The organism is Pseudomonas sp. NPDC089918 (assembly GCF_050280605.1).
GTDB lineage: Bacteria > Pseudomonadota > Gammaproteobacteria > Pseudomonadales > Pseudomonadaceae > Aquipseudomonas.
In genome coordinates, this window is sequence record NZ_JBNNVP010000019.1 from 1 (window position 1) to 57,671 (window position 57,671).

49 protein-coding genes and 2 pseudogenes (1 of these 51 running past the window's edge) are annotated in these 57,671 nt (G+C 60.1%); 23 read left to right on the forward strand and 28 right to left on the reverse strand.

Going from position 1 to position 57,671, the window contains the following annotated elements; translation table 11 throughout:
* Window positions 1-228: 228 nt before the first annotated feature.
* The 9 genes from argS to ACQKPC_RS15225 all read left to right on the forward strand — a co-directional run bounded on the left by argS (window position 229) and on the right by ACQKPC_RS15225 (window position 10,769).
* Window positions 229-1,965 (forward strand): arginine--tRNA ligase, encoded by a 1,737-nt coding sequence (gene argS, locus ACQKPC_RS15185; protein WP_427625366.1) that lies wholly within the window; start codon window positions 229-231, stop codon window positions 1,963-1,965.
* A 1-nt stretch (window position 1,966) separates the two neighbouring features.
* Complete coding sequence (locus ACQKPC_RS15190) at window positions 1,967-2,674, forward strand: SPOR domain-containing protein (RefSeq protein WP_030129222.1); 708 nt, start codon at window positions 1,967-1,969, stop codon at window positions 2,672-2,674.
* A gap of 250 nt (window positions 2,675-2,924) precedes the next feature.
* Complete coding sequence (hslV, locus tag ACQKPC_RS15195) at window positions 2,925-3,455, forward strand: ATP-dependent protease subunit HslV (RefSeq protein WP_007899242.1); 531 nt, start codon at window positions 2,925-2,927, stop codon at window positions 3,453-3,455.
* Window positions 3,456-3,510: 55 nt separating this feature from the next.
* Window positions 3,511-4,851, forward strand: a complete 1,341-nt coding sequence (gene hslU, locus ACQKPC_RS15200) for an ATP-dependent protease ATPase subunit HslU (protein WP_123499960.1) — start codon at window positions 3,511-3,513, stop codon at window positions 4,849-4,851.
* A gap of 143 nt (window positions 4,852-4,994) precedes the next feature.
* Entirely contained in the window at window positions 4,995-5,366 is a 372-nt protein-coding gene (locus tag ACQKPC_RS15205) for a gamma-butyrobetaine hydroxylase-like domain-containing protein (protein ID WP_427625443.1), read from the forward strand.
* Window positions 5,367-5,608: 242 nt separating this feature from the next.
* Window positions 5,609-7,288 carry a class II poly(R)-hydroxyalkanoic acid synthase gene (gene phaC, locus ACQKPC_RS15210; RefSeq protein ID WP_427625368.1) on the forward strand — a complete coding sequence of 560 codons (1,680 nt, stop codon included), beginning with the start codon at window positions 5,609-5,611 and terminating at the stop codon, window positions 7,286-7,288.
* Window positions 7,289-7,422: 134 nt separating this feature from the next.
* Complete coding sequence (gene phaZ / locus ACQKPC_RS15215; RefSeq protein ID WP_008067658.1) at window positions 7,423-8,277, forward strand: poly(3-hydroxyalkanoate) depolymerase; 855 nt, start codon at window positions 7,423-7,425, stop codon at window positions 8,275-8,277.
* Between the two features lie 129 nt (window positions 8,278-8,406).
* Complete coding sequence (phaC, locus tag ACQKPC_RS15220) at window positions 8,407-10,089, forward strand: class II poly(R)-hydroxyalkanoic acid synthase (protein ID WP_427625369.1); 1,683 nt, start codon at window positions 8,407-8,409, stop codon at window positions 10,087-10,089.
* 59 nt (window positions 10,090-10,148) lie between these two features.
* Window positions 10,149-10,769, forward strand: coding sequence for a TetR/AcrR family transcriptional regulator (locus ACQKPC_RS15225; protein ID WP_218397020.1), 621 nt, complete (start codon window positions 10,149-10,151; stop codon window positions 10,767-10,769).
* A gap of 261 nt (window positions 10,770-11,030) precedes the next feature.
* On the opposite strand, the gene ACQKPC_RS15230 is transcribed toward ACQKPC_RS15225, so the two are convergent.
* From ACQKPC_RS15230 to ACQKPC_RS15240, 3 genes are all read right to left on the reverse strand, one after another.
* Window positions 11,031-11,831 (reverse strand): phasin family protein, encoded by an 801-nt coding sequence (locus ACQKPC_RS15230; RefSeq protein ID WP_427625370.1) that lies wholly within the window; start codon window positions 11,829-11,831, stop codon window positions 11,031-11,033.
* A gap of 10 nt (window positions 11,832-11,841) precedes the next feature.
* On the reverse strand, window positions 11,842-12,264 hold the full coding sequence (locus ACQKPC_RS15235; protein WP_007899266.1) for a phasin family protein: 423 nt from the start codon (window positions 12,262-12,264) through the stop codon (window positions 11,842-11,844).
* 247 nt (window positions 12,265-12,511) lie between these two features.
* On the reverse strand, window positions 12,512-12,787 hold the full coding sequence (locus ACQKPC_RS15240) for a polyhydroxyalkanoic acid system family protein (protein WP_030129232.1): 276 nt from the start codon (window positions 12,785-12,787) through the stop codon (window positions 12,512-12,514).
* Between the two features lie 155 nt (window positions 12,788-12,942).
* Here ACQKPC_RS15240 and ubiE point away from each other — a divergent pair, with 155 nt between their 5' ends.
* The 11 genes and pseudogenes from ubiE to ACQKPC_RS15295 all read left to right on the forward strand — a co-directional run bounded on the left by ubiE (window position 12,943) and on the right by ACQKPC_RS15295 (window position 21,125).
* Window positions 12,943-13,713 carry a bifunctional demethylmenaquinone methyltransferase/2-methoxy-6-polyprenyl-1,4-benzoquinol methylase UbiE gene (gene ubiE / locus ACQKPC_RS15245; protein ID WP_008005057.1) on the forward strand — a complete coding sequence of 257 codons (771 nt, stop codon included), beginning with the start codon at window positions 12,943-12,945 and terminating at the stop codon, window positions 13,711-13,713.
* Window positions 13,713-14,336: a ubiquinone biosynthesis accessory factor UbiJ gene (locus tag ACQKPC_RS15250; RefSeq protein ID WP_427625371.1), complete on the forward strand. Its 624-nt coding sequence runs from the start codon at window positions 13,713-13,715 to the stop codon at window positions 14,334-14,336. The genes ubiE and ACQKPC_RS15250 overlap by 1 nt, the downstream gene beginning before the upstream one ends.
* Entirely contained in the window at window positions 14,333-15,937 is a 1,605-nt protein-coding gene (ubiB, locus tag ACQKPC_RS15255; protein ID WP_427625373.1) for a ubiquinone biosynthesis regulatory protein kinase UbiB, read from the forward strand. The genes ACQKPC_RS15250 and ubiB overlap by 4 nt, the downstream gene beginning before the upstream one ends.
* A gap of 91 nt (window positions 15,938-16,028) precedes the next feature.
* Window positions 16,029-16,430: a phosphoribosyl-AMP cyclohydrolase gene (hisI, locus tag ACQKPC_RS15260; protein WP_007899278.1), complete on the forward strand. Its 402-nt coding sequence runs from the start codon at window positions 16,029-16,031 to the stop codon at window positions 16,428-16,430.
* Window positions 16,423-16,755 carry a phosphoribosyl-ATP diphosphatase gene (locus ACQKPC_RS15265; protein ID WP_007899279.1) on the forward strand — a complete coding sequence of 111 codons (333 nt, stop codon included), beginning with the start codon at window positions 16,423-16,425 and terminating at the stop codon, window positions 16,753-16,755. The genes hisI and ACQKPC_RS15265 overlap by 8 nt, the downstream gene beginning before the upstream one ends.
* Window positions 16,756-16,779: 24 nt before the next feature.
* The gene (locus tag ACQKPC_RS15270) at window positions 16,780-17,052 is read left to right on the forward strand and encodes a twin-arginine translocase TatA/TatE family subunit (RefSeq protein WP_427625374.1); all 273 of its coding nucleotides are present in this window, start codon (window positions 16,780-16,782) and stop codon (window positions 17,050-17,052) included.
* Between the two features lie 10 nt (window positions 17,053-17,062).
* A complete protein-coding gene (tatB, locus tag ACQKPC_RS15275; protein ID WP_427625376.1) occupies window positions 17,063-17,494 on the forward strand; it encodes a Sec-independent protein translocase protein TatB in 432 nt (143 codons plus the stop codon).
* The gene (tatC, locus tag ACQKPC_RS15280) at window positions 17,491-18,285 is read left to right on the forward strand and encodes a twin-arginine translocase subunit TatC (RefSeq protein WP_007899282.1); all 795 of its coding nucleotides are present in this window, start codon (window positions 17,491-17,493) and stop codon (window positions 18,283-18,285) included. The genes tatB and tatC overlap by 4 nt, the downstream gene beginning before the upstream one ends.
* Window positions 18,282-18,989, forward strand: a complete 708-nt coding sequence (locus ACQKPC_RS15285; RefSeq protein ID WP_427625377.1) for a 16S rRNA (uracil(1498)-N(3))-methyltransferase — start codon at window positions 18,282-18,284, stop codon at window positions 18,987-18,989. Before tatC ends, ACQKPC_RS15285 begins: the two co-directional genes overlap by 4 nt.
* Before the next feature lie 219 nt (window positions 18,990-19,208).
* Window positions 19,209-20,267 (forward strand): annotated as a pseudogene (locus tag ACQKPC_RS15290) (methyl-accepting chemotaxis protein); the annotation flags it as partial.
* Between the two features lie 144 nt (window positions 20,268-20,411).
* Window positions 20,412-21,125, forward strand: a complete 714-nt coding sequence (locus ACQKPC_RS15295; protein ID WP_427625445.1) for a methyl-accepting chemotaxis protein — start codon at window positions 20,412-20,414, stop codon at window positions 21,123-21,125.
* Window positions 21,126-21,268: 143 nt separating this feature from the next.
* Here the strand turns inward: ACQKPC_RS15295 and mdoH are convergent, their stop codons facing one another.
* The 18 genes from mdoH to hutC all read right to left on the reverse strand — a co-directional run bounded on the left by mdoH (window position 21,269) and on the right by hutC (window position 44,573).
* A complete protein-coding gene (mdoH, locus tag ACQKPC_RS15300; protein ID WP_427625379.1) occupies window positions 21,269-23,839 on the reverse strand; it encodes a glucans biosynthesis glucosyltransferase MdoH in 2,571 nt (856 codons plus the stop codon).
* Window positions 23,832-25,637, reverse strand: a complete 1,806-nt coding sequence (locus tag ACQKPC_RS15305; RefSeq protein WP_427625380.1) for a glucan biosynthesis protein G — start codon at window positions 25,635-25,637, stop codon at window positions 23,832-23,834. Before ACQKPC_RS15305 ends, mdoH begins: the two co-directional genes overlap by 8 nt.
* A 321-nt stretch (window positions 25,638-25,958) precedes the next feature.
* On the reverse strand, window positions 25,959-26,396 hold the full coding sequence (gene dtd, locus ACQKPC_RS15310) for a D-aminoacyl-tRNA deacylase (protein ID WP_427625381.1): 438 nt from the start codon (window positions 26,394-26,396) through the stop codon (window positions 25,959-25,961).
* Window positions 26,393-27,364: a prolyl aminopeptidase gene (pip, locus tag ACQKPC_RS15315; protein ID WP_427625382.1), complete on the reverse strand. Its 972-nt coding sequence runs from the start codon at window positions 27,362-27,364 to the stop codon at window positions 26,393-26,395. The genes dtd and pip overlap by 4 nt, the downstream gene beginning before the upstream one ends.
* A 105-nt stretch (window positions 27,365-27,469) precedes the next feature.
* Complete coding sequence (locus tag ACQKPC_RS15320; RefSeq protein WP_427625384.1) at window positions 27,470-28,399, reverse strand: alpha/beta hydrolase; 930 nt, start codon at window positions 28,397-28,399, stop codon at window positions 27,470-27,472.
* 207 nt (window positions 28,400-28,606) lie between these two features.
* Window positions 28,607-29,554, reverse strand: a complete 948-nt coding sequence (locus ACQKPC_RS15325) for a choline ABC transporter substrate-binding protein (protein ID WP_427625446.1) — start codon at window positions 29,552-29,554, stop codon at window positions 28,607-28,609.
* A gap of 249 nt (window positions 29,555-29,803) precedes the next feature.
* Window positions 29,804-30,604 carry an N-formylglutamate deformylase gene (gene hutG, locus ACQKPC_RS15330; protein ID WP_427625385.1) on the reverse strand — a complete coding sequence of 267 codons (801 nt, stop codon included), beginning with the start codon at window positions 30,602-30,604 and terminating at the stop codon, window positions 29,804-29,806.
* 10 nt (window positions 30,605-30,614) lie between these two features.
* Window positions 30,615-31,820, reverse strand: a complete 1,206-nt coding sequence (gene hutI / locus ACQKPC_RS15335; RefSeq protein ID WP_427625386.1) for an imidazolonepropionase — start codon at window positions 31,818-31,820, stop codon at window positions 30,615-30,617.
* A 16-nt stretch (window positions 31,821-31,836) separates the two neighbouring features.
* Entirely contained in the window at window positions 31,837-33,246 is a 1,410-nt protein-coding gene (locus tag ACQKPC_RS15340) for an amino acid permease (protein WP_427625388.1), read from the reverse strand.
* Between the two features lie 151 nt (window positions 33,247-33,397).
* Window positions 33,398-34,936, reverse strand: a complete 1,539-nt coding sequence (gene hutH, locus ACQKPC_RS15345; RefSeq protein WP_085985196.1) for a histidine ammonia-lyase — start codon at window positions 34,934-34,936, stop codon at window positions 33,398-33,400.
* Between the two features lie 114 nt (window positions 34,937-35,050).
* Entirely contained in the window at window positions 35,051-36,574 is a 1,524-nt protein-coding gene (gene hutH, locus ACQKPC_RS15350; protein ID WP_427625389.1) for a histidine ammonia-lyase, read from the reverse strand.
* A gap of 158 nt (window positions 36,575-36,732) precedes the next feature.
* Complete coding sequence (locus ACQKPC_RS15355) at window positions 36,733-37,563, reverse strand: quaternary amine ABC transporter ATP-binding protein (RefSeq protein WP_008005095.1); 831 nt, start codon at window positions 37,561-37,563, stop codon at window positions 36,733-36,735.
* Window positions 37,560-38,411, reverse strand: a complete 852-nt coding sequence (locus ACQKPC_RS15360) for an ABC transporter permease (protein WP_007907826.1) — start codon at window positions 38,409-38,411, stop codon at window positions 37,560-37,562. The genes ACQKPC_RS15355 and ACQKPC_RS15360 overlap by 4 nt, the downstream gene beginning before the upstream one ends.
* A gap of 71 nt (window positions 38,412-38,482) precedes the next feature.
* Entirely contained in the window at window positions 38,483-39,451 is a 969-nt protein-coding gene (locus ACQKPC_RS15365; protein ID WP_123500000.1) for an ABC transporter substrate-binding protein, read from the reverse strand.
* Between the two features lie 68 nt (window positions 39,452-39,519).
* Complete coding sequence (locus ACQKPC_RS15370) at window positions 39,520-40,992, reverse strand: purine-cytosine permease family protein (RefSeq protein ID WP_427625391.1); 1,473 nt, start codon at window positions 40,990-40,992, stop codon at window positions 39,520-39,522.
* A 148-nt stretch (window positions 40,993-41,140) separates the two neighbouring features.
* Window positions 41,141-42,823: a urocanate hydratase gene (hutU, locus tag ACQKPC_RS15375; RefSeq protein ID WP_008068815.1), complete on the reverse strand. Its 1,683-nt coding sequence runs from the start codon at window positions 42,821-42,823 to the stop codon at window positions 41,141-41,143.
* A 498-nt stretch (window positions 42,824-43,321) separates the two neighbouring features.
* Window positions 43,322-43,894 (reverse strand): HutD/Ves family protein, encoded by a 573-nt coding sequence (locus ACQKPC_RS15380; protein WP_427625393.1) that lies wholly within the window; start codon window positions 43,892-43,894, stop codon window positions 43,322-43,324.
* Between the two features lie 10 nt (window positions 43,895-43,904).
* On the reverse strand, window positions 43,905-44,573 hold the full coding sequence (hutC, locus tag ACQKPC_RS15385) for a histidine utilization repressor (protein ID WP_231669701.1): 669 nt from the start codon (window positions 44,571-44,573) through the stop codon (window positions 43,905-43,907).
* Window positions 44,574-44,772: 199 nt separating this feature from the next.
* Between hutC and ACQKPC_RS15390 the strand changes: the two genes are divergently transcribed.
* On the forward strand, window positions 44,773-46,137 hold the full coding sequence (locus tag ACQKPC_RS15390; RefSeq protein WP_427625394.1) for a formimidoylglutamate deiminase: 1,365 nt from the start codon (window positions 44,773-44,775) through the stop codon (window positions 46,135-46,137).
* Between the two features lie 115 nt (window positions 46,138-46,252).
* Here ACQKPC_RS15390 and ACQKPC_RS15395 read toward each other — a convergent pair whose 3' ends face one another.
* Together ACQKPC_RS15395 and ACQKPC_RS15400 are read right to left on the reverse strand one after the other, a co-directional pair.
* On the reverse strand, window positions 46,253-46,822 hold the full coding sequence (locus ACQKPC_RS15395) for a lipocalin family protein (protein ID WP_008068806.1): 570 nt from the start codon (window positions 46,820-46,822) through the stop codon (window positions 46,253-46,255).
* A gap of 33 nt (window positions 46,823-46,855) precedes the next feature.
* A complete protein-coding gene (locus tag ACQKPC_RS15400) occupies window positions 46,856-47,110 on the reverse strand; it encodes a hypothetical protein (protein ID WP_008068804.1) in 255 nt (84 codons plus the stop codon).
* Window positions 47,111-47,400: 290 nt separating this feature from the next.
* Here ACQKPC_RS15400 and ACQKPC_RS15405 point away from each other — a divergent pair.
* Both ACQKPC_RS15405 and ACQKPC_RS15410 read left to right on the forward strand, forming a co-directional pair.
* Window positions 47,401-48,423, forward strand: a pseudogene (locus ACQKPC_RS15405) (HAMP domain-containing protein); the annotation flags it as partial.
* Between the two features lie 93 nt (window positions 48,424-48,516).
* Window positions 48,517-49,281: a methyl-accepting chemotaxis protein gene (locus tag ACQKPC_RS15410; RefSeq protein ID WP_370694726.1), complete on the forward strand. Its 765-nt coding sequence runs from the start codon at window positions 48,517-48,519 to the stop codon at window positions 49,279-49,281.
* Window positions 49,282-49,408: 127 nt separating this feature from the next.
* On the opposite strand, the gene ACQKPC_RS15415 is transcribed toward ACQKPC_RS15410, so the two are convergent.
* The 5 genes from ACQKPC_RS15415 to ACQKPC_RS15435 all read right to left on the reverse strand — a co-directional run.
* Window positions 49,409-50,011, reverse strand: a complete 603-nt coding sequence (locus tag ACQKPC_RS15415; protein WP_063341842.1) for a DUF924 family protein — start codon at window positions 50,009-50,011, stop codon at window positions 49,409-49,411.
* 3 nt (window positions 50,012-50,014) lie between these two features.
* The gene (locus ACQKPC_RS15420; RefSeq protein WP_063341843.1) at window positions 50,015-51,025 is read right to left on the reverse strand and encodes a class 1 fructose-bisphosphatase; all 1,011 of its coding nucleotides are present in this window, start codon (window positions 51,023-51,025) and stop codon (window positions 50,015-50,017) included.
* Between the two features lie 239 nt (window positions 51,026-51,264).
* Complete coding sequence (locus tag ACQKPC_RS15425; protein WP_123500015.1) at window positions 51,265-52,632, reverse strand: DUF3999 domain-containing protein; 1,368 nt, start codon at window positions 52,630-52,632, stop codon at window positions 51,265-51,267.
* Window positions 52,629-56,213, reverse strand: coding sequence for a DUF2339 domain-containing protein (locus tag ACQKPC_RS15430; protein ID WP_427625396.1), 3,585 nt, complete (start codon window positions 56,211-56,213; stop codon window positions 52,629-52,631). The genes ACQKPC_RS15425 and ACQKPC_RS15430 overlap by 4 nt, the downstream gene beginning before the upstream one ends.
* A gap of 289 nt (window positions 56,214-56,502) precedes the next feature.
* A protein-coding gene (locus ACQKPC_RS15435) for a glycogen/starch/alpha-glucan phosphorylase (RefSeq protein WP_427625398.1) crosses the window boundary here: on the reverse strand, window positions 56,503-57,671 show its end. Its footprint extends 1,282 nt past the window's final position; the window shows 1,169 of its 2,451 coding nt (coding positions 1,283-2,451); the start codon falls outside the window, past its right edge; its stop codon occupies window positions 56,503-56,505.

Below are 57,671 nucleotides of genomic sequence, written 5' to 3' on the forward strand. Positions count from 1 at the left end.
TCTCCCACGGATCTGTACTGCGTCAACAGTCAGAATCGGGCTTTGTCCCTCCTCCTCCCTTCAAGTCCCAGCATACAAGCGGGCTTGCCCGCGATAGCGGTCGATTTGTCACCACATATCCATAACCTGCCCGCTATAGTTGGCAAGCCCGTCTTCGCAACGGATAATGCCCAGTTTTTCCACCAGCGCATCGAAGCGCCGCCGCGCTAGCGGTCGAAAGAGAAGACCATGAAAGACACCATTCGCCAGCTGATCCAACAAGCCATCACCCAACTCGTCAACGAAGGTGTGTTGCCTGAAGGCCTGTCGCCGGCGATCCAGGTGGAAAACTCCCGTGACAAGAAAAACGGCGACTTCGCCAGCAACATCGCCATGATGCTGGCCAAGCCTGCGGGCATGAAGCCCCGTGACCTGGCCGAGAAAATCATCGCCGCGCTGCCGGCTGACGAGAACGTCTCCAAAGCCGAAATCGCCGGCCCTGGCTTCCTGAACTTCTTCCAGAACACTCAAGCCCTGGCGACCCGCCTGGACGCGGCGCTGGCCGACGACCACATCGGCGTGCGCAAAGCCGGTCCGGTGCAGCGCACCGTGGTTGACCTGTCGGCCCCGAACCTGGCCAAAGAGATGCACGTCGGCCACTTGCGCTCGACCATCATCGGCGACGGCGTGGCCCGGGTTCTGGAATTCCTCGGCGACGAAGTGATCCGCCAGAACCACGTTGGCGACTGGGGCACCCAGTTCGGCATGCTGATGGCTTACCTGCAGGAAAACCCGATCACCAGCGATGAGCTGTCGGACCTGGAAAACTTCTACCGCGCCGCCAAGCAACGCTTCGACGAATCCGAAGAATTCGCCGATCGCGCCCGCGGCCTGGTGGTCAAGCTGCAAGCCGGCGACCCGGACTGCCTGGCGCTGTGGACCAAGTTCAAAGACATCTCGCTGTCGCACTGCCAGAAAATCTACGAATTGCTGAACGTCAAACTGACCATGGCCGACGTAATGGGCGAAAGCGCCTACAACGACGACCTGATCAACGTGGTCAACGACCTCAAGGCCGCTGGCCTGCTGGTCGAGAGCAACGGCGCTCAATGCGTGTTCCTCGACGAATTCAAGAACGCCGACGGCGACCCGCTGCCGGTGATCATCGTCAAGGCCGACGGCGGCTACCTCTACGCCACCACCGACCTGGCCGCCGTGCGCTACCGTAGCGGCAAGCTCAAGGCCGATCGCGCGCTGTACTTCGTCGACCAGCGCCAGGCCCTGCACTTCCAGCAAGTGTTCCAGGTCGCGCGCCTGGCCGGCTTCGTGACGCACCCGATGGAAATGGAACACATGGGCTTCGGCACCATGAACGGCGCCGACGGCCGTCCGTTCAAGACCCGTGATGGCGGCACCGTGAAGCTGATCGACCTGCTGACCGAAGCCCAGGAACGCGCCTACACCCTGGTGAAGGAGAAGAACCCGGAGCTTGCCGAAGACGAGTTGCGCAACATCGCCAAGGTCGTGGGCATTGGCGCCGTGAAATACGCCGACCTGTCCAAGCACCGCACCAGCGATTACAGCTTCAACTTCGACCTGATGCTGAACTTCGAAGGCAACACCGCGCCATACTTGCTGTACGCCTACACCCGGGTGGCCGGCGTGTTCCGCAAACTCGGCAAGGACTTCAGCGAAGTCGAAGGGCAGATCGCCCTCGAAGCGCCGCACGAACATGAGTTGGCCGCGAAACTGGCACAGTTCGGCGAAATACTGAACAACGTGTCCGACAAAGGCACGCCGCACATCCTCTGCACCTACCTGTACGATGTCGCCGGCCTGTTCTCCAGCTTCTACGAGAACTGCCCGATACTCGGCGCCGACACCCCGGCGCAAATGCAGAGCCGCCTGCGCCTCGCCGCGCTGACCGGCCGCACTCTCAAGCAAGGCCTGGAACTCTTGGGTCTGGAAACTCTGGAGCGCATGTAAGTTGGCTGCCAAGAAAAAACCTGCACCCAAGCGTGGCGCCAGCCGTTACCAAGCTCCTGCAAAGCAACCGATCCCGGGCTGGCTGTGGATGGCCATCGGCCTGACGGTCGGTGCGTTCATTGTGTTCCTGATGAAGCTGGAGCCGGGCAAGGGCAGCGATACCGTCAAGCGCGAGAAGATCGAGCAGCAGAAAGCCACCAAGATCGCCGAGGCCAACAAGACTCCGCCGAGCCCGACGCAACCGGTGAAGCCGAAGTACGATTTCTACACCTTGCTGCCGGAATCGGAAGTCATCGTGCCGCCGGACGCAGTGCCGGAGAAAACCCTGCCGACACCACAAGTGCCGGCCATTCCGACCACGCCGGTGACGCCTGCGGAAGCGGCGAAGATCGACACGGCCAGGGCTCAAGCGGCATTGGCCGGCATCACCCCGCCGCCAGCGCCGCCCGTGGCGAAAGCTGCGCCGGTGACCAAGTTCTTCCTGCAGGCCGGTTCGTTCCGCAAGGAAGCCGATGCCGACAAGGTGCGTGCGCAGATCATCCTGCTGGGTCAGGCCGTGGCGGTTGAATCCGGCACGGTGAAGGACGAGACCTGGTATCGGGTGCTGGTTGGTCCGTTCAGCAACCGCGAACAGCTGACAACCGCTCAGAAGCAACTGGCGGGCAGCGGCTTCAGCAACCTGTTGTTACAACAACGCCAAAGCCGCTGACCCTTCATGATCATTCCCACGCTCCGCGTGGGAATGCAGCCCGGGACGCTCCGCGTCCCTTTCTAGAGCTGGAACGCGGAGCGTCCCTTGAGGCATTCCCACGCAGAGCGTGGGAACGATCAAGCCTTCGGCAGCTCCTACGCGCCTCGCACCGCTCGTCCCCCGCCGCGTCCTACAGTTGAAAAACGCTCCACCACCCCCATATGAGTTGGCATAAGGCATTTTCGCCCCGCTGCGTGGAGACTCTCCCTTGACCACCATCGTTTCAGTTCGCCGCCACGGCAAAGTCGTCATGGGCGGCGACGGCCAGGTTTCGCTCGGCAATACCGTGATGAAAGGCAACGCGAAGAAAGTTCGCCGCCTCTACCACGGCCAGGTTATCGCCGGTTTTGCCGGGGCCACCGCTGACGCCTTCACCCTCTTCGAGCGTTTCGAAGGCCAGCTCGAGAAACATCAGGGCCACCTGGTTCGCGCCGCCGTCGAACTCGCCAAAGAATGGCGCACCGACCGCTCCTTGAGCCGCCTCGAAGCCATGCTCGCGGTCGCCAACAAAGATGCCTCCCTGATCATCACCGGCAACGGTGACGTGGTTGAGCCTGAAGAAGGCCTGATCGCCATGGGTTCCGGCGGCGGTTACGCCCAGGCTGCCGCGAGTGCCCTGTTGAAGAAAACCGATTTGTCGGCGCGGGAAATCGTCGAAACAGCGCTCGGCATCGCCGGCGACATCTGCGTATTCACCAACCACACCTTCACCATCGAGGAGCAGGATCTCGCTGAGTAAGCCTGTGCAGGCCATTGCGCCACGGCTCACTTCTGCTTGAGGACCGCCAATTATTATGCCCATGACCCCCCGTGAAATCGTCCACGAACTCAATCGCCATATCATCGGCCAGGACGATGCCAAACGCGCCGTCGCCATCGCCTTGCGTAACCGCTGGCGCCGGATGCAGCTGCCCGAAGAGCTGCGCGTCGAAGTCACTCCCAAGAACATCCTGATGATCGGCCCCACCGGTGTCGGTAAAACCGAGATCGCCCGTCGCCTGGCCAAGCTCGCCAACGCGCCGTTCATCAAAGTCGAAGCGACCAAATTCACCGAAGTGGGCTACGTTGGCCGCGACGTCGAATCGATCATTCGTGATCTGGCAGACGCTGCGATCAAGCTGTTGCGCGAACAGGAAATGACCAAGGTTCGCCACCGCGCCGAAGACGCCGCCGAAGAGCGCATCCTCGACGCTTTGCTGCCACCGGCACGCATGGGCTTCAGCAACGAGGACTCCGCACCGTCCCAGGATTCCAACACCCGTCAGCTGTTCCGCAAGCGCCTGCGTGAAGGTCAGCTGGATGACAAGGAGATCGAAATCGAAGTGGCCGAAGTGTCCGGCGTCGATATCTCCGCGCCACCGGGCATGGAAGAAATGACCAACCAGCTGCAGAGCCTGTTCGCCAACATGGGCAAGGGCAAGCGCAAAAACCGCAAGCTCAAGGTCAAGGAAGCGCTGAAACTTGTTCGCGACGAAGAAGCCGGTCGCCTGGTCAACGAAGAAGAATTGAAGGCCAAGGCCCTGGAAGCCGTCGAGCAGCACGGCATCGTGTTCATCGACGAAATCGACAAGGTTGCCAAGCGAGGCAACTCCGGGGGCGTCGACGTGTCCCGTGAGGGCGTACAGCGCGACTTGCTGCCGCTGATTGAAGGCTGCACCGTCAACACCAAACTGGGCATGGTCAAGACTGACCACATCCTGTTCATCGCTTCCGGTGCGTTCCACCTGAGCAAGCCGAGCGATCTGGTGCCGGAGCTGCAAGGTCGCCTGCCGATTCGGGTCGAACTCAAGGCCCTGAGCCCGGAAGATTTCGAGCGCATCCTCAGCGAACCGCATGCATCGCTCACCGAGCAATATTGTGCACTGCTGAAAACCGAAGGTCTGCTCATCGAATTCCTCCCGGACGGCATCAAGCGTCTCGCCGAGATCGCCTGGCAGGTCAACGAGAAAACCGAAAACATCGGTGCCCGTCGCCTGCACACCCTGCTCGAGCGCCTGCTCGAAGAGGTGTCGTTCAGCGCCGGTGATCTGGCCAGCACCCACGAGGACAAACCGATCCTGATCGATGCCGATTACGTCAACAGCCACTTGGGCGAATTGGCGCAGAACGAAGACCTGTCCCGTTATATCCTGTAAGAAACTCTTACAGGTGTAGTGGAACTGTGGGAGCGAGCCTGCTCGCGATGACGGAGGTACATTCAGCCATTGTGTTGGCTGATACACCGCAATCGCGAGCAGGCTCGCTCCCACAAGGTTCCACACAAAACGGAAAACCGGTCATGATCCCCACCGACATCAAACTCCACAAAGCCTCAAAAACCCTGTCGCTCAAATACGCGTCCGGCGAGGAATATCACCTGCCCGCCGAGTTCCTTCGCGTGCATTCTCCTTCCGCCGAAGTCCAGGGCCACGGCAAACCTATCCTGCAATTTGGCAAGATCGGCGTCGGCCTGAGCAAGGTCGAACCGGCCGGTCAGTACGCACTGAAATTGACCTTCGACGACGGCCACGACAGCGGCCTGTTCACTTGGGAATATCTGTACCAGCTGGCAGTGCGCCAAGAAGATCTTTGGAACGATTATCTTGCTGAACTCAAAGCGGCTGGAAAGACCCGTGATCCGAACGAATCGGTCGTCAAGCTGATGCTCTAATACAGGCCTCTGGCTATTTAGAGGGCATTTTCTAATTCCATCTGTTTGAATGCTTCGCTGCGGTGGCAACGATTGGCCCGCTTGCGAAAAAAATTAAACTCGGGTAACCAATGGAGCTGGCAAGTTCCGTGCATTTGTAGCTATTCGCAATTAACGGTCACCCGAGCAGTAGTACCTGGCGTTTGCTGTGTGACTACACAGCTGGGCTCAGGTACTCGTCTCAGGACAATGGAGCGTCGTAGATGAGTAACAAGCTTAACGATGACTTGAAATTTCAGGCTTCGGAAAATACCTTGGGGCTGAATCCTGTTGTTGGACTACGTAGAAAGGATCTCTTGGGCTCTGCCCGAATGGTGCTGTCCCAGGCCATCAGACAACCCATCCACAGTGCCAGGCATGTCGCTCATTTCGGCATCGAACTGAAGAATGTGCTGTTCGGAAAATCCGAGCTTCAACCGCAAAGTGATGACCGTCGCTTCCTTGATCCGGCCTGGAGTCAGAACCCGCTCTATAAACGTTATTTGCAAACTTATCTGGCGTGGCGCAAGGAGCTTCACGCGTGGATCGATGACAGCAATCTTTCGCCCAAGGACGTCGCTCGCGGGCATTTCGTGATTAACCTCATGACCGAAGCCATGGCCCCGACCAACACGGCGGCCAACCCGGCGGCGGTCAAACGCTTCTTCGAAACCGGAGGCAAGAGCCTGCTCGACGGTCTCTCCCATCTGGCCAAGGATCTGGTGCACAACGGCGGCATGCCGAGCCAGGTCAACATGGGCGCGTTCGAAGTCGGCAAGAGCCTGGGCGTAACCGAAGGCGCAGTGGTGTTCCGCAATGACGTGCTGGAGCTGATCCAGTACCGACCGATCACCGAGCAGGTGCATGAACGCCCACTACTGGTGGTGCCGCCACAGATCAACAAGTTCTATGTTTTCGACCTGAGCCCGGACAAGAGTCTGGCGCGCTTCTGCCTGCGCAACAATGTGCAGACGTTCATCGTCAGCTGGCGTAACCCGACCAAGGAGCAGCGCGAGTGGGGTCTGTCGACCTACATCGAAGCGCTCAAGGAAGCGGTCGACGTGGTCACCGCAATCACCGGCAGCAAAGACGTGAACATGCTTGGCGCCTGCTCTGGCGGCATCACTTGCACCGCCCTGCTGGGCCACTACGCGGCGATCGGCGAGAAGAAGGTCAACGCCCTGACGCTGATGGTCAGCGTGCTGGACACCACCCTCGATAGCGATGTGGCTCTGTTTGTCGATGAGCAGACCCTTGAAGCCGCCAAGCGCCATTCTTACCAGGCCGGTGTGCTGGAAGGCCGTGACATGGCGAAAGTCTTCGCGTGGATGCGCCCCAACGACCTGATCTGGAACTACTGGGTCAACAACTACCTGCTGGGCAACGAGCCTCCGGTTTTCGACATTCTGTTCTGGAACAACGACACCACTCGCTTGCCGGCCGCGTTCCACGGCGACCTGATCGAGATGTTCAAAAACAACCCACTGATCCGCCCCAACGCACTGGAAGTGTGCGGCACACCGATCGACCTGAAGCAGGTCACTGCCGACATCTTTTCCCTGGCCGGCACCAACGATCACATCACCCCGTGGAAGTCCTGCTACAAGTCGGCACAGCTGTTCGGTGGCAAGGTCGAGTTCGTGCTGTCCAGCAGCGGGCATATCCAGAGCATCCTGAACCCTCCGGGCAATCCGAAAGCGCGCTACATGACCAGCACCGACATGCCGGTCAAAGCCGAAGAATGGATGGAAAACTCCACCAAACACACCGATTCCTGGTGGTTGCATTGGCAGGCGTGGCAGGCCGAGCGTTCGGGCAAGCTGAAAAAATCCCCCGCCAACCTTGGCAACAAGGCCTATCCAGCGGGTGAAGCGGCGCCAGGCACTTATGTACACGAGCGTTGAGTTTCAGGTAACACGCAGTCCGCGGCACTGGGAGGTGCCGCGATCTCTATCAATCACTCTCGAGGCCAGCCTCGAACATTCTGCGACGGCCCGGGACGGCCCGATCAGCGTTTAAAACCTACAGGGCTTCGTGCATGCCGCAACCGTTCGTATTCCGTACCGTCAACCTGGATGGCCAGACCCTCCGCACAGCGGTACGCCCCGGCAAGCCTCACTTGACGCCCTTGCTGATTTTCAACGGCATCGGCGCCAACCTGGAGCTGATATTCCCGTTCGTCCAGGCTCTGGATCCGGACCTGGAAGTCATTGCCTTCGACGTGCCCGGTGTCGGCGGCTCATCGACTCCCAATCGACCCTATCGCTTCTCGGGCCTGGCAAAACTCACGGCGCGAATGCTCGACTATCTCGATTACGGACAAGTCAACGTGATTGGCGTTTCGTGGGGCGGCGCTCTGGCGCAGCAGTTCGCCCATGACTATCCCGAGCGCTGCAAGAAGCTGGTGCTGGCGGCCACGGCGGCAGGCACCGTGATGGTTCCGGGCAAGCCTAAAGTGCTGATGATGATGGCCAGCCCGCGACGCTACATCCAGCCCTCCCATGTGATCCGCATTGCACCGATGATCTACGGCGGCTCGTTCCGTCGCGATCCGACCCTGGCAGCCAGTCACGCCGCCAGGGTTCGTTCGGCAGGCAAACTCGGTTATTACTGGCAGCTGTTCGCCGGCCTCGGCTGGACCAGCATTCACTGGCTGCACAAAATCCATCAACCAACCCTGGTACTGGCCGGCGACGACGACCCACTGATCCCGCTGATCAACATGCGCATGCTGGCTTGGCGAATTCCCAACGCCCAACTGCACATCATCGACGACGGCCATCTGTTCTTGATTACCCGCGCCGAAGCGGTGGCACCGATCATCATGAAGTTTCTTGAGGAAGAACGTCAGCGCGCAGTAATGCATCCACATCCGGCGCCATCGGGCGGTTAACCGATCCCGACTTTTGTTTATGAAAAGGAGTCGGCAGGAGGCCGTGCCGCGCAACAACCCGCAACAACGTCTATGGTGTTTTGTTCGGGTGTGTTTGTTTTTGGCCTGATGACGAAGGAGTGTTAACTCATGCGCGACAAACCAGCGAAGGGCTCTTTGCCCACTCCCGCTGCATTCATCAATGCTCAGAGTGCGGTTACCGGCCTGCGCGGCCGGGACCTGCTTTCGACCTTGCGCAGCCTGGCCACCCACGGCCTGCGCAACCCGGTGTATACGGCCCGGCATGCCTTGAAGCTGGGCGGCCAGTTGGGCCGCGTATTGTTGGGTGAAACCCTGCATCCGACCAACCCGCAAGACAGTCGCTTTGCCGACCCGACGTGGAGCCTCAATCCTTTTTATCGCCGCAGCCTGCAGGCCTATCTGAGCTGGCAGAAAGAAGTCAAAAGCTGGATCGACGAAAGCAACATGAGCCCGGACGATCGTGCCCGCGCCCACTTTGCCTTTGCCTTGATCAATGACGCCGTGGCGCCGTCCAACACCCTGCTCAATCCGCTGGCGATCAAGGAATTTTTCAACTCCGGCGGCAATAGTCTGGTGCGGGGTATCGGCCATCTGGTCGACGATGTCCTGCACAACAACGGCCTGCCAAGACAAGTCACCAAACAAGCGTTCGAGGTGGGCAAAACGGTCGCCACCACTACCGGCTCTGTGGTGTTTCGCAATGAACTGCTGGAGCTGATCCAGTACAAGCCGATGAGCGAAAAGCAGTATTCCAAGCCATTGCTGATCGTGCCGCCACAGATCAACAAGTACTACATTTTCGATTTGAGCCCCAACAACAGCTTCGTTCAGTTCGCCCTTAAAAACGGTTTGCAGACCTTCATTATCAGCTGGCGCAATCCCGATGTGCGTCATCGCGAATGGGGGCTGTCGTCTTATGTCGAAGCCGTCGAAGAAGCGATGAATGTGTGCCGGGCAATCACCGGCGCGCGCGAGGTCAACCTGATGGGGGCTTGCGCCGGTGGGCTGACCATTGCCGCATTGCAAGGGCATTTGCAGGCCAAGCGACAGCTACGACGAGTGTCCAGCGCGACCTACCTGGTCAGCATGCTCGACAGTCAGATAGACAGCCCGGCCACCCTCTTCGCCGACGAACAAACGCTGGAAGCGGCCAAGCGCCGCTCGTATCAGAAGGGCGTTCTGGAAGGTAGTGACATGGCCAGGGTGTTTGCCTGGATGCGGCCCAACGATTTGATCTGGAATTACTTCGTCAATAACTACCTGATGGGCAAGGAGCCGCCGGCGTTCGACATCCTCTACTGGAACAATGACAACACGCGTCTGCCAGCAGCGTTTCATGGCGATCTGCTGGATTTCTTCAAGCACAACCCGCTGAGTCATCCTGGCGGGCTGGAAGTATGCGGCACGCCGATCGACCTGCAGAAAGTCACCGTCGACAGCTTCAGCGTGGCAGGCATGAATGATCACATCACCCCATGGGATGCGGTGTATCGCTCGACATTGCTGCTGGGTGGCGAGCGGCGCTTCGTGCTGTCCAACAGCGGTCATGTGCAGAGCATTCTCAACCCGCCCCACAATCCGAAAGCCAACTACGTCGAGAATCCGAAACTGAGCAGCGACCCGCGAGCCTGGTATTACGATGCCAAGCGCGTCGACGGTAGCTGGTGGACGCAATGGCTGGGCTGGATTCAGGAACGCTCCGGCGCACAACACGAAACCCGGATGGCCATCGGCAACCAGAACTATCCACCGATGGAGGCGGCACCCGGTACTTACGTGCGTGTGCGCTGACGTTTAACGAACCACGGCCGCCAAAGGCCGTGGCATGACTCGACCATTAAGAAGACTGGATGAAAACCCGCGACCGGATTCTCGAATGTGCCCTGCAGTTGTTCAATCAGAAGGGCGAACCGAATGTGTCCACCATGGAAGTGGCCAACGAAATGGGCATCAGCCCGGGCAACCTCTACTACCATTTCCACGGCAAGGAACCGCTGATCCTCGGGCTGTTCGAGCGCTTCCAGGCCGAGTTGACGCCCTTGCTCGACCCACCGTCCGATGTGGAATTGGCGCCCGAGGATTACTGGCTGTTCCTGCACCTGATCATCGAACGCCTGGCCCATTACCGGTTTCTGTTCCAGGACCTGTCGAACCTTGCCGGCCGCCTGCCGAAACTGGCCAAGGGAATACGCAATCTACTCAATGCGTTGAAGCGCACACTGGCTTCATTGCTGGCGCAATTGAAAGCTCAGGGTCAGTTGGTCAGTGACACCCAGGCGCTGGGGCAGTTGGTGGAACAAATCACCATGACGTTGCTGTTCTCACTGGACTATCAGCGAATTCTCGACCGTGAAGGTGAAGTGCGACTGGTGGTGTATCAGATCATGATGCTGGTGGCGCCGCACTTGCTGCCGCCTGTCAAGGTTGCGACCGAGCGGTTGGCGTTGCAGTACCTCGAAGAGCACGACTAACCCTGTGGGAGCGGGCTTGCTCGCGAAAGCTATTCATCATTCAACATTGATGTCGATTGACCCACCGCTTTCGCGCTCCCACATCGGATTTGTGGTGCTTTCTAGAATCCATGCACAAACAAAAACGCCCGACCTTCGCAGGCCGGGCGTGATCGTTCCCATGCTCCGCGTGGGAATGCAGCCGGTGACGCTCTGCGTCACTGCCGCAATGGACGCGAAGCGTCCGGTGAGGCATTCCCACGCGGAGCGTGGGAACGATCATCAGGACTGACTGGTTGGCGTCGATGGAGCCGGCGCAGCAGTCGGGGTTACAGCAGGTGTCGGAGCAGTGGCGGAGTTCGCCGTGCTGACCGGTGTTACCGGCTTGGCGGCAGCCACTACTGGTTTCGGTGCAGCCGCTTTCGGGGCGGCCGGTTTTTTCACTACAGGCTTCTTGGCTGCTGGCTTTTTCGCAACGGCGGGTTTGGCTGCTGCGGTTTTAGCTGCAGGTTTGGCCGCCGGTTTTGCGGCTGGTTTGGCGGCCGCTTTGGCTGCAGGTTTCGCCGCGGCAGTTTTGGTTGCCGGTTTAGCGGCAGCCTTGGCCAATGGTTTGGCTACGCTTTTGGCTGCTGGTTTGGCCGCCGCGGTTTTCGCCGCAACAGGCGCAACCTTGGCACCGGTGAGTTTTTCGATTTGCTTGGTCAGGGTATCGACCTTGCTGTGCAGTGCCTTGACCTCATTGCGGCTCGGTACACCCAGGCGCGAAATGGCGCTGTTCAGGCGCTTGTCGAAAGCCCCTTCCAACTCATCCCATTTGCCCAGTGCACGATCTTTCACACCGCTGATGCGCGACTTGGCCGACGAAGCGGAGTCCTTGGCGGCATCAACTTTCTTGCCGACAGCGCTCTTGGTGAGCTTCTCGGCTTTCTCGCCGTCCTTAACCAATGTATCGAAGAGCTTGCTGCCGTCAGTGTCGATCTTCGAGTACACGCCTAAACCAGCCAGCCAGATCTTGCGGGAGTAGTCTTCGACCTTCACGATCCACGAGCTGCCTTCTTTTTCAGTATTCTTTTTACCAGCCATCCCGTTCTCCTTAAGATTTACGCGCGACACGTTCGAGCAATGCCGTCAGCTCATCGAGCTTAGCAGAGAGTGTCTCAACGTCATGTTTAGACGGAATGCCGATACGATTCAAGGCACTTGCGATACGTGTATCGAAAGCCCTTTCGACTTTGTCGAGTTGAAGTTCGACTTTGCCTTTGAAAGTGCTCACTTCACTCTTGGCTTCATCGATCTCGGCATTGGCCGCTTCAAGTTTTTCAGTGACTACTTTTTTGCCTTTCTTTTCAACAGCTTGACCTGCCTTGATCAGCTCTTGAACGTACTCGCTACCCTCTTGGCCGACCTTGGTGTAAGCACCCAGGCCAGCGAGCCAGATCTTGCGGGCATACGATTTGACGTCGCCCAGGGCGTTAGTCTCAACGTCGACTTTTTTCTTCAAAATAACTTTGGCCATGGTGCACCTCACGCGCAGAAGGGTCGAGGAACTGCCCGCAGAGAGTCGGGCTCAGGCACAAAGTAGTGAGAATAATTAGAAACGGCACCCTAACAAGTGACATAAACCTTTGGGCACACCACAAACAAATGTGGGAGCGAGCCTGCTCGCGAAGAGGCAGGCACATTCAACATAGATGTCGACTGAAAGACCGCTTTCGCGAGCAGGCTCGCTCCCACAGGGATCGCATTTCATAGAGGGAAGTGGATCAGGTCAGTGCTTTATCCAGGGCCCTTTCGATTTCCGATTTGATCGTGCCGCTCATGGCAGACATCAACAGGCCCAGTTCGACATCGACCTTGATCGAGTCCTCGCCCACATACACCGCCCCTTTTACGCCCGAGCGTCTGAGGTTCAGAGTGTCGCCAGACCACTGCGGCTCCAGGCCATATTGTTCGGACAGTTTCTGCGCCAACTTGTCGGCCTTCTCGCGGGCCGCTTCCTTACCCAGGCCGTGGGCACGCTCAACACTAATACGGGCCATCGAATGACTCCTGCTTTATCGTGACTTGCTCAAGACATCTTGACCCTGCATGCGTCAAAACGTCCCGGTAGTTGCCTATCTTACCTTCAGCCTTGCCAAGACAAAGCAGGCCACCGGGATTAGAATGTCCCGCATTCTCTTTTGGTGACAGCGATATGACTGATCAGCGCAAAGGCAGCGATGCCGAACCCACCACTCACTTCGGCTTCAAAAACGTTCCAGAAAGCCAGAAAGCGGAAAAAGTCGCTGAGGTTTTCCACTCGGTAGCCGCCAAGTACGACCTGATGAACGACCTCCTGTCGGGCGGCATGCACCGTCTGTGGAAGCGTTTCGCGATCGAGCTGTCGGGCGTGCGCACCGGTAACCGCGTGCTGGACATCGCCGGCGGCACTGGCGACCTGACCCGCAAGTTCTCGCATCTTGTGGGACCGACGGGCCAGGTAGTGTTGGCCGACATCAACGAATCCATGCTCAAGGTCGGTCGTGACCGCCTGCTGGATCTGGGTGTGTCCGGCAACGTCGAATTCGTCCAGGCCGATGCTGAAAAGCTGCCGTTCCCGGACAACCATTTCGATTGCGTGACCATCGCTTTCGGCCTGCGCAACGTGACGCACAAAGAAGACGCCCTGCGCTCGATGTTGCGCGTGCTGAAACCGGGCGGCCGTTTGCTGGTGCTGGAATTCTCCAAACCGACCAACGCGCTGATGTCCAAAGCCTACGACGCCTACTCGTTCGCCTTCATGCCGTTGATGGGCAAGTTGATCACCAATGATTCGGAAAGCTATCGCTACCTGGCCGAATCAATCCGCATGCACCCGAATCAGGAAACCCTGAAGTCGATGATGGTCGAGGCCGGTTTCGACCGCGTGACCTATCACAACATGACCGCAGGCATCGTCGCCCTGCACCGCGGCATCAAGCCCTGATGTTGCTGGCCGGCCTGCTCGCCAGCGTTGAGCTCGGCCTGAACCGGGTGCTGCGTCTTGACAGCACGGCCCTGCCGCGGCTGGCGCATTTGAGTGGCAAGGTGATTGCCATCGACTGCCGCAGCCCGGCGCTGCAAGTGTTCATCCTGCCCAGCGATGAAGGCCTGATGCTCGCCTCCCAGTGGGAAACCGGCGCCGACTGCACCTTGCGCGCACCGGCCTCAAGCCTGCTGAAACTGGCGACAAGCAAGGACAAGACTTCGATTCTGCATGCCCCGGAAGTCGAACTCGACGGCGACAGCGGCGTGCTGCTGGAGCTGGCGGCGATCCTTCAGGACCTCGAACTGGACTGGGAGTACGAACTCTCGCGCTGGCTGGGACCTGTGGCCACGCAACTGGTCGGCGGTCACCTGCGCAGTCGCGCACGCTGGTATCAGCAAGGGTTCGCCAGCCTGAACCAGAACCTGGGCGAATACCTGGCCGAAGAATCGCGCGCCCTCGTCGGTCAGCGCGAAGCTGACGCCCGTTTTAATGAACTGGACCAGATCAAGCTCGATCTGGAACGTCTCGAGGCGCGTTTCGAGCGCCTTTCCCGATCCCTCGACCCAAGCGATAACGCATGAAGCTGCTTGCCGTCCGCCGTTTGTTGCGCATCCAGCGCGTTGTGATTCGCTACCGCCTCGATGACCTGCTGTTCGCCCTGCCATTGCCCTGGTTTCTGCTGGCGCTGCGCTATGCCTTGCCGTGGCGCTGGTTTCCGCGCAAGACACTGGACCTGAGCCGTGGCGCGCGACTGCGCCTGGCGTTGCAGGACCTGGGGCCGATTTTCATCAAGTTCGGCCAAATCCTGTCCACGCGCCGCGACCTGCTGCCCGAAGACATCGCCGATGAACTGATGATGCTGCAGGACCGCGTGCCGCCGTTCGACTCGCAAGTGTCGATCAGGCTGATCGAAGAGCAGCTTGGCAAAAAAATCAGTGAAGTCTTCAGCCGTTTCGACGTCGAACCGCTGGCCTCGGCCTCGGTGGCGCAAGTGCATGCCGCGCAGCTGAAAACCGGCGAAGAAGTCGTCGTCAAGGTGATCCGCCCGGGTCTGAAACCGATCATTGCGCAGGACCTGGCGTGGCTGTTCATCCTCGCCCGCGCCGCAGAAAAACTCTCGGCCGACGCCCGCTTGCTGCACCCGGTGGACGTGGTCAGCGACTACGAAAAAACCATCTACGACGAACTCGACCTGCTGCGCGAGGCGGCTAACGCCAGCCAGCTGAAACGCAATTTCGAAGGTTCGCCGCTGCTGTATGTGCCGCAAGTCTATTGGGACTGGTGCCGGCCGAAAGTGCTGGTGATGGAGCGCATCTACGGGATTCAGGTCACCGACCTCGCGACCCTGGCCGACCAGCGCACCGACATGAAAATGCTCGCCGAGCGGGGCGTGGAGATTTTCTTCACCCAGGTGTTCCGCGACAGCTTCTTCCACGCCGACATGCACCCCGGCAACATCTTCGTCAGCACCGTGCAACCGTGGAGCCCGCAGTACATCGCAATCGACTGCGGCATCGTCGGCAGCCTTACCCCGGAAGACCAGGATTATCTGGCGCGCAACCTGTTCGCGTTCTTCAAGCGTGATTACCGGCGTGTCGCGCAGTTGCACATCGATTCGGGCTGGGTGCCGGCGGAAACCAAACTCAACGAATTCGAAGCAGCGATCCGTACCGTGTGCGAGCCGATCTTCGAAAAACCGTTAAAAGATATTTCCTTCGGCCAGGTGCTGATGCGCCTGTTCCAGACCGCTCGACGTTTCAACATGGAAGTGCAGCCGCAGTTGGTATTGCTGCAAAAAACCCTTTTGAACATCGAAGGCCTGGGCCGTCAGCTGTACCCGGACCTCGATCTGTGGAACACCGCCCAGCCGTTCCTCGAACGCTGGATGCGCGAGCGCGTCAGCCCCAAAGCCTTGATCGGCAACGTGCAGAGCCAGTTCGAGCAGATCCCGCACTTGGCCAACATGGCCCGCGACCTGCTCGAGCGCATGTCCCAGCCCCATGCCAACGACCCGCCGCCCCCTTGGCACAAGCGCAAGGACGACTGGTTCCTGCGGTTGCTCGGCACCGCTCACCTGGCGGGTGGCACGATACTCGCCGCCGGAGGCCCACTGAACGAATTGGGGCACTGGCCCGCCGGAATCATGGTGGCGGTCGGCTTGTATCTGGTCGTTCGCCGATAGCCAGTTGGATGATCGGCTGGCACACTGTTTGAACGCTGAATTTGAACATTGGCCTCAACTATTGAAGTAGAGCCCGCTGTCGGAGTCGAAGATGAAAAACTGGCTGGACGAGATCAAGTGGGACGCCGATGGCCTGGTGCCGGCGATTGCCCAGGATCACAAGACCGGACGCGTCCTGATGATGGCCTGGATGAACCGCGAAGCGCTGGAATTGACCGCTGCCGAGAACCGTGCCATTTACTGGTCACGTTCCCGTGGCAAGCTGTGGCGCAAGGGCGAAGAGTCCGGCCACGTGCAAACCCTGCATGAGATGCGCCTTGACTGTGACGCTGACGTGATCATCCTGATGGTTGAGCAAATCGGCGACATCGCCTGCCATACCGGCCGTCAGAGCTGCTTCTACCGCGTCTTCGAGAACGGCGACTGGAAAACCGTCGACCCGGTGCTTAAAGACCCGCACGCTATCTACTCGGCAGGACATACCCATGAGTGACACCCTGACCCGTCTGGCCCAGGTGCTGGAAGAGCGCAAAGGCGCCGCCGCCGACAGCTCGTATGTCGCCAGCCTGTACCACAAGGGCTTGAACAAGATTCTGGAAAAAGTCGGCGAAGAGTCGGTCGAAACCATCATTGCCGCCAAGGATGCCGCCATCAGCGGTGACTGCAGCGATGTGATCTACGAGACCGCCGATTTGTGGTTCCACAGCATGGTCATGCTCGCCCAGTTGGGGCAGCATCCACAGGCTGTGCTCGATGAACTGGACCGTCGCTTCGGTCTGTCCGGACACGCCGAGAAAGCCTCTCGCCCGTCCGCCTGAACAATTATTAGAGAGGAACGCAACATGGGCATTTTTGACTGGAAACACTGGATCGTCATCCTGGTTGTCGTGGTGCTGGTGTTCGGCACCAAGAAACTGAAAAACCTCGGCACTGACGTGGGCGAGTCGATCAAGGGCTTCAAAAAAGCCATGAACGACGACGAAAAACCGGCCGATCCGACCGCGACGCCGTCCCAACCGGTACCGCCGGTTCAGCCACAGGCCTCGGTGAACCAGCCGCACACCATCGACGTGCAGGCGCAAAAAGTCGAAGAGCCGATCCGCAAAGACTCGTGAGCACTGACTAATGTTTGGTATCAGCTTCTCTGAACTGCTGCTCGTCGGCCTCGTCGCCCTGCTGGTGCTGGGTCCCGAGCGCCTGCCGGGTGCTGCGCGCACCGCCGGCCTGTGGGTCGGGCGGCTGAAGCGCAGCTTCAACGCGATCAAACAGGAAGTTGAACGTGAAATCGGTGCCGACGAGATTCGCCGGCAACTGCACAACGAGCACATTCTGTCCCTGGAGCAGGAGGCGCGGAAGATCTTCACGCCGACTCAGCAGGAGCCAACGCCGGTGGAACCTGTAGCGACGCAGACGATTCATGCGCCGGCGGCTGAGGTTATGCCGGCGGTTGCAGCCGCTGAACCTGCACCTGCACCTCCAGTAGAACCTGTTGCTCCTGCCGCCGCGCCGACAATACCGGCGCCTCACGACACCACTTTGCCGCCGCGAGCCCCATGAGCGATCTCCCCGAAAACGACCAGCACATGCCGCTGGTTTCGCACCTCACCGAGTTGCGCACTCGCCTGCTGCGTTGTGTCGTGGCGGTGTTCATCATTTTTGCCGGGCTGTTCGCCTTCACCCAGCAGATCTACACCTTCGTCTCCACGCCGCTGCGCCAGTACCTGCCGGCCGGCGCGACGATGATCGCCACCGACGTGTCGTCGCCGTTCCTGACGCCGCTGAAACTGACCATGATGGTCTCGCTGTTCCTGGCGATCCCGGTGATCCTGCACCAGATCTGGGGCTTTATCGCGCCGGGCCTGTACAAGCATGAGAAGCGCATCGCGGTGCCGTTGCTGGTCTCCAGCATTCTGCTGTTCTACACCGGCATGGCCTTCGCCTATTTCCTGGTGTTCCCGCTGATCTTCAAGTTCTTCGCCGCCGCCACTCCGGCCGGCGTGGAAATGATGACTGACATCACCAGCTACCTCGATTTCGTCATGACGCTGTTCTTCGCCTTCGGCGTGGCGTTCGAGATTCCGGTAGCTGTGGTGCTGCTGGTGTGGATCGGCGTGGTCAACGTCGCCTACCTGAAGAAAATCCGCCCGTACGTGATCATCGGCTGCTTCGTGGTCGGCATGATCCTGACGCCGCCGGACATCTTCTCGCAGACGCTGTTGGCTGTACCGATGTGGTTGCTGTTCGAAATCGGCATCCTGTTCGGCAGCCTGATCAGCAAGCGTGGCGAGCATCCGGACGACCAGCCGGCTGACGATCACAACGACCAGCCGCCAGCGACCCAAGCGTGAACCTGCTGCTCCTCGAAGAGGCCGACTTCATTGCGGCCGACCGAGCGATCCTGCGCGATCGCCGGTTGACCCACATGCAGGAAGTCCATCGCTCGGTGGTTGGCGACAGCCTGCGGGTCGGGCGTATCGGCGGCTTGATGGGCTCAGCCGAGTTGCTGCGCCTGGACGCCGATGAAGCCGAGTTGCGCGTCACCCTCGACCAGCCGCCACCGGCCAAGCTGCCACTGACTTTGGTGCTGGCTCTGCCGCGACCGAAAATGCTCCGCCGAGTGTTTCAGACCGTGGCCGCCATGGGTGTGCCGCGCATCGTGCTGGTGAACAGCTATCGCGTCGAGAAGAGCTTCTGGCAAACCCCGTTCCTGGAACCCGAGGCGATTCGCGAGCAATTGATCCTGGGTCTTGAACAAGCCCGCGACAGCGTGCTGCCAGAGGTCGTCATCGAGAAGCGCTTCAAGCCTTTTGTCGAAGACCGTCTACCGGCCATTATCGAAGGCACCCTCGGCCTGGTCGGTCATCCCGGTAACTACCCACCCTGCCCTCGCGGCCTGGACGAGCCCGTGACCCTGGCTATCGGCCCCGAAGGCGGCTGGATTCCCTACGAAATCGACTTGCTGGGCAAGGCCGGCCTGCAACCGGTGCAACTTGGCGAGCGCATTCTGCGAGTCGAAACCGCCGTCACCGCGCTGCTCTCGCGCCTGTTCTAACGTCAAACACCCTACTTGTGGCGAGGGAGCTTGCTCCCGCTCGGCTGCGAAGCAGTCGTAAAACCGATGAATGCGGTCTTGCTGGTAAAAAGCGCTGGCCGCTTCGCGCCCAAGCGGGAGCAAGCTCCCTCGCCACAGGTGTTTACTCCCCTACAGATCCCTGCCAGCCGGCCGATACAGTCTCCATAAAACCAATTAATGGTCCGAGGGAGTAGCAGCATGTACCGATGGCTGGCCGAGAAACTGGGAAATGTAAGCGTCAATCGCAAACTGGGTGTCGGCTTCGGTCTGGTGCTGCTTCTGACCTTGTTGATCACCTTTACCGGCTGGACCGGCCTGAGCGGTGTGATCAGCCGTGGCGATACGCTAGGGTTTATTTCCAGCCTCAATGAGTTGACCAAAGACCTGCGTCTCGCCCGTCTGGATTACGACATGCGCCGTGGCGAACAAGGCCCGGGCGCCGTCAACGAGCTGATCGGTCAACTCGATACCGGCCTGAAAACCGCCCGTACGCTGGTCGAACAGCCTGCCGACCTGGCAATGGTCGATCAACAGCTTGCCGCCGTCAGCGAGTACAAACGCGCCTTCGCTGATATGACTCAGGCTACCGCCACCCGCGAAGATGCTCGCAGCAAACTGGGCGCCACCGCCGATAACGCCGTGGCCCGAGTCTCTGAAGTCGAAAAAACCCTGCTGCAAGGCGACAGCGTCGCCCAGTTCAACAGCGTGATCGACCTGAGCAAACTGATCCAGCAAGCGCGTTTCCAGGTACGCGGCTACACCTACAGCGGCAAGCCCGAAGCCGAGCAGCCAGCGCTAGACGCCATCGGCAACGCCCTGAAAAACCTCGAAAGCCTGCCGTCTCAACTGCCGGAACAACACATCGCCAACCTGCAACAAGCGACCGACTCGCTCAAAGCCTATCGCGCGGCTGTCAGCCAGTTCCGCGACTCCCAAGTCGCCAGCGCTGCAGCCTTCAAGCGTATGAGCGCGCAAGGCGACATTCTGTTCGACACCAGCAAAAAGCTCACTGCCTCGCAAACTGTCGTACGTGACACCGACACAGCGCATGCCAAGAACATGCTGCTGTTGGCTACTGTCCTCGCGTCGGCCTTTGGCTTGTTCGCAGCCTGGGCCATCACTCGCCAGATCGTCATTCCCCTGAGCCAGACCCTCAAAGTGGCCGAGCGTGTCGCCGCGGGCGACCTGACTCACAACCTGATTTCCGAACGTCAGGACGAACTGGGTCAGCTACAGCGCGCCATGCAAAGCATGACCCTGGGCCTGCGAGAACTGATCGGTGGCATCAGCGATGGCGTGACCCAAATCGCCAGCGCCGCTGAAGAGCTGTCCGCCGTCACCGAACAAACCAGCGCCGGGGTCAACAGCCAGAAGGTCGAGACCGATCAGGTGGCCACCGCCATGCACGAAATGACCGCCACTGTGCAGGAAGTCGCGCGCAACGCCGAGGAAGCGTCCGAAGCTGCCGTGGCCGCCGACCAACAAGCCCGCGAAGGTGACAGAGTGGTCGGCGAAGCCATCGCCCAGATCGAGCGCCTGGCCGTCGAAGTCGGCAACTCCACCGCCGCCATGGGCGATCTGAAACGCGAAAGCGACAAGATCGGCAGCGTGCTCGATGTGATCAAGTCCGTGGCCCAGCAAACCAACCTGCTGGCGCTCAACGCCGCCATCGAAGCCGCCCGCGCCGGTGAAGCCGGGCGCGGTTTTGCGGTGGTCGCTGACGAAGTCCGCAGCCTGGCCCAGCGCACACAGAAGTCCACCGAAGAAATCGAAGAGCTGATCGTCGGTCTGCAAACTGGCACTCAGCAGGTCGCGACCATCATGGACAACAGCCGCAGCCTGACTGACAGCAGTGTCGAACTGACCCGCCGCGCCGGTGGCTCGCTGGAAAGCATCACCCGCACCGTATCGGCGATCCAGTCAATGAACCAGCAGATCGCCGCCGCTGCCGAGCAACAGAGCGCGGTGGCTGAAGAGATCAACCGCAGCGTGCTGAACGTGCGTGATGTGTCCGAGCAGACCTCGGCAGCCAGTGAAGAGACCGCGGCCTCCAGCGTCGAGCTGGCGCGGCTGGGGACGCATTTGCAGATGCTGGTGGGGCGGTTCAAGGTTTGAGCTGATGCGGGTATCCCGGCTCGCTTGAAACCGGGGTGATGCAATCGCGGGCAAGCCCGCTCCCACAGGATCCGCGCCGAACACAAAGTTGTGCTCAGTCAGATCATCAGCCCAAAAAAAACCCCGCTTTCGCGGGGTTTTCGTTATGCCGGCTGAGGCTGAACACTCACAGGCTTGAGCGGCAACAGCGGCGCATGGGGATCGGCATCCACCGATGTGCGCCAGGCTTGCAGCCACTCGGCATGGCCTTCGTTCCAGACTTGCTCATGCAAGCGACCCAGCGCCACCGGATCACTCAGCAGGGCCACGCGCTCGTCGTTGGTCAGCCCGGCAGGCCCGACCTTCATCGCATGGCGAACCCGCTCGATGCGCAACCATTCGATCGGCTCGGCCTGACGGTGACGAGACGTCGCCAGCGCACACGCCAAAGCGTTCTGCTGAGGATCGACCACTGACCGGACAAAGCCGTCGTTCAGTGCATGCCAACGGTTTTCGTGGGTGTACTGATCGGTCGCCAGCAATTCCTGTGGCGGGGCATATTCCTCAGGAATCAGGAACAGGCTTTCGTCACGGGACTTCAGGCCCAGGCCGACGCGACTGGAGATCACCGATACCGGGATCGACAACATCAGCGAACCGACGATCGGCACCAGCCACCACAAGAAGCTCGGGTTCAGCCAGATCACCAACAGGGCCCAGAAGAAGCCCAGCAAGGTTTGCGGGCCGTGGCGCTTGACCGCTTCGCTCCACGGCGTGGAGTCGTCGTCACGTTGCGGCGAGTTCCAGGTCGCGGCCCAGCCGAGGAACGCGGCGAGTACGAAACGGGTGTGGAAGATCATCCGCACCGGCGCCAGCAGCATGGAAAACAACATCTCCAGCAGCATCGACAGCGTCACCTTGAACTTGCCACCAAACTCTTTCGCGCCCTTGGCCCAGATCAGGATGATGCTCAACAACTTCGGCAGGAACAGCAGCACGATGGTCGTCGAGAACAGCGCAATTGCCTTGTCCGGCTGCCATTGTGGCCACAGTGGATAGAGCTGACGCGGTTCCAGGAAGTACTGCGGCTCCATCAACGTGTTGACCGCCAGCAAGGCCGTCGACAACACCAGGAACAAGAACCACAACGGCGCAGACAGGTACGACATCACGCCGGTCAGGAACACCGCACGGTGCACCGGGTGCATGCCTTTTACCAGGAACAGCCGGAAGTTCATCAGGTTACCGTGGCACCAGCGACGGTCACGCTTGAGTTCGTCCAGCAGGTTCGGCGGCAGTTCTTCGTAGCTGCCCGGCAAGTCGTAGGCAATCCACACGCCCCAGCCGGCACGGCGCATCAGCGCAGCTTCGACGAAGTCGTGGGACAGAATCGCACCGGCAAACGCGCCTTTACCGGGCAACGGCGCCAGGGCGCAGTGCTCGATGAACGGCTTCATGCGGATGATCGCGTTGTGACCCCAATAGTGGGATTCGCCCAACTGCCAGAAGTGCAGACCGGCGGTGAACAACGGACCGTACACACGCGTGGCGAACTGCTGCATACGCGCATAAAGGGTGTCCATGCCCGACGCACGCGGCGCGGTCTGGATGATCCCGGCGTCCGGCGTGGCCTCCATCAGGCGCACCAGACTGCTCAGGCATTCGCCGCTCATCACGCTGTCGGCGTCGAGTACGACCATGTACTTGTAGTCACCACCCCAACGACGGCAGAAGTCGTCGAGGTTGCCGCTTTTACGTTTTACGCGGCGACGGCGGCGGCGATAGAAGATCTTGCCGAAGCCTTTGCCTTCACGGCAAACGTCCAGCCAGGCCTGCTGCTCGGCAACGCAGATATCGGCGTCGTTACTGTCGCTGAGTACGAAAAAGTCGAAGCGATCCAGGTTACCCGAGGCCGCAACCGATTCGAAGGTCGCCCGCAAACCGGCGAACACCCGCGGCACGTCTTCGTTGCAGATCGGCATCACCAGTGCAGTGCGTGCGTCCTTCGCGATCGGCTCGTTGCCGGCGCTGGCGCCGGAAATGCGGTACTTGTCACGGCCGGTGATCAGCTCGAGGAAGCCCATCAGCGCAGTCCAGAAACCGGCCGAGACCCAGCAGAACAGAATCCCGAACATAATCAGAATGCTGGTTTGCAAGGCATATGGCAGCACTTGCGTGGCGGTTTGGGTCAGAGGTTGATGCAGGACTTCTTCAAGATCGACGAACGACCAGCCCTGGTACGGCATGATGCCTTTCATGTACCAGCCGGCGACGATCGTCTGACCGAGCATCAGCACCAGAAGAATGTAGCGTCGGATCGAACCGACGGTGCGCCAGCGAGCCGCCGGCAGCACGTTCTCATCTTTCGGCGGTGCAGGCGGATTGGTGCGACCGGTCAGCCGACGCCAGCCACGCACCAGAATGTTGGTGCGCCACGGCTCGGGCACGACTTTGGTCCGACGGATCGGTGGGGTTGCCTTCAGGCAAACCCGACCACTGGCGTCGAGCACCAGCATTTCCGCATCCGCCAGTTCTTCGGCGGAGTTCAGGGTCAGGCGCCGGCCAACCGAGGCTTGAGCAGCCTCGGTCGGCGCGTCGAACGTCGAGGACGACAGACGTTCGTGCAGTTCACTGAAAGACTTGCAGCCCGCGAGTTCCGCGCGCTGCTCGTCGCTCATCGGCAAATGCGCCAGATACTCGGCAAGCGATTGTGGCTGTACTTGTGAATTACTCATCGGCGGGCAACTGATAGCTCCAGGTCTCGGTCAGGACTTGTTCAGTCGGTGCCGATTCCGTTGTGGCTGGGGCCGCTTGAGCAGCGACAGGCTGCTTGGCGTCTTTGTTGTCCTTGTCCTTGGTATCCTTGACTTGCAGGGCTTGTGATTCAGCCTGCTTGGCTTCCTTGTCCTTCTTCTCTTGCTGGCGGGCGGCGATCTTGTCTGCCTTGGCAACGGAAGAACTGGACGCTGGCGCCGCGGTCTTGAGCGCCTCGGCAGGCGTGATGTTCTTGACCAGCGCAGCGCGCATTTCGGTGGCCTTGCCCGGATCCTTGATCTTCATCCGCAAAGTCAGGCGCCAGCCCTTGGTTTCAGGGTTGTAACGGACGCTGTTCTCAACCAGTTCTGCGTTGTCGCCAACGCTCACCTGGCTGCGCACTTCAGCATCTTCCGGCAGGACTTGCAGGGAAGGGCCTTCGAAATCCACCAGATAGGCCACGCTGCCGTCCGGCTGACGAATCAGGTTCGACTGCTTGACGTCACCCGTGGAACGCAGGGTCTGTTGAACCCAGGCGCTGTCCGGCGAATGCAGGGAGGCTTCGTCGATGGTCCAGTGCATGCGGTAGGCAACGTCCAGGGACTGGCCAGGTTCAGGCAGTTTTTCCGGACTCCAGAAAGCGACGATATTGTCGTTGGTTTCGTCGGCCGTAGGAATCTCTACCAGATCGACGGAGCCTTTGCCCCAATCGCCTTTCGGTTCGATCCAGGCACTTGGGCGCTTGTCGTAGCGGTCATCGAGGTCTTCGTAGTGACTGAAGTCACGGCCACGTTGCAGCAAGCCAAAACCGCGCGGGTTCTCGATCGAGAAGTTGCTCACCGCCAGGTGTTTCGGATTGTTCAGTGGGCGCCAGATCCATTCGCCGTTGCCGGCATGGATCGACAGGCCGCTGGAATCGTGCAGCTCGCGACGGTAGTTCAGCACTTTCGACGGCTGGTTGGCGCCGAACAGGAACATGCTGGTCAACGGCGCAACGCCGAGCTTGGTGACTTTGTCACGCAGGAACATCTTGGCCTTGACGTCGACGACCGTGTCGCTGCCTGGACGTACGGTCAGGCGATAGGCACCGGTGGCACGCGGTGAATCCAGCAGGGCAAAGATCACCAGGTGCTTGTCGCCCGGTTTGGGCTGTTGAATCCAGAACTCGGTGAAGCGCGGGAACTCTTCGCCGGATGGCAACGCGGTATCAATGGCCATGCCGCGAGCGGAGAGCCCGTAGGTTTGCCCCTTGCCGATGACGCGGAAGTAGCTCGCGCCAAGCATGGTCATGATTTCGTCTTGCTTGTCGGCCTTGTTGATCGGGTACAGCACACGGAAACCGGCATAGCCCAGCTGTTCGGTGGCTTTAGGATCGAACTTCACGTCGCCGAAATCGAAACGACTTGGGTCGTATTTGATCTCTTCGACGGTGTTGGCCGTGATTTCGTTGATTTTCACCGGCGTATCGAAGTGCATGCCCTGGTGATAGAACGACAGCTTGAAGGGGGTTTTCTGGTTCGCCCATTCGGCTTTTTCCGTGAGGAACCGGATTTTTTGATAGTCCGCGAATTTCATCTCGCGAAATTCATTCGGCAGGTTACTGCGCGGGGCTTCGTACTTTTGCCCGGCCAGCTCTTTTGCCTTGACCGATACGTCATCCAGATTGAATGCCCAAAGTTGACCGGCGCTGAACAGGCAGAGCAGTGCAGAGCCTGCTACCAGAGCGCTTCGAAACCGTTTGGCAGACAATTTTGGTGCATTACAGGGACTAACAATCACGAGCAACCCTCGCCGAAAACAGATCAAAAAACCAACGGCCAGTTAAAGTGCCAGCACGGTGTGCGGTGGAAAAAAACCGACCCTGCGAACGACTCTTGCCAAGTTGGCGAGCATTGTTCCGACTCCTATGGGGCAAAATGATTCCCCAACAGGTCTCGGACAAGTCTCTACCTAAGTCAAAACGGACCAACGAACGCTGATCCCCGTAGCGCGCGATTATCTAGCAGGCCGCGTTACAACGCATCAGGTGGAACCAAGTATTTATAGGGAAAAGCCTCTGTTTTCAGTCGAAATGCCCTTAAAAAGATGTTTTAAGCGCTTTCACGTCTGTAACAGGAAGGTTACCGGGCCATCATTGACCAGATGCACCTGCATATCCGCGCCGAATCTACCTGATGCCACAGTGCCATGCATCTGTTTCGCTTTACCTGTTAGATAGTCGAACAGCTCCTCACCCAAACCTGGAGGAGCCGCAGTCGAAAAACTTGGGCGCAACCCGTTTTTGGTGTCGGCGGCCAAGGTGAACTGCGAGACCAGCAGCAACCCGCCGCCTACGTCCGCCAGGGACAGATTCATCTTGCCCTCGGCGTCACTGAATACTCGATAGTTAAGCAGTTTATGCAGAAGTTTGTCGGCGCTGGCCCGCGTATCGTCGGGCTCGACCGCCACCAGCACCAGCAACCCCTGATCTATCGCGCCAACCACCTCTCCCGCAACCTCGACTCGCGCGCCACGCACGCGTTGTAGCAGGCTCTTCATGCTTCGTCAGGCGACAAGTCGAGCATACGACGGGCCATCAGATCAGCGGCGCGTACCAAAGCATCGGTGATACCCGATTCGGACGCCGCATGGCCGGCGTCGCGAATCACCTGCAATTCGCTGTTCGGCCAGGCCTGATGCAGTTCCCAGGCGTTGTCCAACGGACAGATCACGTCGTAACGACCATGGACGATGACGCCGGGCAGGTGGGCAATCTTGTCCATGTCACGAATCAGTTGGTTCGGCTCGAGGAAAGCATTGTTGGTGAAGTAGTGGCACTCGATACGGGCAATGGACAACGCACGCTGAGGCTCGGAGAAGCGGTCGACCACCAGCGGATTCGGCCGCAGGGTCGCGGTGCGGCCTTCCCACATGGACCAGGCCTTGGCCGCGTGCATCTGGGCGATCTGATCGTTGCCGACCAGGCGTTTGTGGAACGCCGACAGTAAGTCATGGCGTTCGTCCTGCGGGATCGGCGCGATGTAGTCCTGCCAGTAATCGGGAAACAAACGACTGGCGCCACACTGGTAGAACCACTCGATTTCCTGGGGACGGCAGAGAAAAATCCCGCGCAGAATCAAACCGTGCACGCGTTCCGGGTGGGTTTGTGCGTAGGCCAGGGCCAGGGTCGAACCCCAGGAGCCGCCGAACAGCACCCATTTGTCGATGCCCAGGTGCTTGCGAATCCGCTCCAGGTCGGCGACCAGATCCCAGGTGGTATTGTTTTCCAGGCTGGCGTGGGGCGTGGAGCGACCGCAACCACGCTGGTCGAAGGTGACAATGCGATACAGGTTCGGATCAAAATACCGGCGGCTCTGGGCATCACACCCGGCGCCGGGGCCGCCGTGGATGAACACCACCGGCAAACCTTCCGGCGAACCGCTTTCGTCGACATACAGCGTGTGGGTTTTATCGACGGCCAGATCGTGCCGGGCGTGGGGTTTGATCTGCGGGTACAAAGTCTGCATTGCGCGCTCCGTAAGGGGTCGAGGTCATCCCTGGGGGGACTTCTATTATTCTGCCGTCCGGCATCATAAACCCGAATTACGTCAATGAGCATGCCCCTTGCAGCGTCAGAGTTTGTCAGCCGTCGTCTCAGCCAAATAGCCGAGCAGGGTTTCATAGAGCCGGTCGACCTCGGCGACCTGCCCCCGCGCCCGCAAACAGCCGTGAACCAGTCCTTCCCCGTAATAAAGCGTTGCGCCCACGCCAGCTGCGTTGAGTCGCTCGGCGTAAAGCACGCCGTCATCGCGCAGCGGGTCGAACTGCGCCACGGCGATCAACGCCGGTGGCAGACCGCTGAAATCGTCGGCGAGCAAGGGCATCGCATAGGCACCCGGTTGTCGACTACCGCCCAAATACAACGCGTGATAACAATCCAGGTCGCTGCTGCTGAGCAATGGCGCATCGGTGCACTCGCTGCGCGACGGCAATCGGTGATCGCCGCCCAGTCCCGGATAGATCAGAACTTGCGCGCACGGCATAGGCTCGCCGGCATCGCGTAAAGCGAGGCACAACGCGGCGGCAAGGTTGCCGCCAGCGCTGTCGCCCACCACCAGGGTGCGTGCAGGGTCGAGCCGAAACGGTCCTGTAAGCAGCGCGCGCCAGACACCCAGGCAGTCATCGAACGCCGCTGGAAACGGATGCTCCGGCGCCAACCGATAATCGACGGCGATCACCAGCACGCCGAGCACCGACGCCAGTTCGGCACAGATGAAGGCGTGGGAGTCCAGATCCCCCACCACCCAACCACCGCCGTGCAAGTACACAATGCACGGCCAACCGTTGGTCGGCGGCGTGACCGGTGGTTGCCAGGAGCGTACGGCTACGCCTGCCAATTGAAAGTCGACCACCTCAAGCCCCGCAGGATGCGGCGGGGAAAACGCCCGACACATCTCGCTGTAGGCCTGACGCAAACCGGGGAGGCTGCTGTCGGTGCTGTTGAAGCTGAGGGTTTTCTCGACAAAAGCCGCCATCTGTTCAGAGAGTGGATAAAAAGCCATGAGCCTGCAGCCAGTCAGTCAACGGTTGGGGATTGGAACTCAGTTCTGTGGCGAGGGAGCTTGCTCCCGCTGGGCTGCGTAGCAGCCCCCAAACCACTCAACCCAGTTTTATCAGATACGCCCGACCAGCCGGGTTTACGACGGCTGCGCCGCCGAACGGGAGCAAGCTCCCTCGCCACAGACAGCGTACTTTCCGAAAAATGGTGATCAGTTCTTCAAACTGGCCTGAACGGTTGCCACACCCTCCTTGCCATCAAAACTGCTGACACCTGCCAGCCAACGCTGAAGATCTTCGGGATGATCACGCAGCCACTGTTTGGCAACATCCTGCGGCGTCTTGCGCTCCATGATTGGCACCATCAACTGGCTTTCCTGAGCGGCGGTGAAGGTCAGGTTTGCCAGCAAGCGGTTCACGTTCGGGCAGCGCTCGGCATAGTCCGGCGCAGTCACGGTGGAAACGGTCGCCGCTCCCTCGTTCGGACCGTAGACGTCTTCGCTGCCGGTCAGGTAGGTGACATTCATGTTGATGTTCATCGGATGCGGGGTCCAGCCGACGAACACCACAAACTCCTTGCGATTGACCGCCCGCTGAACGGCGGCAAGCATGCCGGCCTCACCGGACTCGATCAGTTTGAAATCCTTCAAGCCAAATTGATTGGTCTCGATCATGGTTTTGATCGTGGTGTTCGCGCCGCTACCCGGCTCGATGCCGTAGATCTTGCCGCCGAGCCGGTCTTTGAATTTCGCGATATCACTGAAGGTTTTCAAGCCTGCCGCGGCAACGTAGTCAGGAACAGCAAGCGTCGCCTGAGCGTCGGCCAGGCTCGGTTTGTCCATGACCTTCACTTGATTGGCAGCCACGAACGGGGCGATGTTTTTATCCATCGCCGGCTTCCAGTAACCGAGGAAGATATCGAGGCGTTTGTCGCGGATGCCGGCGAAGATGATCTGCTGCACGGCGCTGGTTTGCTTGCTTTCGTAGCCAAGGCCGTTGAGCAATACGTCAGCCATGCCGCTGGTGGCGATCACGTCGGTCCAGTTGACCACGCCCATGCGTACGGTCTTGCAGGATGGCTCGTCACTGGCCAGAACGCTGGTGCTCAGAAAAGCCGTGCCGCAGAGGATTGAGAGACAGCGGGTGAACAAACCTTTGATGCTTGTCATAGGGAGCTTTCTCGGGCGGCAGATTATTGTCAGGGGCCGGTGTCTTCGTGCACCGTGCCCAGAACATTACGCAGCGTCGAGAGGCTGAAAGCGAACTGTAGCGACCGAGATTTGCACGGTGGCGACAGTTCCGATGATCGTTCCCCCGCTCCGCGTGGGAATGCAGCCAGTGACGCTCCGCGTCACTGGACGCGGAGCGTCCCTTGAGGCATTCCCACGCAGGAGCGTGGGAACGATCAGTTACCGGTAGTGTTTCTCGCCCCACGCCAGCAACCCTTGCAGCAATTCCCTGAGCACCACTTGCGTCGGCGCCGCCAGGTCCGGGCGATAACGGAATGGCTCGAACTCTTCCATGTACGTGCACTGGCCCAACTCAAGTTGCACGGCATGGATGTTCTCGGCCGGGTTACCGTAGTGCCGGGTGATGTGCCCGCCCTTGAAGCGACCGTTCAGCACATGGCTGTAATCGCCGTGCCGTGCGCAGATGGCTTCCAGTTGGCTGGCCAATTGTGGATCGCAACTGGCGCCATTGAAGGTGCCGAGGTTGAAGTCCGGCAACTTGCCATCGAACAGGTGCGGGATGATCGAGCGGATCGAGTGTGCATCGAACAGCAGCGCGTAGCCGAATTCGGCTTTCAGTCGCGCCAGCTCTTCCTGCAAGGTGCGGTGGTACGGCGTCCAGATTTGCTCCAGATAAGTCGCCCGCTCGGCAGCCGATGGTTCCAGCCCTTCGCGGAACAACGGAATACCGTCGAACAGTGTCGCCGGGTACAGACCGGTGGTGGCGCCGACATATAAAGGCTTGTCATCGGACGGTCGGTTCAGGTCGATGACAAACCGCGAGTACTCGGCGGCCAGCGTGCTGGCGCCCAGCTCGGCGGCGAATTCGTACAGCCTGGGGATGTGCCAGTCGGTGTCCGGCAGGCTTTTCGCGTCGGGAATCAACCCGGCTTCAACCGCCGGGGTCAGGCGCAGGCCGGCGTGGGGCATGCTGATCAGCAGCGGCACGCGGCCTTGTTTGAAGTTCAGAACCTTATCCACAACTGCTCTCCTAAACGCTTGTTTCGACGCCGTGACGCACGACGCGTTTTTCCAGGTCGCCGCCCAGCCAGTACGACAGGTCGGCTGGTCGATCAATCTGCCAGGCGACGAAGTCTGCGACTTTGCCGGCTTCCAGCGAACCATGAGTCTCGGCCATGCCCAGCGCGGTGGCGGCATGAATCGTTGCGCCAGCCAGGGCCTCTTCCGGGGTCATGCGCAAACAGGTGCAGGCCATGTTCAGCATCAAGCGCAGGGACAACGCCGGCGAAGTGCCCGGGTTGAGGTCGCTGGCGATGGCGATTTTGACGCCGTGTTTGCGCAGGGCTTCCATCGGCGGCAATTGGGTTTCCCGCAGGAAGTAGAACGCGCCGGGCAGCAATACCGCGACGGTGCCCGATTTGGTCATGGCAATGGCGTCATCTTCGGTCATGAACTCCAGATGATCGGCGGACAGGGCGTGATAACGCGCCGCCAGGCTCGAACCGTGCAGCGACGACAATTGCTCGGCATGCAGCTTCACCGGCAAACCGAGCTTCTGCGCGGCGACGAAAACCCGTTCGACCTGTTCCGGCGAAAACCCAAGGTATTCACAGAAAGCATCCACTGCATCCACCAGCCCTTCGGCAGCCAGGGCCGGGAGCATTTCAGTGCAGATGTGATCGATGTAAGCATCGGCGCGGTCTGTGTATTCCGGCGGCAAGGCATGGGCCGCCAGGCAGGTGCTGCGCACGCTGACTGGCAGCTCGGCGCCGAGACGACGAACGACCCGAAGCATCTTGCGCTCGTTGGTCAGGTCCAGGCCATAACCGGACTTGATTTCAATGCTGGTGACGCCATCGCGCATCAGGCTTTTCAGACGCTTGGCGGCGCTGGCGAACAACTCGTCTTCGCTGGCAGCCCGGGTGGCGCGCACGGTGCTGGCGATACCGCCGCCGGCCGCTGCAATTTCCGCGTAGCTGACGCCTTGCAGACGCTGCTCGAACTCGCCGCTGCGGTTACCGCCGAACACCGTATGGGTGTGGCAGTCGATCAGGCCCGGTGTCACCCAAGCCCCGTTCAGGTCATTGACCGCCGGGTATTCGCCCGGCGGCAGTTCGCCGCGCGGACCAATCCACTCAATGTGCGCACCGGACGTCACGATGGCCGCATCCTCGATGATCGAGTAGGCGCCTTGCGCCATGGTTGCGACGTGGCAGTGTTGCCAGAGCGTTTTCATCCTGGCCTCCGTTAGGTTATCGATGAGAAAAATCAGGGTCCCGCGCCACCAATGCGGCCTGGCCTGCCGCCGGTTTCACCCAAGTCAGGTAGGCCAGCACCAGCAACACGATCCAGACCACGCCGACGATCAGCGCTGCCTGGGTGTCCGGGAAGTAGCCCAGCACGCCGAAAATGAACAGCATGAAGGCAATCGCCGCCATTGGCGCGTAGGGCCAGAACGGCACCGGGAACTTCAGTTGTGCGACCTGCTCGGCGCTCATGGAGCGACGCATCGCCACCTGGGTGAACAGAATCATCAGCCAGACCCACACCGTGGCAAAGGTCGCAACGGAGGCAATTAACAGAAAGACGTTTTCCGGAATCAGGTAGTTCAGCACCACGCCCAGCAGCAGCGCGCTGCTCATCACCACCACTGTCAGCCACGGCACACCATTGCGCGACAAGCGGGCAAAGCCTTTGGGGGCGTGCCCTTGCTGAGCCAGGCCATACATCATGCGACCCGCGCCGAAGATGTCACTGTTGATGGCCGACACCGCCGCCGAGATCACCACGATATTGAGGATGGTCGCCGCCGAGCTGATACCCAGGTTGTCGAAAATCTGCACGAACGGGCTGCCTTGGCTGCCGATCTGCTGCCACGGAAAGATCGACATCAGCACCAGCATCGTCAGCACGTAGAACAACAAAATACGCAACGGTACGGCATTGATCGCCCGGGGCAGCACGCGCTGTGGGTCTTTGGCCTCACCGGCCGTTACGCCGATGATTTCAATGCCGCCAAACGCAAACATCACCACGGCGAACGAAGCGATCAGGCCACCCACGCCGTTGGGCATGAAGCCCCCATGGTTCCAGAGATTGCTGATGTCGGTCGCCTGGGCACCGGGGGCCGTGCTGATGCCGAACAGCATGATGCCGAAGCCACCGAGGATCATCGCGACGATGGCCGCGACCTTGAGCAGCGACAGCCAGAACTCCATTTCGCCAAAGACTTTGACGTTACACAGGTTCAAGCCGCCGACCACCGAAACGATGCCCAGGACCCAGATCCAGCGATCGACTTCCGGAAACCAGAAGCCCATGTAGATACCGAACGCGGTGACGTCGGCCATACCGACGATGACCATTTCAAATGCGTAGGTCCAACCGAGGATGAAGCCCGCCATCGGCCCTAGATAGGTGCTGGCGTACTGGCCGAATGAGCCGGCCACCGGGTTGTGCACCGCCATCTCGCCGAGGGCGCGCATGACCATGAACACCGCCGCGCCACCGATTAGGTAAGCGAGCAGGACCGCAGGACCGGCCATTTGAATGGCCGAGGCAGAACCGTAGAACAGCCCGGTGCCGATAGCCGACCCCAGCGCCATGAAGCGAATATGTCGGGCAGAGAGCCCGCGTTTCAAACCCTTTGCTGGCTGTTGCATTTCTCGTCCTTAATTATTTTTGTTGGCGACATGATCGTTCCCACGCTCTGCGTGGGAATGCAGCCCCGTGACGCTCTGCGTCACTGGACGCGGAGCGTCCCAAGAGGCATTCCCACGCCGAGCGTGGGAACGATCATCAGAGAAGGAGTCGTTACAGACTAGGCAACAACTTCGCCGAAACCAGCTCGTTCAAGCAACGAGTCGCCAGAAGCTCGCTAGCAGCATTGATGTCCGGCGCAAAGAATCGATCCTTTTCATAGAACGGCACTTCGGCACGCAGAATGGCACGAGCCTTTTCCAGTTTCGTCGAAGTCTTCAGACCTTCACGCAGGTCGAGGCCCTGAGCCGCCGCCAGCCACTCCACTGCCAGAACACCACGCGTGTTTTCCGCCATTTCCCACAGACGCTTGCCGGCAGCCGGGGCCATCGACACATGGTCTTCCTGGTTGGCGGAAGTCGGCAGACTGTCGACCGAGTGCGGATGAGACAGTGCCTTGTTCTCGCTGGCCAATGCCGCCGCGGTCACCTGGGCGATCATGAAGCCGGAGTTCACGCCGCCATTGGCCACCAGGAACGGCGGCAGTTGCGACATGTGCTTGTCCATCATCAGCGAGATGCGGCGTTCGCTCAGGGAACCGATTTCAGCGATGGCCAGGGCCATGTTGTCGGCGGCCATGGCCACCGGTTCGGCGTGGAAGTTACCACCGGAGATCACATCGCCTTCAGCGGCGAACACCAACGGGTTGTCGGAAACGGCGTTGGCTTCGATGGCTAACACTTCGGCAGCCTGGCGGAACTGGGTCAGGCAGGCGCCCATGACTTGCGGCTGGCAGCGCAGGGAGTACGGGTCCTGGACCTTTTCGCAGTTCTGGTGCGAGTCGGACACTTCACTGCGCTCACCCAGCAGATCGCGGTAAGCGGCAGCGGCGTCGATCTGGCCTTTCTGACCGCGAGCCGCATGAATGCGGGCGTCGAATGGCGAGCGCGAGCCCAATACCGCTTCAACCGTCATACCACCAATGGCCAGGGCGCCGGCGAACAGGTCTTCGCCTTCGAACAGACCGCGCAATGCATAAGCGGTGGACACCTGAGTACCGTTGAGCAGCGCCAGACCTTCTTTCGCGGCCAGGGTCAGCGGTGTCAGACCTGCGACTTTCAGCGCTTCGGTGGCTTCCATCCATTCGCCTTTGTAGCGCGCCTTGCCTTCACCCAGCAGCACCAGCGACATGTGCGCCAATGGCGCCAAGTCGCCGGAGGCACCGACTGAACCTTTCAATGGAATGTGCGGGTAAACCTCGGCATTGATCAGGGCGATCAGTGCGTCGATCACGACGCGACGAATACCGGAGAAGCCACGGCTCAGGCTGTTGACCTTGAGCACCATGACCAAGCGAACCAGTGCGTCGCTGATCGGCTCGCCGACACCGGCGGCGTGGGACAGCACCAGCGAGCGCTGCAGGTTTTCCAGGTCTTCGCTGGCGATGCGGGTCGAGGCCAGCAGGCCGAAACCGGTGTTGATGCCATAAGCGGTGCGGTTCTCGGCGAGGATCTGTTCCACGCAGGCAACGCTGGCTTCGATCTGGGCCGAGGCACTGTTGTCGAGGGTGATTTTGACCGGTTGCTGATAAACATCACGCAGTTGGGCAAGGCTCAGTTGGCCGGGAATCAAATTAAGCGCAGTCACATTCATTCTCCTTTTGAGAGTTTTTTATTAACTAACCAGACGCTCCGGAGATGTCCGTTGTCCGTCGCTTCCCGACTTGTTGAGAGGGGCTGGCGCCTTGGCACGCTGGTGTTGTGGATTTCAGTTCAGGTTCGGTAAAGCCTTGTGCAACAAAATCGGGTCTTTCAAAACACTGGCAGCGGCAGCAATGTCCGGTGCCAGCCAGCGGTCCTGGTCGTAGGCCGGGACTCGTTCACGCAACAGGCGCCAGGCGGCATCGGTGCCTGCGCCGAAGCGTTGTTCCTTGAGAAATTCAAACGCCTGAGCCGCCAGCAAGTACTCGATGGCGAGGATCTGCGTGCAGTTTTCCAACGCGCGATGCAGCTTCAGCGCCGCATTGGTGCCCATGCTCAAGTGGTCTTCCTGCAAGCCCGAGGTGACATAGTTGTCGAGCACCGCCGGTTGCGCCAGTTGACGATTTTCCGCACACAGGGACGCGGCAACGTACTGGACGATCATCATCCCGGAATTCACCCCGGGATTGGCCACCAGAAACGCCGGCAGACCGCTGACGTGCGGGTTGATCAAGCGGTCCAGCCGACGCTCGGCGATGGAGCCGATTTCGGCCATGGCGATCGCCAGCAAATCCGCCGCCAATGCCACTGACTGACCGTGCGGGTTGGCTTGGGACACCACCCGGAAGTTGTCCGGCGTGCCCAGCAGCATCGGGTTGTCGGTGACAGAGTTGAGTTCGGTTTCAATCTGCTTTTTCGCGTGTTCAAGTTGATCGCGAGCGGCGCCGTGGACTTGCGGGATCGAACGGATGCTCAACGCATCTTGAGTGCGAATGCCCTTGCTGCTGGCAATCACTTCACTGCCATCGAGCAGCGCCCGCAGGTTGATGCCGACTTGCTGCATGCCCGGGTGAGGCTTGAGCGCGATGATCTCGGCATCGAACGCGGCAATCTGGCCACGCTGAGCTTCGAAGCTCATGGCACCGATCACATCGGCCCACTGCACCAGACGCGTCGCATCGGCAATTGCCAGGCAGCTGAGACCGGTCATGCATGGCGTGCCGTTGACCAGGCACAAACCATCTTTGGCGCCGAGCTGAACCGGTTGCAGACCTTCCTCACTCAAGGCCTGTTGCGCGGTAACGATCTGCCCGCGATAGCTGACATTGCCAACACCCAGCAGCGTGATTCCAATGTGGGCCATGTGGGTCAGGTAGCCCACCGAGCCCTGGGATGGCACTTGCGGGGTGATGCCGCGATTGAGCAGTGCCAACAAGGCTTCGACCACCCGGCGATGAATGCCGGATTTGCCATGGCTATAGTTGCGAATAGCGGCGCAGATGATTGCGCGGGTCTGTTCGTCGGCCAATGGCGCGCCGACGCCACAGGCGTGACTGAGCAAGGTGTTGCGCGACAGTTGGCTGAGTTGTTCGCCTTTGAGCGAGACGTTGCACAAGGCGCCCAGGCCGGTGTTGACGCCGTAGGCACGCTCGCCGCTGGCGACGATGCGCTGGACGATCGCCTGGGCGTTCTCGATCCGCGCCCAGATCTGGGGCGACAGCTCGAGCTGCGCGCCGTGACGAGCGACTGCGACCACATCCTGCCAGCGCAACGGAGCGTCAGCGATAACGATTTTTTCAGCCTGGGACATCTGGAGCCTCATACAAAATTCTGTTGATCAATGAAACCCTGTGGCGAGGGGGCTTGCCCCCGTTCGAGCGCGAAGCGGTCGCAGTTTTTTGGGTCTGCTGCGCAGCCCAACGGGGGCAAGCCCCCTCGCCACAATAGATTTCACCACCCGCAAATCTCTCAAACCACCGCAGCCCGCCGCTGTACGAACCGGTCCACATACTCATCCGCCGGCGAATGCAGGATTTCTCGTGGCGTGCCGACCTGAATCAGCCGGCCATCCTTGAGGATCGCGATGCGGTTGCCGATGCGCACGGCCTCGTCGAGGTCGTGGGTGATGAAGACGATGGTCTTGTGCAGGGTCTTTTGCAGCTCCAGCAACTGGTCCTGCATCTCCGCGCGGATCAGCGGGTCGAGGGCGCTGAAGGCTTCATCCATCAAGATGATGTCGGTGTCCGCCGCCAAGGCGCGAGCCAGGCCCACACGCTGACGCATGCCGCCAGAAAGCTGATGCGGGTATTTGTTTTCGTAGCCCTTCAGGCCCACGGTGTTGATCCAGTGCAACGCACGCTCGGCACACATCTGCTTGCTCTCGCCACGCACTTTCAAGCCATAGGCGACGTTATCCAGCACGGTCTTGTGCGGCAGCAGGCCGAAGCTCTGGAACACCATGCTGATCTTGTGCCGACGAAATTCGCGCAGGGCTTCCATGTCGTATTGCAGGATGTCCACGCCGTCCACCAGGATCGCGCCGCTGGTAGGGTCGATCAGGCGATTGAAGTGGCGCACCAGGGTCGACTTGCCGGAACCCGACAGGCCCATGATCACGAAGATCTCGCCAGTGCCAATGCTCAGCGACAGGTCATTCACGCCGACCACGCAGCCGGTTTCGGCCAACACCTGGTCTTTGGTCTTGCCCTGGCCAATCATGCCCAGCGCATCCTTGGAACGGTTGCCGAAAATCTTGAAGACGTTTTTGACTTCAATCTTGCTGATGGCTTCGTTGCTCATTTGCTCACCTCATGCCGTGGCCGACCATACGCCTGAGTAATGCGGTCGATGACCACTGCCAGAATCACGATCGCCAGACCGGCTTCAAGGCCACGTCCGACGTTGAGGGTCTGAATCCCCACCAACACATCTTCACCCAAGCCACGGGCACCGATCATCGAGGCGATTACCACCATCGACAGGGCCATCATGGTGGTCTGGTTGATCCCGGCCATGATGCTCGGCAGGGCCAGCGGCAGTTGCACGCCAAACAGTTGCTGCCAGCGATTGGCGCCGAAAGCGTTGATCGCTTCCATCACTTCACCGTCGACCTGACGAATACCCAGATCAGTCAGGCGGATCAGCGGCGGCGCGGCGTAGATCACCGTGGCGAAAATCGCCGGGACCTTGCCCAGGCCGAACAGCATCAGCACCGGGATCAGGTACACGAAACTCGGCATGGTCTGCATGATGTCCAGCAGCGGCATCAGCACCGAACGCAGGCGATTGCTGCGCGCCGAGAGAATACCCAGCGGAATGCCGATCAGCACCGAGATGACCGTCGCTACCATCATCAGCGCCAGGGTCTGCATCAGCTTGTCCCAGAGGCCGACCGCACCCACCAGGAACAGCAGACCGACGATGACCGACGTGGTCACGACTTTGCGGGTCGCGTGCCAGGCAACGCCCGCCACGATCGCCAGCATCAGCCACCAGGGCGCCGCACGCAGCAGCCCTTCGAGATTGACGATGGCCCACAACAGGGTGTCGGAGATGCTGCGGAACACATCGCCGTAGTTGGTGACCAGCGTATCGACCCAACTGTTGACCCAGTCGGCGATGGAAAAGGTAAAGCTTTCGGGAAACATAAAAAGACTCTCAATCAAGGGGTTGCGATCAAGCATCCGACTGCCGTTGCCGACAGTCGGAGACACTCGACCTACAAGGCCGCGTCGATCTTTTTGGCTGCGTCTTCGCTCACCCACGCGTGCCAGACTTCAGGATGTTCCTTCAGGAAGATCTTGGCCAGTTTTGGCGATTCGATCCGCTCTTTGGCCATGCGCCCGAGGTTCTGATTCAGCAGGTCGATCGGCAGGTTGACCTTTTCCAGCACGGCCACCAGTTCCGGGGCTTGCTCGTGGAAGGTCTTGGACAGGCCGACCTTGATGGTCACGCTCTTGTCCACGCCTGGCTTCTCTTCGAGTTTGACCAGGTCGACCTGGCCCATCAGCGGGGTTGGCGACCAGTAGTAGAAAAGGATCGGTTCGCCACGCTTGTAGCTCGACAGCACCGCCGCATCCAGCGCCGGGCCAGTGCCTGGGCGGAAGTTGGTGTAGGTGCTTTCCAGACCATAGCTTTTGAGCATTTCGCTGTTGTCCAGCTCACAGGTCCAGCCGGCCGGGCAGTTGTAGAAACGGCCCTTGGATGGCTCTTCCTGATCCTTGAACACGGCAGCGTATTTGCCCAGATCGGCGATCGCTTTCAGGTCCGGGGCTTTTGGCTCCAGCTTGCGCTTGGCATCGCCTTCGATCACGTAACGCGGCACGTACCAGCCTTCGATCGCGCCAACGACCGGAGCGCCGACACCGATAACCTTGCCGGCCTTCTCGGCCTTGTTCCAGACTTCGCTACGACCGACCCACTCTTCGGCAAACACTTGAATGTCGTTGCTGCTCAGGGCGTTTTCCATGGTGATGGAGTTGCCCGGCAGGCTGTCGGTCTTGCAGTCGTAACCTTTCTCCAACACGATTTGCATCACGTCGGTCAGCAGCATGCCGCTTTCCCAGTTCAGGCCGGCGAATTTCACCGGTTTGCCCGATTCGCACCAGCCAGCCGCCTGAGTGGCGCCGGCACTGGCCAACAGGCCCATGGAAAGCAATGTGGTCAGCAGGGTCTTGTTCGATTTCATTGTTTGACGCTCCTAATCATGAGTTGGCTTACGGCAGTCAAGAGGCATCCAGCCCTGTCCACGTCCAATCAGGCCTGCGCCGCAGCGCGACTGGCCCCGCTTGTTATAGGTGCTGCATCGCTGTCCTGCTCGACCGGCAGGATCAGTTGATCGGGTACTGCGCTGTGCCATTTTTTCGCGCACACGTAATACAGAGCCGCGGGAAGCACCAGACCGATGATCCAGGAAATATCCACACCACCCAGAGCGTCCACCAGCGGACCGGTATAGAACTTGGTAGCGATGAACGGCAATTGCACCAGCACACCGAAGACATAGACGCTGATACCGAGGGGGTTCCAACGGCCGTAGCGACCGTTCGGATCGCCCAGCGCTGGCACGTCATAGCGCTCGCGAGTGATGCAGTAGTAGTCCACCAGGTTGATCGCGCTCCATGGCGTGAAAAAAGCCAGCAAAAACAGGATGAAGGACTTGAACGCACCGAGGAACGAGTGCTGACCGAGCAACGCGATCAGGGTCGCAGTGCCGACGATGACCAGCACGAAGACCAGACGCTGCAAGCGCGTTACCCGCAGGTCTCCACGGAAACCGCTGATGATGGTCGCAATGCACATGAAGCTGCCGTAGGAGTTCAGCGTTGAAATGGTGACCTTGCCGAACGCGATGCTGAAGTACAGCAGCGCAGCGGTGGCACCGCTGCCGCTCAAACCAACGATGTAGGCCACTTCGTGGCCGGCGAATTTTCCGTTGGCCATGGCGGCGGCAAACACACCGAGGATCATCGCCACCTGTGCGCCAATGACCGAACCCGCGCCGGCGGCGAAAAAGGTTTTCACCGAAGACGTGCTGCTCGGCAGATAGCGTGAATAGTCAGCCACGTACGGGCCGAAGGCGATCTGCCAGGACGCCGCGAGCGATACCGCGAGCAGGAAGCTGGTCCAGCTGAAGTGGCGGATTTGCAGGAGTGCGCCAACGTCAGTCTGGCTCATCAGGCGACTGAACAGGTAAACGAAGGCAATCACGCCAATGACACTGGCGACACGGCCGATGAAATGGATCACCCGATAACCGAGCACCGTGACCAGCACGATGACACTGGCGAAGATAAGGATCCCGACGCTGTCGCTAACGCCAAACAACTGGCCCAGCGCCTGGCCGGAAAGCACGGTGCCCGTTGCGGTGAAGCCCAGGTACATCAGGCACACCAGCACGATCGGGATCGCCGCGCCATACACGCCGAACTGTACCCGGCTGGAGATCATCTGCGGCAGGCCAAGCTTGGGCCCTTGCGCCGCATGCAGCGCCATTACGCCACCGCCGAGCAGTTGACCGATCAACAGACCGATCAACGACCAGAACACATCACCGCCCAGCACCACGGCCAGGGCCCCGGTCACAATTGCGGTGATTTGCAGGTTGGCACCCATCCACAGGGTGAACTGGCTCAACAGACGACCGTGTCTCTCCGCTTCCGGGATGTAGTCGATCGAACGTTTCTCGATCAACGGTTTACTGCCTGCACGATCGTCATTAACAGCCATGATTCAACCTCTGTGGATTGTTCTGGGTATTTTCTTGTACTGGCTTTTGTAGGAGTGAGCCTGCTCGCGATCGCGGTGTGTCAGTCAGCAAAGATGCTGAATGTGCCGGCCTCATCGCGAGCAGGCTCGCTCCTACAGGGGGCAAGCATTACTTGCCGGTGATCATCGGCAGGTTCAGACCCTGCTCCTTGGCACAGTCGATTGCGATCTGGTAACCCGCATCGGCGTGACGCATGACACCGGTAGCCGGGTCGTTATGCAGCACGCGAGCGATACGCTCGGCCGCTTCGTCCGTACCGTCGCAGACAATCACCATGCCCGAGTGCTGGGAGAAGCCCATGCCGACGCCGCCGCCGTGATGCAGGGAAACCCAGGTCGCACCGCTCGCGGTGTTGAGCAGAGCGTTAAGCAGTGGCCAGTCGGACACGGCGTCGGAACCGTCCTGCATCGATTCGGTTTCGCGGTTCGGGCTGGATACCGAGCCGGAGTCCAAGTGGTCGCGACCGATCACGATCGGCGCCGACAACTCACCGCTGCGAACCATTTCGTTGAACGCCAGACCGAGCTTGGCGCGCAGGCCCAGGCCAACCCAGCAGATACGTGCCGGCAGACCCTGGAAGCTGATGCGCTCGCGCGCCATGTCCAGCCAGTTGTGCAGGTGGGCGTCGTCCGGGATCAGTTCTTTTACCTTGGCGTCGGTTTTGTAGATGTCTTGCGGATCGCCCGACAGTGCAGCCCAACGGAACGGACCGATACCGCGGCAGAACAGCGGACGGATGTAAGCCGGTACGAAACCCGGGAAGTCGAATGCGTTCTCGACGCCTTCTTCTTGGGCCATCTGACGAATGTTGTTGCCGTAGTCGAAGGTCGGAATACCCATTTTCTGGAAGTCGAGCATCGCTTTAACGTGCACGGCCATGGACTGCTTGGCGGCTTTGACGACAGCGGCTGGCTCGGTTTTGGCGCGAGCGCGGTACTCTTCCCAGGTCCAGCCGGCTGGCAGGTAACCGTTGAGTGGGTCGTGGGCGCTGGTCTGGTCGGTGACCATGTCTGGGCGCACGCCGCGCTTGACCAGTTCCGGCAGGATTTCAGCCGCGTTACCCAACAGGGCGATGGAAATCGCTTTGCCTTCCTTGGTGTATTTGGCGATGCGGGCCAGCGCGTCGTCGAGGTCGGTGGCTTGTTCATCGACATAACGGCTGTTCAGGCGGAAATCGATGCTGACCTGCTGGCATTCGATGTTCAGCGAGCAAGCGCCGGCCAGGGTTGCAGCCAGAGGCTGAGCGCCGCCCATGCCGCCGAGGCCTGCGGTCAGGACCCAACGACCTTTGAGGTCATCGTTATAGTGTTGGCGACCGGCTTCGACGAAGGTTTCGTAGGTGCCCTGAACGATGCCCTGGCTGCCGATGTAGATCCAGCTGCCGGCGGTCATCTGGCCGTACATGGCCAGGCCTTTGGCGTCCAGTTCGTTGAAGTGTTCCCAGTTCGCCCAGTGTGGCACCAGGTTGGAGTTGGCGATCAGCACGCGTGGGGCGTTGCTGTGGGTCTTGAACACGCCGACCGGCTTGCCGGATTGCACCAGCAGGGTCTCGTCGTCGTTCAGGTTGGTCAGGCTTTCGACGATCTTGTCGTAGCATTCCCAATTACGTGCCGCACGACCGATACCACCGTAAACCACCAGTTCTTTAGGGTTCTCGGCGACTTCCGGGTCGAGGTTGTTCATCAGCATGCGCAGCGGCGCTTCAGTCAGCCAGCTCTTGGCGGTCAGCTTGTTACCGCGGGCAGCGCGGATTTCGACGTTACGGTACTTAGTGGGCTTATTGTCAGTCACGAAAAAGACTCCTCATCAATCAATCCAAACCAACCCTGGCGGTGGGCAAGCCAGCCTGTGCGCGCCAAAGCGCCACAAGCGAATCAGTGGACGTTGCGAGGAGTCTCGATCGACTCATACGCATACGTCTTTACTTGTACATACAAGCATATGCAATCAAGCGGCCAACTTGCTGGATGGGTGCTCAAGAAAAGTTTTGAACATGGCTGGAGAGCGCCTGAATCAAGGGTTCTGGCGAAGATGAAATTTTTCTGGGGGATTTTGCGAAGGGCGTGACGGTTGTTACTTGAGCGTGGTTTTGCGCCACACTGGGGCGTTCGGTAACAAAGTGGTGCGCAATGGGAAACGGCGTGGGCTACTGCTTTGTGGCGAGGGAGCTTGCTCCCGCTGGGCTGCGAAGCAGACCCAAAAACCGGAGCAAGTGGTGTGTCAGATGAAACCGGCATGCTGGATGACGACTGCTGCGCAGCCGAGCGGGAGCAAGCTCCCTCGCCACAGTTAACCGCGTGCGATCAGCTCGATCACACAGCACTGGCCCTTGATGGAGATATCCAGCAGGCCAACGTTACCGTCCAGTTGCAGACAATCATGACGCCCTAGCTGAGAGGCGCTGTTATCAACCACCACTTCAAGCTGTTCAGACACGCTGAACACCAGCACGGTGCCGGCCGAACTGAAAAACCGCTGATCACCCCCCAACCATTGCAACCGCGCGCTGTAACGGTCCGGCGCATAAATCAGGTTGAAGTCGCGAATCGGTCCGCCGAGCAATGTGCAGGACACATGACTCTCGCCACTGAAAGCAAACGGGTCCAGCGGTAACAACGGCCGCGTGTCCTGGCCGTCGACGCGCAAGCTCATGCCCTCGCCTTGCAGCACGGTGATCACCCGCTCATAGCCGGCAAAGGTTGAAAACCCGCCCGACTCACCAATATCGGCAATCGACAGACGCCAGCCGAAACCCTCAAGGCCAGCACCTCCATCACGGGTGATTTCTTCAGTGCTGCCGCCGCCGTTTTTCCACGGCATACGCGGGTAATCGGCCGCGTGTAAAACTTTCAACTGGCTCATTTCGGGCTCTTTATTTATGGAACCGTCCTTCCAGACGATGACGGGAACCGGGGTGGATCAAACGGGCGGCGGTCACGGGCTGACGACCAGACCAGGTGCGGCGACGAATCAGCAGGCAAGGCTCGCCCTTTTCAATCTGCAGCAACTTGCATTCGGACGGCTCGGCGAGAATCGCTTCGACCACGTGCTCGCCTTCGGTCAACGGCGCGACCTGGTTCAGATAGGCGTAAGGCGTTTGCAGGGTGAAGTCTTGCTTGAGGTAGTCCGGCGCCACCAGCGCGTTGACGAAACGGTCTTCGATTTGCACCGGAATATCGTTTTCGAAATGCACGATCAGCGAGTGGAAAACTTTCTGGCCTTCGCGCATGTCCAGGGCCACGGCCCGCTCGGAACCGGCGGCCTCTTCTTCGAGGGTGATCACCTTGCAGGTGTGGCGATGGCCGCGGGAGGCGATCTCGTCGGCGATGTTGTGCACTTCAAACAAAGCAGACTGACTTTTCGGCTCGGCGACGAACGTACCGACACCCTGCATGCGCACCAGCAAGCCGTCGGCGGTCATCTCGCGCAGGGCGCGGTTGATGGTCATGCGGCTGAAACCCAGCTGATTGACCAACTCGCTTTCCGACGGGACGCGGTAGTGCGGCGGCCAGTTTCCACTGTCGATCTGCTGGGTGATCATCTGTTTGACGCGGGCGTACAAGGGCGCCGGACTGTCGCCCAGATTGGCGCTCAGATTGGCATTCGGCGGCAATGTGGCAGAGGGAGTCGGCACGGTTAATCCTTGTTCATCTATGAGAGTTGCTAGCTTGCCGGAGTTTACCGAGCAGGCAAACGTCTGTATATGTATATACAAATAACACACGATGGGGTGCTGAACCATGTCCGCCTTCTTTGCCGAACGCGCGCTGCTGCCTAGTGGATGGGCCAACAATGTACGTCTTGAGGTCAGCGCCGATGGCGTGCTGACCCATATCCAGGCCGATTCTCACGCAGATGACGCCGAACGGCTGAGCGGTCCGCTACTGCCGGGGATGCCGAATTTACACTCCCACGCCTTCCAGCGCGCCATGGCCGGGCTGGCGGAAGTGGCGGGCAATCCAAATGACAGTTTCTGGACCTGGCGCGATTTGATGTACCGGCTCGTCGGAAAAATCAGCCCGGACCAACTCGGCGTCATCGCCCGTCAGCTGTACATCGAAATGCTCAAGGCCGGTTACACCTCGGTCGCGGAATTTCATTATGTACACCACGATACGAGCGGCCAACCGTACGCAGACCCGGCCGAACTGGCGTTGCGCATCAGCCAGGCCGCCAGCTCCGCCGGTATCGGCTTGACCCTGCTGCCAGTGCTCTACAGCCACTCCGGTTTTGGTGGCCAGGCCCCGAACGAAGGTCAGCGCCGCTTTATCAACAGCACCGAAAACTACCTGAAACTCCAGTCGCGCTTGCAGCCGATCCTGGCGCAACAGCCGGCGCAGGCATTGGGTTTGTGTTTCCACTCGTTACGCGCGGTCACCCCGCAGCAGATCAGTGAAGTGCTGGCGGCCAGCGACAAGCAGTGCCCGGTGCACATTCACATTGCCGAACAGCAGAAGGAAGTCGATGACTGCCTGAGCTGGAGCGGTCGCCGTCCGTTGCAATGGCTGTACGAAAACACCGACGTCGATCAGCGCTGGTGCCTGGTCCACGCGACCCACGCCAACCCGGAAGAAGTCACGCTCATGGCCAAGAGCCGCGCCATCGCGGGTCTATGCCTGACCACCGAAGCCAACCTCGGCGACGGGATTTTTCCGGCAGTAGACTTCCTGGCGCAGGGCGGGCGCATGGGCATCGGCTCCGACAGCCATGTGTCGTTAAGCGTGGTGGAAGAATTGCGCTGGCTGGAATACGGCCAGCGTCTGCGCGATCAGCGGCGGAATCGTTTGTATGGCGCGGATCAGCCGATGGTCGGCCGCACACTGTATGACGCCGCGCTGGATGGCGGTGCCCAGGCGCTGGGGCAACCGATTGGCGCCCTGGAAGTCGGCAAGCGTGCGGATTGGTTGGTGCTCGATGGCAACGATCCGTATCTGGCAACGGCCAGTGGCGACGGGATTCTCAATCGTTGGCTGTTTGCCGGTGGTGACCGTCAGGTGCGGGATGTGCTGGTCAACGGCCAGTGGGTTGTGCGTGATGGGCGGCATGCCGGGGAAGAAGAGAGTAATCGGGCGTTTACCCAGGTGCTGCGCGAACTTCTGGGCTAACACCAAAAACAATGTGGGAGCGAGCCTGCTCGCGATGGGGCCATCAGATTCAACAATGAAGTTGACTGAAGGTCCGCTATCGCGAGCAGGCTCGCTCCCACAGAGTTATGCGTAATCAGTTGGAAGTCTTGGCCATCTTGGAATCCGACGCGCGCCAGATCAGTCGCGTCGTGTCATAACCCTGCTGACGCGCCTTGCTCAGCAGTTCTTCGCGCACGACACCATTGACCGTCGGGGTGCGCGACAGCAGCCAGAGGTGACGGCGGCTCGGGTCGCCGACAATCGCGGTCTTGTAATCATCGCTGACGTACAACACCCAGTACTCTCCCTTCGCCACACCCGGGATCAGTCGCGAGAACCAGGTATCGAACTCGACCCACAGCTTGTCGGCCTTGCCGGGCACCTGTGGATAAGCCGTGCCTTTGGCCTCTTCCCATTGCCAGTCCGACGTCAGGCAACGGTTCAGCACCGCCATGTCACCTTCAGGCTTGAGACTGTAATGGGCTTCGGATTGTGCGCAGTTGCGCTGAAAATACACCGGCAGACGCGCCAGTTCGTACCAGGTTCCCTGGTAGCGCTTGAGGTTGACCGTGTTGACGGTCTTGGGTGCCAACGGATCTACGCCAGAAGTGGCGCAGCCGGCCAATACCAGGCCGGCAAAAAGTACGATCAGTAACCGCTTCATTATTTTTTTCTCCCGTGGGCGAATAGCCCCGGTTTACTTCAGGCCTTGGCCAGAAAACATCAGCACTTTGTCACCGGCATACTGCACGCTGATAAAGCTGTTTTTGTCACCCCAGGTGCAACTGGACATGCCGAGTGCGCCGGAGCAATCGGCAGGTTTGCCCAGCAAGGTTTCAACCTCGGCCTTGGGCATGCCGGTCGACAGCTTCGAATAATTTTCTTGATTGATCTTGCCGCACGCTGCCAACAACACGCAGAACGAGAGCAAGGCGATAGATCGCAGCGACATGGTGTAACTCCTGGGGCGTAGGGAATGGCATGGCTGCCAAGCTGAAGCTTAGAAGAGAAAACCCTTGTCTGGTTCCCTGACCCTGCGGCTATTTGTTCGGCCATCCGTCTGCCTTTTACGATAAATCAGCCACTTTTTCGCGCCGTTGAGTATTTCGTCGGTTTTCCCGCAGGCCGCCTAATCTTTGGCGCCGGCCAGTCGACATAGAAGCAGTGTAAAGCCTTCCACTGTGGCAAATTGACACCCCTGTTGACCAGCCCTTCGCGGTAGCTCATTTAATGACCAGAAACATGAAATTCAGCCACAAAATCCTGTTGGCCGCCGCCCTTGTGGTGGCCGTTGCATTCGTCTGTTTCATCCTGTTCAACGATTACCGCCAGCGGCAGACTCTGCGCAGCAGTACCGAGTCCTCGATGCAGGAACTCGGCAGCCTGACCACCAGCAACATTCAGACCTGGCTGGAAAGCCGCATTCAATTGCTGCAATCGCTGTCCCAGCAAATCGCTGTGGACGGCAGCGCCCAGGCCAATCTCAAGCGCGCCATCGACCTGCCGGCCTACACCGGCAACTTCCAGCTGAGCTACTTCGGCGGCACCGATGGCGTGATGTTCTCAGTCCCGGCCGGCAATCGCGCCGCGGACTATGACCCGCGCGCTCGTGGCTGGTACAAGGCGGCCAACAACGCGCAACAGACCATCGTCACCGAACCCTACATTGCGGCATCGTCGGGCAAACTGGTGATTACCGTTGCCACGCCGGTGAAGCACCAGAATCAAATGATTGGCGTCGCCGGTGCAGACATTGATCTGTCCAGCGTCAGCGCGATCATCAACTCGCTGAACTTCGGCGGTCATGGCCATGCGTTTATCGTCAGCGCCGACGGCAAGATCCTGATCCACCCGGACAGCAAACTGGTGCTCAAGAACCTGGCTGACGCGTACCCCAACGAGGCGCCGAAAATCAGCCCGGGCCTGAAGGAAGTCGAACTGGACGGAAAAACCCGGTTCATCTCCTTCACTCACGTCAACGGCGTGCCGTCTGCAGACTGGTACGTGGCGCTGGTGCTGGATAAAGACACCGCGTTCTCGATGCTCAGCGAATTCCGTACCTCGGCGATCATCGCCATGATCATTGCCGTGGTGATCATCATCGCGCTGCTGAGCATGTTGATCCGCGTGCTGATGCAACCGCTGCTGACCATGGGCCGCGCCATGCATGACATCGCCGAGGGCGAAGGCGACCTGACCAAACGCCTGACCATTCACGGCCAGGATGAATTCGGTGCGCTGGGCACTTCGTTCAACCGTTTTGTGGAACGCATTCATACCTCGATCCGCGAAGTGTCCTCGGCCACCGGCCAGGTCAACGAAGTCGCCTTGCGGGTCGTCGCGGCATCCAACTCGTCAATGTTCAACTCCGATCAGCAGGCCTCACGCACCAGCAGCGTGGCGGCAGCAATCAACGAATTGGGCGCCGCCGCCCAGGAAATCGCCCAGAACGCCGCCCTCGCCTCGCAACATTCGAGCGACGCCCGCGCCTTGGCCGAAGACGGTCAGCAAGTGGTGGATAAAACCATCGCCGCCATGCAGCAGCTATCGGCAAAAATCAGCGATTCCTGCGGCAACATCGAAACCCTGAACAGCAACACAGTGAACATCGGCCAGATTCTGGAAGTAATCACCAGCATCTCGCAGCAAACCAACCTGCTAGCGCTCAACGCGGCCATCGAAGCGGCCCGTGCCGGTGAAGCCGGCCGTGGTTTTGCCGTGGTTGCCGATGAGGTGCGCAACCTCGCCCACCGCACTCAGGATTCGGCGCAGCAAGTGCAGAAGATGATCGAAGAACTGCAAGTCGGCGCCCGGGAAGCGGTCAGCACCATGACCGACAGCCAGCGCCAGAGCGAAAGCAGCGTCGGCATCGCCAACCAGGCCGGTGAGCGCCTGGGCAGCGTGACGCAGCGCATCGGTGAGATCGACGGGATGAACCAGTCCGTGGCCACCGCGACTGAGGAGCAAACCGCTGTGGTGGAGTCGATCAACGTCGACATCACCGAGATCAACACGTTGAACCAGGAAGGTGTAGAGAACTTGCAGTCGACTTTGCGTGCGTGCGCTGACCTTGAGCAGCAGGCGGCGCGGTTGAAGCAGTTGGTGGGTAGTTTCAGGATTTAACTGCCAGTCACTGATCGTTCCCACGCTCTGCTTGGGAATGCCTCAACGGACGCTCCGCGTTCGGCTCTGGAAGGGACGCGGAGCGTCCCGGGCTGCATTCCCACGCGGAGCGTGGGAACGATCAAAGCTAGAAGCGGGATCCAGGCCCTGAAAGAAACTCAACTTCCTCCGCCGTAGACTCACGCCCCAGCACCGCATTGCGATGGGGAAACCGTCCAAATCGCGCAATGATCTTCTGATGCCGCTCGGCATAATCCAGGTTGTCGGCAAACACCGCCCGATCCGCCTCCGGTTGCTGTTCAACCAGATCAAGAAACCGCGAAACCGCTTCGTTCTGCACCGCCAGATTTTCGCAGTGCTCAAACACCAGATAGATAAACACCCGCTGGATCGGCCGCAGTTGCCGATCGAAATCCGCAGCAATGCCTTGCGCTACCAGTGCCTGAGCCCTGAGATCGCCTGAAAAGGATTTGGGGGTATCGCGAAAGATCATTCGCGGAAGTTGATCGAGTAGCAGCACCAAGGCCAGCCAACCTTCAGGGTGTTGCACCCATTCGGTCAAACCGCCGGCCAGTGCCTGCTCGACCAGGTCCCCGAAACGCGTCCGCGCTTCGAGGTCCTGGCTGTCGCGCTTGCCGAACCATAACTTGCCCTTGTCAGCCGCTATTTCGTTGGGTGATTCGAAAGATCCAAACCACCATTCGAGTAACGGCTGCCAGGGCGCGGTCATGGTTTATTCCTTGTGGTAAGCCGTGACGCGGGCAACTTCTTCTTTCGAACCGAGGAACACCGCAACACGCTGGTGCAGGCCTTCCGGCTGGATGTCGAGGATGCGCTGGTGGCCGTCAGTGGATGCGCCACCCGCTTGTTCCACCAGGAACGACATTGGGTTGGCTTCGTACATCAGGCGCAGTTTGCCCGGCTTCGACGGCTCGCGGCTGTCGCGTGGGTACATGAACAGACCGCCGCGGGTCAGGATGCGGTGCACGTCTGCGACCATCGCCGCGACCCAGCGCATGTTGTAGTTCTTTTTCAACGGGCCTTCTTCGCCAGCCAGCAATTCGCTGACGTAGCGTTGTACCGGAGCTTCCCAGTGCCGCTGGTTGGACGCGTTGATCGCGAACTCCTGAGTGGACTCCGGGATCTTGATGTCTTCATGGGTCAGCACGAAGCTGCCCATTTCGCGGTCCAGGGTGAAGCCTTTCACACCGTCGCCCAGGGTCAGGATCAACATGGTCTGTGGACCATAGATGGCATAACCGGCGGCCACTTGCTGGGTACCTGGCTGCAGGAAAGCCTTTTCATTCAAGGGCTCGTTCTGGCTCAGGTATTCGTTCGGGCAACGCAGTACCGAGAAGATGGTGCCGACCGGCGCGTTGATGTCGATGTTCGACGAACCGTCCAGTGGGTCAAATACCAGCAGGTACGCGCCTTTCGGGTATTTGCCCGGGATCTGGTAGGCGTTGTCCATTTCTTCGGACGCCATGCCGGCCAGGTGACCGCCCCACTCGTTGGCTTCGAGCAGGATTTCGTTGGAGATCACGTCGAGTTTCTTCTGCACTTCGCCCTGGACGTTTTCAGTGCCCATGCTGCCCAGAACACCACCCAGGGCGCCTTTGGAGACGGCGTGGTTGATTTCCTTGCAGGCACGCGCCACCACTTCGATCAGGAAGCGCAGATCGGCAGGAGTGTTGTTGCTACGGGTCTGCTCAATCAAATAGCGACTCAAGGTAACGCGGGACATGGACGGCTCCGGTGGAATGGGGGGGGCTAAAAACCCGCGCAGTTTAACGCGAGTCGGGGCGCATTTCCTCCTATCAGACGTGATACACCCAATAGAGTTCATGTGCGGGGTTGAGCGTAGTTCGAAATGGGCATGTTTACCGACCGATAAACCGCTATCGCGAGCAGGCTCGCTCCCACACTGATCGCAATCCCCTGTGGGAGCGAGCCTGCTCGCGATTGGGGTGCAAAGCACCACCTTCAGGATTTGACGGGCGGCTTGCGCAGCAAGCTGAACGCCATGGCCCCCAAAAACAGCACACTGAGCAACAGCACCGCCCACAGCCCGAATTTCTTCCAGTTCGTGTCCGCCACCGCAGGCACGGTCGCCGCCGGAGTCACCACGACCCCACCCTCCACGGTCGCCTTGCCCAACGCCGCCAGCTTCGCAGCGCTGTAATCCGGAATAAGCGTCGACAACGGCAAGCTCGCCGCCTTCACCGTCGCACTCCCCAGCGCCAGCGTATAAGGCCCGGCGCCGCGCGCCAGGAACACCAGTTGCGTGGAGCGCACGGCAAACCGCACGGTCGGCGCTTCGGCGCCCAGGCCACCGCCGCGCTCATCCACCGTCAGCTTCAATTGCTGCACGGTCTGGCCCGGCAGCTGCAATTCGTTCTGCACCACGTCCTGGCCATTCTGGGTCAAGCGGTAGAGCAAACCGCTGGTCAGCGTTTGCCACGGCAGGCTGGTTTCCCGGCGACCCGACAACGTCACCGGTGCCAGGCTGTTGGGCTGATTCAGCTCGATCTGCAAGCGCTGGACATTCAACCCCATCGGCAATTGCCAGATGTACTCACCGGCCTTCACGCTGGTGCCAGCCAACGGTTGTGACCAGACCAACGGCAGCGGCAAGGTGCGAGGGTTGGTGCTTTCCAGTTGCGCCGAAGTCAGCGCTGGCGCCGATTGCGGTGAGCTCCACAGCAAACGCAGATAGCGCGCCGATTGCCCCGGCAGGCCGACTTCATGCTGCTCGACCCGTTCGTCGGCAAACGTCAGACGCGCCACTTGCCCTTCGCCCCACGACTGCCAATGCTGCAAATCGTCGCTGGCTTCGATGCTGAAACGCTGGAAGCCGTCGCGATCGCTGGTCCAATCGAGGATCAATTGCTGTAACGGCGCCTTGATTCGACTGGCATCGAGTAACCAGCCGCGCAGCTCTTCTTCGCCCGCCTCCAACTGGCTGGACGGCTGCACCTCGATCAACGTGCCGTTGGTGTTCGATTGCACGCGCACACTCGGCGCGCGTTCGGTGGCTTCCGCCGAGTTGTACAACGGGAACCACTTCACGTCGTGAAGTGTGCGGTTTTCGCGGGTCTGCGCGGGTTCTCGGGCCAGCGCATAAGCCTGAGGCTCACCGGCGGCGTTGAACACGCGTAGATCGCTGAGATCGGTTTGCCGCGCTTTCAGTTGCACGCCCAAGGGCAATTCCAGGCGATACCACGGGCCTTCGCCACTCACCGACAACGGCACCTGCGCGGCAAAGTCCGCCGGTTTTTCCTGCGCGCCGGCCGACAGCGTCACACCCAACACCACAGCCCCCCACCAGCCCAGGTTCAGTTTCTGACTCAAGACGACACTCCTTCGGTTTCAGGGGCCGGTTTTTCAACATCCGGCACAGCTTCGGCACGCTTGGGTGGCAATGGAGCGAAATAGCCCACCACCAACAGCAACACGCCAACGCCGATAAACGACACGATCCGCGCGAGCCCGCCGCGGTTACTCAATTCAACGAAGAACAGCTTGGCGACCACCAACGCGATCAGCGCCGCGCCGATCAGCCAGACTTCGCGGCGATGACGCAGATGCCCACCGATCATCAGACTCAGGGCCATCAGGGTCCAGACGATGGACAGGCCGGCCTGCACCAACATCGACCCAAGCAGCAGATCCAGCGCGTACGGCACGCCCCCCCAATGGTGAGCCGCGCGCATCACCAGCGCGGTGAAGAAGACGAACAGAGAAACCCCGGCGATCACTTGCGTGGCGTTATCGGCGTACTCCTTGCGAATTGCCAGTTGCGCCACGGCGCTGCGAGACCAGATGTAAACGCCGAACAGGGCAAACAGCAGGCCCAGCTCCAGCGGGTTGATCAGTGGCACATATGGCAACGGCTCGGCGGTGCCGTCACTGGCGATGTTCGCCAACCAAAACCAGCCGAGCATCAACAGTGCCAACGGCGCAGCGGCATAGACCCGGTACTCGCGGGGATAAGCCGACACCGGCCATGGCCATGCACGCGGTGCAGCCATCAGCACCAGATACAGGCTCGGCAGAATCGCCCAGCCCAACCAGCGCCAGGCGTTGTACTGTTCCGACAACAGCAGCAGACCGTAACGCAGCTCCAGGGCCAACACGCCGATCAACAGCCAGCAGCCGAGCACATGGGCGGTGCTCAGGGCTGTTGCGGGCAGCGTCGGCGCCAGACGCCGCAGCGAGATGAAATGCACGACAAACACCGCGATCCAAACCAGCCAGCCGAAGTTGGCGGCCGGGTGATAACGCGAATGCCAGGCCGCGAGCAGCACCATACCGGCAGCGGGAATCAGCAACGTGCAGAGCAAGCCCAGCGACGACCACTTCAGGCGCAGCGCCAATACCGTCCACAGTGCGACACTCACGGCGGCGACGGCCAGCAACAAGGTGGCTTGCAGATTCAACGGCGCAAAGCGCAGCACTTCACTGACCCACGCCAGCGCCCACCAACCCGCGCCCCACACCAGCAATACTTCGGACAAGCGCTGCAGGCTCAACCCATCGAAGGCCGAGGCATGGTTGCCGAGCTGCAAACGCCAGGCCCCGACGAAGGCGGCCAGCCCCAGCACCAGCGGCGTCCAGAAACCGCTATGCGCCAACGGTCGCAACCCTTCGCTGAGCAGCGGCCCGAGCAGGTCTGGCCCGGCGAAAAGGAACGCCGCGCCACCGATCACCTGCAACAGCAGACCAAAGACAAAACTCACGCGCTGCTTCAGGTACAGGCTCAGCCAGATGATGAACAAACCACTGGCGGCCCACACCGCGCTCGCGGTTTGCCATGGCAACACAAACAACACGGCAAGGTTGATCAGCACCAGGCCGGCCAGCAACACCACTGACAAACCGCGCAGCAAACGCACGTCGCTGCGCACCATTTCGTCGCGGGCCGCCAGCAACATCCCGGCGATCAACGCCAACCCGATCAGGGACGCGCTGAGCAAACCGCTCCAACCGGCGTTGAACACCGCGGCAGACTCGCCGCCCGCCCCTTGCAGCCGCAACAGGAACAACGCACCGCCAAGCAGTTGCACGGCGAACGCGGTGAACAGGAAGGTTCTCGATTGCAGGCGCAGGCCGACGAACAGCGTCGCCAACCCGGCCAGCGCCCAACTGATCGCCGTGCCGTGGGTGAAGAAAAACAGCGGCGCCAGCAGATAGAGGAACGTCAGCCCCAGACAGGCCAGTACCGGCAGTGCTTGGTGCTCCCACTGCGAGGCCTGTTCGGGCAACGCTTTGCGCAACTGGTAGAAGCTGAACAGCAGCGCCACGCCGAGCATCAACGCTCCCAGCGGTGCGCCATCGAGCAGGCTGCTCTCACCAGTCCGCAGCTCACTGAGAAAGGCCAGTGCCGAGCCCAGCTGCAGCAGCAAGGCAAAGGCTCGCGCCAGCGGTCGTTGTTGACGCAGACCGAGCCAGAAAATCCCCGCGCCTTCCACCGCCCAGGCAGCTGCGGTCCAACGCGCGTCGAGCCCCAAGGGAATCGCCAGGCTGGCGAAAATCACCCCCAACGCCAGACAGGTTTCCGCCAACAACAATGCTCGACCGCCCATCAGCAATCGGGCCAGCCCCATGTAAATCATGCCCAGTGCCAAGGCGCTGAAGGCGGCGGCAAATTCCAGATGCTCCACCAGCGCGAACTGCAAACCGAAACCCACCAGCGGAGGGGCGAACAGCATCGTGCCGTCGACGTAATCGCCCTTGCGCGCCGACCAGTGCAGCAGCGCCTCGCGGCTGTCGTCCTCGGGCGCATCGCTCATTTCCAGCAGTTTGCGCCGGGCGAACAACAAGCCGATGGCCAGGTACATCAGGAAAAACAGAATCAGGAACGGCTCGGTACTCCACAGCAATTCCGGTGTATAGGAACGCAGACCCCAGGCCAACCCGATGCCGAAGGTGCCGACAAAACCGATCAGGTTAAGCAGCCGCCAGGCCTTGAACCACGCGATGGCGAGGATGCCGGCATTGAGCAAGGCGAAGTAGCTGAACAGCGCGACATGGTTGCCGGCGCCGGTGGAGGTCAGGATCGGCGCGGCGAAACCACCCAGGGCAGCTGCGGCGGCCAAGCCCAAGGCGTTTTGGGTAATGGCGAGAATTGCCGAGAACACCGTCACCACCACCAACAGCCCCAGTGCAGCCGTGGGGTCGAGCAACGGATGCAAACGCATCGCGGCAAATACGGTCAGGTACAACACCGCGATCCCGGTACCTTGCAGCATCAACGCGTAATTGCTGTTGCGCAGACGCAGCAACCAGCCCAGCGCGAGCAAGCCCAAGGCCGCCGCCGCGACACCGGCGTAACGCAACTCGACCGGCACCACCATGCCTTCGGTGGCATAGCGCAACAGGAAGGCCAGGCCGAGGAACAACAGCACCACGCCAACTCGCAACACGGTATTACCGCCGAACAACCAGTTGCGCGCGCCGCTGATGGCGCGCTCGATGAAGTTCGGGCCGCGAGGCGCCGCCGGTTGTTGTGGTTCGCGGGCAACCGGTTCGGGTTTCCAGGCATCTGTCTGCGGACGACTGGCTTCGGCCGCGGCCGCTGTGATGGGTTCGAGTTCAGGCGGCAGCTCCCAGATCAGCTCCGGGGATGCGACAGGGGCTTGCTCGAGAATGATTTCAGGGGATGGAACCGGCTCGCTAGCCGCAGGTTCACTGGCTTCAGGTCTTTTGACGCCCGACACTTCCAGCAATGCCAGTCGCTGCTCGACCGCATGCAGCGCAACCTGCGCCTGATCGAGCAAGCGTCGCTGCTCGGCGCTTTGAGTACTCAAGCGGCCGATGCGGATGGCCTGGCCAATACCCAGCCCGAGCAAAGCGCCCAACAGCGCATCGCTGAACGACTCGTCGAGTAGCCAGCCCAGCAGCAGCCCAATCAGCATGAACATCCATTGCATGGTCGATATCCCTAAGCAGCCCCGCGGTGGGGCAAATCCGGGCGATACAGCGTCAACGCTCAGTCTAGTGAGCAGACACCCGGAGTCCAGTGTGAGAGCAGATTGCATCTGCACCACAAATCCAATGTGGGAGCGGGCTTGCTCGCGAAGAGGGCCTGACATTCGACAATGATGTTGAATGTCGGTCCGCTTTCGCGAGCAAGCCCGCTCCCACAAGGGTCAAGTTGGTGCTTAGTATATCGATCAGGCCCAACGGACGTTGGGCCTTGCGCACATTTGTTGCAGAAAGTTACTCCAAAGCCTTCCAGATATCCGTGGCGTACTCGCGAATGGTCCGGTCGGACGAGAACCAGCCCATCCGCGCGCTGCTCAATACCGCCGAGCGCCACCATTCTTTGGAGTCGTGCCAATGAGCCTCGACCCGCATCTGAGCGTTCCAGTAAGAATCGAAATCGGCGCAGACCAGGAAGCGGTCATAGTCCACCAGCGAATCAATCAGTGTGGTGTAGCGGGACGGATCGTCTGGTGAGAACACCCCTCCGCGAATCGCTTGCAACACATCGTTGAGTCGATGGGAGGCGGCAATGTCCGGTGCCGCGCTGAACTCATGGTTGAGCTTGCGCGCTTCCACTTGCTCGGCGCTGAGGCCGAAGATGAACATGTGTTCGACACCAATGCGCTCGCTCATCTCCACGTTGGCCCCGTCCAGGGTGCCAATGGTCAGCGCGCCGTTGAGGCCGAACTTCATGTTGCTGGTGCCCGAGGCTTCGAAGCCTGCGGTGGAAATCTGTTCCGACAAATCCGCCGCTGGAATGATGCTTTCGGCCAGGCTGACGTTGTAGTTGGGCAAGAACACCACTTTGAGCAAACCACGCACGGTCGGGTCGTTGTTGACCACCCGGGCGATGTCGTTGGTCAGTTTGATGATCAATTTGGCTTGGTGATAACTGGCCGCAGCCTTGCCGGCGAAGATTTTCACCCGCGGCACCCAGTCAATTTCCGGTTCGGCACGAATCGCCTGATACAGCGCAACGGTGTGCAGCAGGTTGAGCAACTGACGTTTGTATTCGTGGATCCGCTTGACCTGCACGTCGAACATCGCCGCCGGGTTGATCGCCACCCCCAGCCGTTCATGAATCAGGTACGCCAGGGCTTTCTTACTGTGCAACCGCTGTTCGGCGAACTGTTTGCGAAATGCAGTCTTCTCGGCAAACGGTTCCAGCCCTATCAGGCTTTCTTCGGGGTGATCCAGCAGATCCGGACCGAGGGCGTCGACCATCATCGAAGTCAGCTCGGGGTTGGCCTGGTAGAGCCAGCGGCGGAAGGTAATGCCGTTGGTCTTGTTGTTGATCCGCTCCGGATAGAGTTTATGCAACTCGGAAAACACTGTGCTGCGCATCAGCTGCGTGTGCAGGCCGGACACGCCGTTGACACTGTGAGAACCAAGGAATGCCAGGT

Excerpts from the sequence above, each read along its gene's own strand:
- argS (WP_427625366.1), top strand. The coding sequence starts at position 229 with ATGAAAGACACCATTCGCCAGCTGATCCAACAAGCCATCACCCAACTC.
- hslU (WP_123499960.1), top strand. The coding sequence starts at position 3,511 with ATGCCCATGACCCCCCGTGAAATCGTCCACGAACTCAATCGCCATATC.
- ACQKPC_RS15205 (WP_427625443.1), top strand. The coding sequence starts at position 4,995 with ATGATCCCCACCGACATCAAACTCCACAAAGCCTCAAAAACCCTGTCG.
- phaC (WP_427625368.1), top strand. The coding sequence starts at position 5,609 with ATGAGTAACAAGCTTAACGATGACTTGAAATTTCAGGCTTCGGAAAAT.
- phaZ (WP_008067658.1), top strand. The coding sequence starts at position 7,423 with ATGCCGCAACCGTTCGTATTCCGTACCGTCAACCTGGATGGCCAGACC.
- phaC (WP_427625369.1), top strand. The coding sequence starts at position 8,407 with ATGCGCGACAAACCAGCGAAGGGCTCTTTGCCCACTCCCGCTGCATTC.
- ACQKPC_RS15225 (WP_218397020.1), top strand. The coding sequence starts at position 10,149 with ATGAAAACCCGCGACCGGATTCTCGAATGTGCCCTGCAGTTGTTCAAT.
- ACQKPC_RS15230 (WP_427625370.1), bottom strand. The coding sequence starts at position 11,831 with ATGGCTGGTAAAAAGAATACTGAAAAAGAAGGCAGCTCGTGGATCGTG.
- ACQKPC_RS15235 (WP_007899266.1), bottom strand. The coding sequence starts at position 12,264 with ATGGCCAAAGTTATTTTGAAGAAAAAAGTCGACGTTGAGACTAACGCC.
- ACQKPC_RS15240 (WP_030129232.1), bottom strand. The coding sequence starts at position 12,787 with ATGGCCCGTATTAGTGTTGAGCGTGCCCACGGCCTGGGTAAGGAAGCG.
- ubiE (WP_008005057.1), top strand. The coding sequence starts at position 12,943 with ATGACTGATCAGCGCAAAGGCAGCGATGCCGAACCCACCACTCACTTC.
- ACQKPC_RS15250 (WP_427625371.1), top strand. The coding sequence starts at position 13,713 with ATGTTGCTGGCCGGCCTGCTCGCCAGCGTTGAGCTCGGCCTGAACCGG.
- ubiB (WP_427625373.1), top strand. The coding sequence starts at position 14,333 with ATGAAGCTGCTTGCCGTCCGCCGTTTGTTGCGCATCCAGCGCGTTGTG.
- hisI (WP_007899278.1), top strand. The coding sequence starts at position 16,029 with ATGAAAAACTGGCTGGACGAGATCAAGTGGGACGCCGATGGCCTGGTG.
- ACQKPC_RS15265 (WP_007899279.1), top strand. The coding sequence starts at position 16,423 with ATGAGTGACACCCTGACCCGTCTGGCCCAGGTGCTGGAAGAGCGCAAA.
- ACQKPC_RS15270 (WP_427625374.1), top strand. The coding sequence starts at position 16,780 with ATGGGCATTTTTGACTGGAAACACTGGATCGTCATCCTGGTTGTCGTG.
- tatB (WP_427625376.1), top strand. The coding sequence starts at position 17,063 with ATGTTTGGTATCAGCTTCTCTGAACTGCTGCTCGTCGGCCTCGTCGCC.
- tatC (WP_007899282.1), top strand. The coding sequence starts at position 17,491 with ATGAGCGATCTCCCCGAAAACGACCAGCACATGCCGCTGGTTTCGCAC.
- ACQKPC_RS15295 (WP_427625445.1), top strand. The coding sequence starts at position 20,412 with ATGCACGAAATGACCGCCACTGTGCAGGAAGTCGCGCGCAACGCCGAG.
- mdoH (WP_427625379.1), bottom strand. The coding sequence starts at position 23,839 with ATGAGTAATTCACAAGTACAGCCACAATCGCTTGCCGAGTATCTGGCG.
- dtd (WP_427625381.1), bottom strand. The coding sequence starts at position 26,396 with ATGAAGAGCCTGCTACAACGCGTGCGTGGCGCGCGAGTCGAGGTTGCG.
- pip (WP_427625382.1), bottom strand. The coding sequence starts at position 27,364 with ATGCAGACTTTGTACCCGCAGATCAAACCCCACGCCCGGCACGATCTG.
- ACQKPC_RS15320 (WP_427625384.1), bottom strand. The coding sequence starts at position 28,399 with ATGGCTTTTTATCCACTCTCTGAACAGATGGCGGCTTTTGTCGAGAAA.
- hutI (WP_427625386.1), bottom strand. The coding sequence starts at position 31,820 with ATGAAAACGCTCTGGCAACACTGCCACGTCGCAACCATGGCGCAAGGC.
- ACQKPC_RS15340 (WP_427625388.1), bottom strand. The coding sequence starts at position 33,246 with ATGCAACAGCCAGCAAAGGGTTTGAAACGCGGGCTCTCTGCCCGACAT.
- hutH (WP_085985196.1), bottom strand. The coding sequence starts at position 34,936 with ATGAATGTGACTGCGCTTAATTTGATTCCCGGCCAACTGAGCCTTGCC.
- hutH (WP_427625389.1), bottom strand. The coding sequence starts at position 36,574 with ATGTCCCAGGCTGAAAAAATCGTTATCGCTGACGCTCCGTTGCGCTGG.
- ACQKPC_RS15355 (WP_008005095.1), bottom strand. The coding sequence starts at position 37,563 with ATGAGCAACGAAGCCATCAGCAAGATTGAAGTCAAAAACGTCTTCAAG.
- ACQKPC_RS15360 (WP_007907826.1), bottom strand. The coding sequence starts at position 38,411 with ATGTTTCCCGAAAGCTTTACCTTTTCCATCGCCGACTGGGTCAACAGT.
- ACQKPC_RS15365 (WP_123500000.1), bottom strand. The coding sequence starts at position 39,451 with ATGAAATCGAACAAGACCCTGCTGACCACATTGCTTTCCATGGGCCTG.
- ACQKPC_RS15370 (WP_427625391.1), bottom strand. The coding sequence starts at position 40,992 with ATGGCTGTTAATGACGATCGTGCAGGCAGTAAACCGTTGATCGAGAAA.
- ACQKPC_RS15380 (WP_427625393.1), bottom strand. The coding sequence starts at position 43,894 with ATGAGCCAGTTGAAAGTTTTACACGCGGCCGATTACCCGCGTATGCCG.
- hutC (WP_231669701.1), bottom strand. The coding sequence starts at position 44,573 with ATGATCACCCAGCAGATCGACAGTGGAAACTGGCCGCCGCACTACCGC.
- ACQKPC_RS15390 (WP_427625394.1), top strand. The coding sequence starts at position 44,773 with ATGTCCGCCTTCTTTGCCGAACGCGCGCTGCTGCCTAGTGGATGGGCC.
- ACQKPC_RS15395 (WP_008068806.1), bottom strand. The coding sequence starts at position 46,822 with ATGAAGCGGTTACTGATCGTACTTTTTGCCGGCCTGGTATTGGCCGGC.
- ACQKPC_RS15400 (WP_008068804.1), bottom strand. The coding sequence starts at position 47,110 with ATGTCGCTGCGATCTATCGCCTTGCTCTCGTTCTGCGTGTTGTTGGCA.
- ACQKPC_RS15410 (WP_370694726.1), top strand. The coding sequence starts at position 48,517 with ATGTTCAACTCCGATCAGCAGGCCTCACGCACCAGCAGCGTGGCGGCA.
- ACQKPC_RS15415 (WP_063341842.1), bottom strand. The coding sequence starts at position 50,011 with ATGACCGCGCCCTGGCAGCCGTTACTCGAATGGTGGTTTGGATCTTTC.
- ACQKPC_RS15420 (WP_063341843.1), bottom strand. The coding sequence starts at position 51,025 with ATGTCCCGCGTTACCTTGAGTCGCTATTTGATTGAGCAGACCCGTAGC.
- ACQKPC_RS15430 (WP_427625396.1), bottom strand. The coding sequence starts at position 56,213 with ATGCAATGGATGTTCATGCTGATTGGGCTGCTGCTGGGCTGGCTACTC.